General features: G+C 62.2%; 62 protein-coding genes and 1 pseudogene (2 of these 63 running past the window's edge). 28 read left to right on the top strand and 35 right to left on the bottom strand.

Annotation, left to right across the window (positions count from 1 at the left end; translation table 11 throughout):
* From mltB to C8K58_RS21205, 7 genes are all read right to left on the bottom strand, one after another.
* Positions 1-109: the 5' portion of a lytic murein transglycosylase B gene (mltB, locus tag C8K58_RS21235; protein ID WP_027605237.1), read on the bottom strand. Its footprint begins 902 nt before the window's first position; the window shows 109 of its 1,011 coding nt (coding positions 1-109); its start codon is at positions 107-109; its stop codon lies beyond the left edge, outside the window.
* A 17-nt stretch (positions 110-126) separates the two neighbouring features.
* A complete protein-coding gene (gene rodA, locus C8K58_RS21230; RefSeq protein ID WP_051429342.1) occupies positions 127-1,230 on the bottom strand; it encodes a rod shape-determining protein RodA in 1,104 nt (367 codons plus the stop codon).
* Positions 1,231-1,261: 31 nt separating this feature from the next.
* A complete protein-coding gene (gene mrdA, locus C8K58_RS21225; RefSeq protein ID WP_027605235.1) occupies positions 1,262-3,160 on the bottom strand; it encodes a penicillin-binding protein 2 in 1,899 nt (632 codons plus the stop codon).
* Positions 3,161-3,175: 15 nt separating this feature from the next.
* A complete protein-coding gene (gene rlmH, locus C8K58_RS21220; RefSeq protein WP_003176297.1) occupies positions 3,176-3,643 on the bottom strand; it encodes a 23S rRNA (pseudouridine(1915)-N(3))-methyltransferase RlmH in 468 nt (155 codons plus the stop codon).
* Between the two features lie 9 nt (positions 3,644-3,652).
* Entirely contained in the window at positions 3,653-4,147 is a 495-nt protein-coding gene (gene rsfS, locus C8K58_RS21215) for a ribosome silencing factor (protein WP_003176298.1), read from the bottom strand.
* A gap of 69 nt (positions 4,148-4,216) precedes the next feature.
* Complete coding sequence (gene nadD / locus C8K58_RS21210; protein ID WP_027605234.1) at positions 4,217-4,861, bottom strand: nicotinate-nucleotide adenylyltransferase; 645 nt, start codon at positions 4,859-4,861, stop codon at positions 4,217-4,219.
* Complete coding sequence (locus C8K58_RS21205) at positions 4,861-6,126, bottom strand: glutamate-5-semialdehyde dehydrogenase (protein WP_108574250.1); 1,266 nt, start codon at positions 6,124-6,126, stop codon at positions 4,861-4,863. The genes nadD and C8K58_RS21205 overlap by 1 nt, the downstream gene beginning before the upstream one ends.
* 175 nt (positions 6,127-6,301) lie before the next feature.
* Here C8K58_RS21205 and C8K58_RS21200 point away from each other — a divergent pair, with 175 nt between their 5' ends.
* Positions 6,302-6,985, top strand: a complete 684-nt coding sequence (locus C8K58_RS21200; RefSeq protein ID WP_027605232.1) for a DNA-3-methyladenine glycosylase — start codon at positions 6,302-6,304, stop codon at positions 6,983-6,985.
* A gap of 25 nt (positions 6,986-7,010) precedes the next feature.
* Positions 7,011-8,327 (top strand): bifunctional DedA family/phosphatase PAP2 family protein, encoded by a 1,317-nt coding sequence (locus C8K58_RS21195; protein WP_108574249.1) that lies wholly within the window; start codon positions 7,011-7,013, stop codon positions 8,325-8,327.
* Here C8K58_RS21195 and C8K58_RS21190 read toward each other — a convergent pair.
* From C8K58_RS21190 to C8K58_RS21175, 4 genes are all read right to left on the bottom strand, one after another.
* The gene (locus tag C8K58_RS21190; protein ID WP_074847728.1) at positions 8,321-8,536 is read right to left on the bottom strand and encodes a hypothetical protein; all 216 of its coding nucleotides are present in this window, start codon (positions 8,534-8,536) and stop codon (positions 8,321-8,323) included. The genes C8K58_RS21195 and C8K58_RS21190 overlap by 7 nt on opposite strands.
* Positions 8,537-8,636: 100 nt before the next feature.
* A complete protein-coding gene (locus C8K58_RS21185) occupies positions 8,637-9,227 on the bottom strand; it encodes an LON peptidase substrate-binding domain-containing protein (protein ID WP_108574248.1) in 591 nt (196 codons plus the stop codon).
* Positions 9,228-9,248: 21 nt separating this feature from the next.
* Positions 9,249-9,965 (bottom strand): LrgB family protein, encoded by a 717-nt coding sequence (locus C8K58_RS21180; RefSeq protein WP_027605228.1) that lies wholly within the window; start codon positions 9,963-9,965, stop codon positions 9,249-9,251.
* Positions 9,962-10,315 (bottom strand): CidA/LrgA family protein, encoded by a 354-nt coding sequence (locus C8K58_RS21175; protein ID WP_092358214.1) that lies wholly within the window; start codon positions 10,313-10,315, stop codon positions 9,962-9,964. Before C8K58_RS21175 ends, C8K58_RS21180 begins: the two co-directional genes overlap by 4 nt.
* Before the next feature lie 165 nt (positions 10,316-10,480).
* Between C8K58_RS21175 and C8K58_RS21170 the strand changes: the two genes are divergently transcribed.
* From C8K58_RS21170 to C8K58_RS21160, 3 genes are all read left to right on the top strand, one after another.
* Positions 10,481-10,936 (top strand): MaoC family dehydratase, encoded by a 456-nt coding sequence (locus C8K58_RS21170; RefSeq protein ID WP_027605226.1) that lies wholly within the window; start codon positions 10,481-10,483, stop codon positions 10,934-10,936.
* A 105-nt stretch (positions 10,937-11,041) separates the two neighbouring features.
* Entirely contained in the window at positions 11,042-12,760 is a 1,719-nt protein-coding gene (locus C8K58_RS21165) for a C13 family peptidase (RefSeq protein ID WP_027605225.1), read from the top strand.
* Between the two features lie 30 nt (positions 12,761-12,790).
* Positions 12,791-13,432 carry an oxidoreductase gene (locus C8K58_RS21160; protein WP_027605224.1) on the top strand — a complete coding sequence of 214 codons (642 nt, stop codon included), beginning with the start codon at positions 12,791-12,793 and terminating at the stop codon, positions 13,430-13,432.
* A 37-nt stretch (positions 13,433-13,469) separates the two neighbouring features.
* Here the strand turns inward: C8K58_RS21160 and C8K58_RS21155 are convergent, their stop codons facing one another.
* The 4 genes from C8K58_RS21155 to C8K58_RS21140 all read right to left on the bottom strand — a co-directional run bounded on the left by C8K58_RS21155 (position 13,470) and on the right by C8K58_RS21140 (position 17,691).
* The gene (locus C8K58_RS21155) at positions 13,470-13,754 is read right to left on the bottom strand and encodes a YceK/YidQ family lipoprotein (protein WP_027605223.1); all 285 of its coding nucleotides are present in this window, start codon (positions 13,752-13,754) and stop codon (positions 13,470-13,472) included.
* Positions 13,747-14,376, bottom strand: a complete 630-nt coding sequence (gene ubiX, locus C8K58_RS21150) for a flavin prenyltransferase UbiX (RefSeq protein ID WP_108574247.1) — start codon at positions 14,374-14,376, stop codon at positions 13,747-13,749. Before ubiX ends, C8K58_RS21155 begins: the two co-directional genes overlap by 8 nt.
* Positions 14,373-15,722 carry a UDP-N-acetylmuramate:L-alanyl-gamma-D-glutamyl-meso-diaminopimelate ligase gene (gene mpl, locus C8K58_RS21145; RefSeq protein ID WP_053138137.1) on the bottom strand — a complete coding sequence of 450 codons (1,350 nt, stop codon included), beginning with the start codon at positions 15,720-15,722 and terminating at the stop codon, positions 14,373-14,375. Before mpl ends, ubiX begins: the two co-directional genes overlap by 4 nt.
* Positions 15,723-15,795: 73 nt before the next feature.
* A complete protein-coding gene (locus tag C8K58_RS21140) occupies positions 15,796-17,691 on the bottom strand; it encodes a sigma-54-dependent Fis family transcriptional regulator (RefSeq protein ID WP_027605220.1) in 1,896 nt (631 codons plus the stop codon).
* Positions 17,692-17,963: 272 nt separating this feature from the next.
* Here C8K58_RS21140 and C8K58_RS21135 point away from each other — a divergent pair, with 272 nt between their 5' ends.
* The 9 genes from C8K58_RS21135 to C8K58_RS21095 all read left to right on the top strand — a co-directional run bounded on the left by C8K58_RS21135 (position 17,964) and on the right by C8K58_RS21095 (position 27,301).
* Positions 17,964-19,484 (top strand): aldehyde dehydrogenase family protein, encoded by a 1,521-nt coding sequence (locus tag C8K58_RS21135; RefSeq protein ID WP_027605219.1) that lies wholly within the window; start codon positions 17,964-17,966, stop codon positions 19,482-19,484.
* Between the two features lie 146 nt (positions 19,485-19,630).
* On the top strand, positions 19,631-21,064 hold the full coding sequence (gene eat, locus C8K58_RS21130; protein ID WP_024077594.1) for an ethanolamine permease: 1,434 nt from the start codon (positions 19,631-19,633) through the stop codon (positions 21,062-21,064).
* 57 nt (positions 21,065-21,121) lie between these two features.
* Positions 21,122-22,516, top strand: a complete 1,395-nt coding sequence (locus C8K58_RS21125) for an ethanolamine ammonia-lyase subunit EutB (protein WP_098480870.1) — start codon at positions 21,122-21,124, stop codon at positions 22,514-22,516.
* A complete protein-coding gene (gene eutC / locus C8K58_RS21120; protein ID WP_027605217.1) occupies positions 22,513-23,346 on the top strand; it encodes an ethanolamine ammonia-lyase subunit EutC in 834 nt (277 codons plus the stop codon). Before C8K58_RS21125 ends, eutC begins: the two co-directional genes overlap by 4 nt.
* 92 nt (positions 23,347-23,438) lie before the next feature.
* Complete coding sequence (locus C8K58_RS21115; protein ID WP_027605216.1) at positions 23,439-23,897, top strand: GNAT family N-acetyltransferase; 459 nt, start codon at positions 23,439-23,441, stop codon at positions 23,895-23,897.
* A gap of 301 nt (positions 23,898-24,198) precedes the next feature.
* Entirely contained in the window at positions 24,199-24,855 is a 657-nt protein-coding gene (locus C8K58_RS21110; protein WP_027605215.1) for a DedA family protein, read from the top strand.
* 6 nt (positions 24,856-24,861) lie between these two features.
* A complete protein-coding gene (locus tag C8K58_RS21105) occupies positions 24,862-25,677 on the top strand; it encodes a zinc-dependent peptidase (protein WP_027605214.1) in 816 nt (271 codons plus the stop codon).
* A 108-nt stretch (positions 25,678-25,785) separates the two neighbouring features.
* Positions 25,786-26,313, top strand: a complete 528-nt coding sequence (ppa, locus tag C8K58_RS21100; protein ID WP_003176323.1) for an inorganic diphosphatase — start codon at positions 25,786-25,788, stop codon at positions 26,311-26,313.
* Positions 26,314-26,527: 214 nt separating this feature from the next.
* Complete coding sequence (locus C8K58_RS21095; RefSeq protein WP_027605213.1) at positions 26,528-27,301, top strand: S24 family peptidase; 774 nt, start codon at positions 26,528-26,530, stop codon at positions 27,299-27,301.
* A 445-nt stretch (positions 27,302-27,746) separates the two neighbouring features.
* Here the strand turns inward: C8K58_RS21095 and C8K58_RS21085 are convergent, their stop codons facing one another.
* The 8 genes from C8K58_RS21085 to C8K58_RS21050 are packed head-to-tail and all read right to left on the bottom strand — an operon-like array spanning position 27,747 to position 33,730.
* Positions 27,747-28,904: a glutathionylspermidine synthase family protein gene (locus C8K58_RS21085; protein WP_065924894.1), complete on the bottom strand. Its 1,158-nt coding sequence runs from the start codon at positions 28,902-28,904 to the stop codon at positions 27,747-27,749.
* 12 nt (positions 28,905-28,916) lie between these two features.
* Complete coding sequence (locus C8K58_RS21080; RefSeq protein ID WP_027605211.1) at positions 28,917-29,627, bottom strand: DUF1190 domain-containing protein; 711 nt, start codon at positions 29,625-29,627, stop codon at positions 28,917-28,919.
* A gap of 18 nt (positions 29,628-29,645) precedes the next feature.
* Complete coding sequence (locus C8K58_RS21075) at positions 29,646-30,074, bottom strand: DUF350 domain-containing protein (RefSeq protein ID WP_027605210.1); 429 nt, start codon at positions 30,072-30,074, stop codon at positions 29,646-29,648.
* Positions 30,075-30,089: 15 nt separating this feature from the next.
* The gene (locus tag C8K58_RS21070; protein WP_108574246.1) at positions 30,090-30,761 is read right to left on the bottom strand and encodes a DUF2491 family protein; all 672 of its coding nucleotides are present in this window, start codon (positions 30,759-30,761) and stop codon (positions 30,090-30,092) included.
* A complete protein-coding gene (locus C8K58_RS21065) occupies positions 30,748-31,782 on the bottom strand; it encodes an ion channel (RefSeq protein ID WP_027605208.1) in 1,035 nt (344 codons plus the stop codon). Before C8K58_RS21065 ends, C8K58_RS21070 begins: the two co-directional genes overlap by 14 nt.
* A gap of 33 nt (positions 31,783-31,815) precedes the next feature.
* Positions 31,816-32,376 carry a rhomboid family intramembrane serine protease gene (locus tag C8K58_RS21060; RefSeq protein ID WP_108574245.1) on the bottom strand — a complete coding sequence of 187 codons (561 nt, stop codon included), beginning with the start codon at positions 32,374-32,376 and terminating at the stop codon, positions 31,816-31,818.
* Positions 32,377-32,432: 56 nt separating this feature from the next.
* The gene (locus C8K58_RS21055) at positions 32,433-33,131 is read right to left on the bottom strand and encodes a PspA/IM30 family protein (protein ID WP_027605206.1); all 699 of its coding nucleotides are present in this window, start codon (positions 33,129-33,131) and stop codon (positions 32,433-32,435) included.
* Positions 33,132-33,148: 17 nt separating this feature from the next.
* Complete coding sequence (locus C8K58_RS21050; RefSeq protein WP_027605205.1) at positions 33,149-33,730, bottom strand: YjfI family protein; 582 nt, start codon at positions 33,728-33,730, stop codon at positions 33,149-33,151.
* Positions 33,731-34,099: 369 nt separating this feature from the next.
* On the opposite strand from C8K58_RS21050, the gene ycaC reads away from it, so the two are divergent.
* The 6 genes and pseudogenes from ycaC to C8K58_RS21020 all read left to right on the top strand — a co-directional run bounded on the left by ycaC (position 34,100) and on the right by C8K58_RS21020 (position 40,148).
* The gene (gene ycaC, locus C8K58_RS21045) at positions 34,100-34,732 is read left to right on the top strand and encodes an isochorismate family cysteine hydrolase YcaC (protein ID WP_027605204.1); all 633 of its coding nucleotides are present in this window, start codon (positions 34,100-34,102) and stop codon (positions 34,730-34,732) included.
* Positions 34,733-34,825: 93 nt separating this feature from the next.
* Positions 34,826-34,957: pseudogene (locus C8K58_RS32745) on the top strand (DUF4172 domain-containing protein); the annotation flags it as partial.
* Positions 34,958-35,043: 86 nt separating this feature from the next.
* On the top strand, positions 35,044-35,286 hold the full coding sequence (locus C8K58_RS21035) for an exodeoxyribonuclease VII small subunit (RefSeq protein ID WP_003176346.1): 243 nt from the start codon (positions 35,044-35,046) through the stop codon (positions 35,284-35,286).
* The gene (gene ispA, locus C8K58_RS21030; RefSeq protein ID WP_108574244.1) at positions 35,283-36,170 is read left to right on the top strand and encodes a (2E,6E)-farnesyl diphosphate synthase; all 888 of its coding nucleotides are present in this window, start codon (positions 35,283-35,285) and stop codon (positions 36,168-36,170) included. The genes C8K58_RS21035 and ispA overlap by 4 nt, the downstream gene beginning before the upstream one ends.
* Positions 36,171-36,280: 110 nt before the next feature.
* Complete coding sequence (gene dxs / locus C8K58_RS21025; protein ID WP_108574243.1) at positions 36,281-38,179, top strand: 1-deoxy-D-xylulose-5-phosphate synthase; 1,899 nt, start codon at positions 36,281-36,283, stop codon at positions 38,177-38,179.
* A 76-nt stretch (positions 38,180-38,255) separates the two neighbouring features.
* The gene (locus C8K58_RS21020) at positions 38,256-40,148 is read left to right on the top strand and encodes a TonB-dependent receptor domain-containing protein (protein WP_108574242.1); all 1,893 of its coding nucleotides are present in this window, start codon (positions 38,256-38,258) and stop codon (positions 40,146-40,148) included.
* Between the two features lie 18 nt (positions 40,149-40,166).
* Here C8K58_RS21020 and C8K58_RS21015 read toward each other — a convergent pair whose 3' ends face one another.
* The 11 genes from C8K58_RS21015 to nrdR all read right to left on the bottom strand — a co-directional run bounded on the left by C8K58_RS21015 (position 40,167) and on the right by nrdR (position 48,373).
* On the bottom strand, positions 40,167-40,955 hold the full coding sequence (locus C8K58_RS21015; protein ID WP_108574241.1) for a cobalamin-binding protein: 789 nt from the start codon (positions 40,953-40,955) through the stop codon (positions 40,167-40,169).
* Positions 40,952-41,371: a hypothetical protein gene (locus C8K58_RS21010; RefSeq protein WP_027605198.1), complete on the bottom strand. Its 420-nt coding sequence runs from the start codon at positions 41,369-41,371 to the stop codon at positions 40,952-40,954. The genes C8K58_RS21015 and C8K58_RS21010 overlap by 4 nt, the downstream gene beginning before the upstream one ends.
* Positions 41,368-41,985 (bottom strand): GTP cyclohydrolase II, encoded by a 618-nt coding sequence (ribA, locus tag C8K58_RS21005; RefSeq protein WP_027605197.1) that lies wholly within the window; start codon positions 41,983-41,985, stop codon positions 41,368-41,370. Before ribA ends, C8K58_RS21010 begins: the two co-directional genes overlap by 4 nt.
* Positions 41,986-42,114: 129 nt before the next feature.
* Positions 42,115-42,843: an ABC transporter substrate-binding protein gene (locus C8K58_RS21000; protein WP_108574311.1), complete on the bottom strand. Its 729-nt coding sequence runs from the start codon at positions 42,841-42,843 to the stop codon at positions 42,115-42,117.
* A gap of 64 nt (positions 42,844-42,907) precedes the next feature.
* On the bottom strand, positions 42,908-43,873 hold the full coding sequence (gene thiL, locus C8K58_RS20995; protein WP_027605195.1) for a thiamine-phosphate kinase: 966 nt from the start codon (positions 43,871-43,873) through the stop codon (positions 42,908-42,910).
* A gap of 18 nt (positions 43,874-43,891) precedes the next feature.
* Positions 43,892-44,392, bottom strand: a complete 501-nt coding sequence (nusB, locus tag C8K58_RS20990) for a transcription antitermination factor NusB (protein ID WP_027605194.1) — start codon at positions 44,390-44,392, stop codon at positions 43,892-43,894.
* Positions 44,389-44,865 carry a 6,7-dimethyl-8-ribityllumazine synthase gene (gene ribE, locus C8K58_RS20985; RefSeq protein ID WP_108574240.1) on the bottom strand — a complete coding sequence of 159 codons (477 nt, stop codon included), beginning with the start codon at positions 44,863-44,865 and terminating at the stop codon, positions 44,389-44,391. The genes nusB and ribE overlap by 4 nt, the downstream gene beginning before the upstream one ends.
* A gap of 87 nt (positions 44,866-44,952) precedes the next feature.
* Positions 44,953-46,044 carry a bifunctional 3,4-dihydroxy-2-butanone-4-phosphate synthase/GTP cyclohydrolase II gene (gene ribBA / locus C8K58_RS20980; protein WP_027605193.1) on the bottom strand — a complete coding sequence of 364 codons (1,092 nt, stop codon included), beginning with the start codon at positions 46,042-46,044 and terminating at the stop codon, positions 44,953-44,955.
* A gap of 15 nt (positions 46,045-46,059) precedes the next feature.
* Complete coding sequence (locus tag C8K58_RS20975) at positions 46,060-46,722, bottom strand: riboflavin synthase (RefSeq protein WP_065946586.1); 663 nt, start codon at positions 46,720-46,722, stop codon at positions 46,060-46,062.
* A 47-nt stretch (positions 46,723-46,769) separates the two neighbouring features.
* Complete coding sequence (gene ribD / locus C8K58_RS20970; RefSeq protein WP_065942243.1) at positions 46,770-47,906, bottom strand: bifunctional diaminohydroxyphosphoribosylaminopyrimidine deaminase/5-amino-6-(5-phosphoribosylamino)uracil reductase RibD; 1,137 nt, start codon at positions 47,904-47,906, stop codon at positions 46,770-46,772.
* On the bottom strand, positions 47,903-48,373 hold the full coding sequence (nrdR, locus tag C8K58_RS20965; protein ID WP_027605190.1) for a transcriptional regulator NrdR: 471 nt from the start codon (positions 48,371-48,373) through the stop codon (positions 47,903-47,905). Before nrdR ends, ribD begins: the two co-directional genes overlap by 4 nt.
* 140 nt (positions 48,374-48,513) lie before the next feature.
* Here nrdR and C8K58_RS20960 point away from each other — a divergent pair, with 140 nt between their 5' ends.
* From C8K58_RS20960 to trxA, 3 genes are read left to right on the top strand one after another with little or no spacing between them, the layout of a single operon-like run.
* Positions 48,514-48,969 (top strand): YbaY family lipoprotein, encoded by a 456-nt coding sequence (locus C8K58_RS20960; protein ID WP_027605189.1) that lies wholly within the window; start codon positions 48,514-48,516, stop codon positions 48,967-48,969.
* The gene (locus C8K58_RS20955) at positions 48,966-49,628 is read left to right on the top strand and encodes a methyltransferase (RefSeq protein ID WP_108574239.1); all 663 of its coding nucleotides are present in this window, start codon (positions 48,966-48,968) and stop codon (positions 49,626-49,628) included. Before C8K58_RS20960 ends, C8K58_RS20955 begins: the two co-directional genes overlap by 4 nt.
* A 32-nt stretch (positions 49,629-49,660) precedes the next feature.
* Positions 49,661-50,533, top strand: a complete 873-nt coding sequence (trxA, locus tag C8K58_RS20950; RefSeq protein ID WP_092358200.1) for a thioredoxin — start codon at positions 49,661-49,663, stop codon at positions 50,531-50,533.
* Here the strand turns inward: trxA and C8K58_RS20945 are convergent.
* Positions 50,530-50,877: a hypothetical protein gene (locus tag C8K58_RS20945; protein WP_108574238.1), complete on the bottom strand. Its 348-nt coding sequence runs from the start codon at positions 50,875-50,877 to the stop codon at positions 50,530-50,532. The two genes, trxA and C8K58_RS20945, sit on opposite strands and share 4 nt — an antisense overlap.
* A gap of 132 nt (positions 50,878-51,009) precedes the next feature.
* Here C8K58_RS20945 and C8K58_RS20940 point away from each other — a divergent pair, with 132 nt between their 5' ends.
* The 5 genes from C8K58_RS20940 to C8K58_RS20920 form a co-directional block, all read left to right on the top strand.
* On the top strand, positions 51,010-51,612 hold the full coding sequence (locus C8K58_RS20940) for a DUF2796 domain-containing protein (RefSeq protein WP_108574237.1): 603 nt from the start codon (positions 51,010-51,012) through the stop codon (positions 51,610-51,612).
* 6 nt (positions 51,613-51,618) lie between these two features.
* A complete protein-coding gene (locus C8K58_RS20935; protein WP_027605184.1) occupies positions 51,619-52,329 on the top strand; it encodes an ABC transporter ATP-binding protein in 711 nt (236 codons plus the stop codon).
* Between the two features lies 1 nt (position 52,330).
* Positions 52,331-53,596: an ABC transporter permease gene (locus tag C8K58_RS20930; protein WP_027605183.1), complete on the top strand. Its 1,266-nt coding sequence runs from the start codon at positions 52,331-52,333 to the stop codon at positions 53,594-53,596.
* 11 nt (positions 53,597-53,607) lie between these two features.
* Positions 53,608-54,129: a DUF3299 domain-containing protein gene (locus C8K58_RS20925; RefSeq protein WP_074847751.1), complete on the top strand. Its 522-nt coding sequence runs from the start codon at positions 53,608-53,610 to the stop codon at positions 54,127-54,129.
* Positions 54,130-54,223: 94 nt separating this feature from the next.
* Positions 54,224-54,413, top strand: the 5' portion of a protein-coding gene (locus tag C8K58_RS20920; RefSeq protein WP_027605181.1) for an OmpW family protein. Its footprint extends 509 nt past the window's final position; only the first 190 of its 699 coding nucleotides appear in the window; it begins with the start codon at positions 54,224-54,226; the stop codon falls past the right edge of the window.

Here is a 54,413-nt window from a genome sequence, read left to right as displayed (position 1 = left end):
GGGGTGAGCCATCGTAGTCACCGGCCTGCGCCTCGTGCGTTGCCCCCAGCAGCCCGATCAGGCCCATCCAGGACGCATGCCGAGTCGCCCAGCCGCGCATTACTTGCATTGACATCTTCACCTTATTCAAACCTGTGCGATCCACTTGCGATGCGTATGAATCGACATCAAAACCCCAAACGCTGACAGCAATGTCACCAGCGAAGTTCCGCCGTAGCTAATGAACGGCAACGGCACCCCAACCACCGGCAGCAGGCCACTGACCATACCGATGTTGACGAAAACGTAAACAAAAAAAGTCATGGTCAGGCTGCCGGCGAGCAATTTGCCGAACAGCGTCTGCGCCTGTGCGGTAATCACCAGGCCACGACCAATCAATAGCAAATAGATCAGCAACAGCGCGCAAATGCCCACCAGGCCGAACTCTTCGCCCATCACCGCAATAATGAAGTCGGTATGGCTCTCGGGCAGAAAGTCCAAATGCGACTGGGTGCCGAGCAGCCAGCCCTTGCCAAATACACCGCCGGAACCGATGGCCGCCTTCGACTGGATAATGTTCCAGCCGGTGCCGAGCGGGTCGCTTTCGGGATCGAGGAACGTCAGGATCCGCTGCTTCTGGTAGTCGTGCATAAAGAAGAACCACATGGCCACGGCCACCGGCACTGCCGCCGCCAGCACGCTGAGGATCCAGCGCCAGCGCAGCCCGCCCATGAACAGCACGAACGCACCGCCGGCCAGGATCAGCAGCGAGGTGCCGAGGTCCGGCTGGCGCACGATCAGCACAAAGGGGATGCCGATCAGGATCAGGCTGATCCCCACATGCTTGAGCTGCGGCGGCAAGGTGCGCTTGGACAGGTACCAGGCGATCGTCGCCGGCATCAGGATCTTCATGAATTCCGACGGTTGGAAGCGAATCACCCCCGGAATATTGATCCAGCGGGTCGCGCCCATGGCGTTGTGGCCCATGACGTCCACCACCACCAGCAGCAACACCCCGGCCACATAGCCAAGCGGCACCCAGCGCGCCATGAAACGCGGCTCCAGCTGGGCGATCACCACCATGGACAGCAGGCCCAGGCCAAACGACGAAGCCTGCTTGATCAGCAAGTCCCAGTTCTTGCCGCTGGCCGAATACAGCACGAACAGGCTGCCGGCCGCCAGGGTCAGCAGCAGGATCAGCAACGGGCCATCAATGTGCATGCGCTGCAACAAAGTCGCGCGGCGACGCATCACATCCTCGCTGGAGAGGATGCGGTCAAAATTACTCTTCACTGGCCGTAACCTCTGGGGTTGAAGGGGGGCCGCCATATTCGGGCTTGAGCCTGCCGTCGTCGGCCAGCAACCAGGCGTCCATCACCTGGCGTACTACAGGCGCCGCCACACCGGAGCCGGACTCGCCGTTCTCGACCATCACCGCCACCACGATTTTCGGGTCGTCGGCCGGGGCAAAGCCCACAAACAAGGCGTGGTCGCGGTGGCGTTCCTGGACCTTGGAACGGTCGTATTTCTCGCCCTGCTTGATCGCCACCACCTGGGCGGTACCACTCTTGCCGGCGATACGGTATTGCGCACCGATCGCCGCCTTGCGCGCGGTCCCGCGTGCACCGTGCATCACCTGTTGCATGCCGTGGTTGACCTTGGTCCAGTCGGACGGATCGCGCAGTACGATGTCGGGGATCGGGTTTTCATCCACAGGCTTTTCGCCTTCGATGGTCCGGGCCAGGTGCGGGCGGTTCCAGATGCCTTTGTTGGCCACCAGCGCCGTGGCCTGGGCCAGTTGCAAAGGCGTGGCCTGCATATAGCCCTGGCCGATGCCGAGGATCAGGGTTTCGCCCGGGAACCATGCCTGGCGGCGGGTCGCACGCTTCCACTCCCGCGATGGCATCAGGCCAGGGGATTCTTCGAACATATCCAGGGAGACTTTCTGACCGAGGCCGAACTTGCCCATGTAGGCGGACAAGCGGTCGATCCCCAGCTTGTGGGCCAGGTCGTAAAAATAGGTGTCGTTGGAACGCATGATCGCGGTATCCAGGTCGACATAGCCGTCACCGGTACGGTTCCAGTTGCGGTATTTGTGGTCGTAGTTGGGCAGCATGTAGTAGCCCGGGTCGAATACCCGGCTGGAAGCCGTGACCACACCCGCATCCAGGCCGGCAATCGCCACCGCCGGCTTGATCGTCGAACCCGGCGGGTACAGGCCGCGCAACACACGGTTGAACAGCGGCCGGTCGATGGAGTCGCGCAACTCGGCGTAGGCCTTGAAGCTGATCCCGGTCACGAACAGGTTGGGGTCGAAGCTCGGCTGGCTGACCATGGCCAGCACTTCGCCGGTCTTCGGGTCCAACGCCACCACTGCACCACGCCGGCCGCCCAGGGCCATCTCGGCCGCTTCCTGCAGCTTGATGTCCAGGCTCAGCACAATGTCCTTGCCCGGCACCGGGTCGGTACGCTTGAGCACCCGCAGCACACGGCCGCGAGCGTTGGTCTCGACTTCTTCGTAACCCACCTGGCCGTGCAGTTCGGGCTCGTAGAAACGCTCGATGCCGGTCTTGCCGATATGGTGGGTGCCGCTGTAATTGACGGGATCGAGGCTTTTCAGCTCTTTCTCGTTGATTCGCCCCATATAGCCGACGGAGTGGGCAAAGTGCGGCCCTTGGGGATAGTGGCGTACCAGCTGCGCCACCACTTCCACACCCGGCAGGCGGAACTGGTTCACCGCGATCCGCGCAATCTGCTCTTCGGTCAGCTCGAACAGGATCGGCACCGGTTCGAAAGGCCGACGCCCCTGCTTCATGCGTTTCTCGAAGATCACCCGGTCTTCCGGGGTCAACTGCAGCACCTCGACGATGACATCGAGGACCTGCTGCCAATCGCCGGAACGCTCACGGGTCATGCTCAGGCTGAAGCTGGGCCGGTTATCCGCCACCACCACGCCATTACGGTCGAAGATCAGCCCACGGGTCGGCGGAATCGGCTGCACATGCACGCGGTTGTTTTCCGACAGCGTGGAGTGGTAGTCGTACTGGATCACCTGCAGGAAATACAGGCGCGCAATCAGCACCCCGATCAGCGCCACCACCATGATCGCGCCAAACACCACCCGCGCGCGTACCAGACGTGCGTCTTTCTCGTGGTCCTTGATGCGGATCGGCTGGGTCATCGGGAGAGGCGCAGATTATTTGTGATAAGGGTGCCCGGACAGAACTGTCCAGGCGCGATACAGCTGTTCACCGATCAGGATCCTTACCAACGGGTGCGGCAGCGTCAGCGCCGACAGCGACCAGCGCTGGTCCGCCCGCGCGCAGACTTCCGGCGCCAGCCCTTCGGGGCCGCCGACCATGAAGTTGACGGTGCGCGAGTCCAGGCGCCAGCGATCCAGTTCCACCGCCAGTTGCTCGGTGCTCCAGGGTTTGCCGTGCACTTCGAGGGTGACGATGCGCTCGTTGGGGCCGACCTTGGCCAGCATGGCTTCGCCTTCCTGACGGATGAAGCGCGCCACGTCGGCATTCTTGCCCCGGGTGTTGAGCGGTATCTCCACCAGTTCCAGCGACAGCTCGGCGGGCAGACGCTTGGCATACTCGTGCCAGCCTTCTTCCACCCACTTGGGCATGCGTGAACCGACAGCAATCAGACGCAGGCGCACAGCCGTTCCTTATTCCTGGTCTTTGTTGAGCTTGTCGAAGTGCGCGTGGCCCACTTCCGGGCTGTGGTGCTTGCCATCGGCGGCACGGCTCTGCTCGGCGCCTTTCCACAGACGCTCCAGGTCGTAGAACTGACGGGCATTGCTGGTCATCATGTGAACGATCACGTCGTCCATGTCCAGCAGCACCCAGTCGCTGTCGCCCTTGCCTTCTTCACCCAGTGGCTTCACGCCTTGGGCTTTGACGGCTTCGCGAACCTTGTCCAGCATCGCGCCGATCTGGCGGTTGGAGGTACCGGTGGCGATGATCATGAAGTCGGTGATGCTCTGCTTGTCGCGTACGTCCAGGACCTGGATGTCCTGGGCCTTCACGTCTTCCAGGGCGGCAACGGCGACTTTCACCAGCTCTTCGCCAGCCAGTTCCGGGCCAACGTGGGCTTCAACCGGCAGCGGGGCGCTTTTGAACGTGCCTTTGCGTTTTACTTTGCTTACGTCTTTGTTCGTCATAAAAAACTCGTTTTGCTCATATGTTCGGGCGCTCGCTGCACGAGTGTTCGTGCGTTCAAGCGCGCCTTTTCAGTTCGACGCACGGTAAAGCCCGTGCGCATCGATGTAGGCCAGGACCGCGTCAGGCACCAGGAAACGTACCGACTTCCCGCTGGCCAGCAGTTGACGGATCTGGGTGGCAGACACCGCAAGCGGGGTCTGCCAGACGAATGCAATATTCCCGTTCGGCCCGGTCAGGGCCAAGGGGTCACTTACCGACCGCGCGGCCAGCAGGTTGCGCAAGGCATCCGGCGGTTCGCTGTCGGCATCCGGGCGTTGCAAAACCAGGATGTGGCAGTGCTGGAGGAGTTCCTCCCAGCGATGCCAAGAGGGCAGGCCGCAAAATGCGTCCCAGCCCAAAAGCAGAAACAACTGGTCATCCGCGGCCAACTCAACGCGCATCAGCTCCAGGGTGTCGACAGTGTAGGACGGTTTATCGCGCTTGAGCTCACGATCATCCACCACCAGCGGCGGTATGCCTTCTACGGCCAGGCGCACCATTTCCAGGCGCTGCTGCGGCGACACCTGCGGGGTGTCGCGATGGGGCGGCCGGAAGTTAGGGATCAGGCGCAGCTCATCCAGCGCCAAGGCATCCGCGACTTCCAGGGCACTGCGCAAATGGCCGATGTGCACGGGGTCGAAGGTACCGCCGAGCAGCCCGATGCGTTTAGCCATCAAGTGCGCACATGACCGTCGCCGAACACCACGTACTTCTCGCTGGTCAAGCCTTCCAGGCCAACCGGGCCACGTGCGTGGAGCTTGTCGGTGGAGATGCCGATCTCCGCCCCCAGGCCGTACTCGAAGCCGTCGGCAAAGCGCGTCGAGGCGTTGATCATCACCGAAGCGGAATCCACTTCGGTGAGGAAACGCCGGGCATCGCTGAAATGCTCGGAGACAATGGCGTCGGTGTGCTTGGAGCCGTACGTGTTGATGTGTTCGATGGCCTGGTCCAGGTCGTCGACGATGCGGATCGACAGGATCGGCGCCGTGTACTCGGTGTACCAGTCCTGCTCGGTGGCTTCGATCACGTCCGCGCCCAACAGCGCACGGGTGCGTTCGCAACCGCGCAGCTCCACGCCCTTGTCACGGTAGATGGCAGCCAGCGGCGGCAGCACGCGCTCGGCAATGCCGACGTGCACCAGCAGGGTTTCCATGGTGTTGCACGGCGCGTAGCGGTGGGTCTTGGCGTTGTCGGCGATGCGGATCGCCTTGTCGATGTCGGCGGCGATGTCGATATACACGTGGCAGACGCCGTCCAGGTGCTTGATCAATGGCACCTTGGCATCGCGGCTGACGCGCTCGATCAGGCTCTTGCCACCGCGCGGCACGATCACGTCGACGAATTCCGGCATGGTGATCAGCGCGCCGACAGCGGCACGGTCGGTGGTTTCCACCACTTGCACCACTTCGGCCGGCAACTCCGCCACGGCCAGGCCCTGCTGGATGCAGGCGGCGATGGCGCGGTTGGAATTGATCGCCTCGGACCCGCCACGCAGGATGGTGGCATTGCCCGACTTGAGGCACAGGCTCGCGGCGTCGATGGTCACGTTCGGGCGCGACTCATAGATGATGCCGATCACGCCCAGGGGCACGCGCATCTTGCCGACCTGGATGCCGGACGGCAGGTAACGCATATCGCGAATTTCACCGATGGGGTCAGGCAGCTTGGCCACCTGACGCAACCCTTCGATCATGTCGTCGATACGTGCCGGCGTCAGCGCCAGGCGGTCCAGCAGGGCGGGCTCGAGGCCATTGGCGCGGCCGTTGGCCAGGTCCAGTTCGTTGGCGGCAGTCAGCTCGGAGCGCGAAGCGTCCAGAGCATCGGCGGCGGCCAGCAGGGCACGGTTCTTCTGCGCAGTGCTCGCACGGGCGATCAACCGCGAGGCCTGACGGGCAGCGCGACCCAGGCGGGTCATGTAGTCAAGAACGGACTCAGTCATGGTCAGGGAGTCTTGGCAAAGAGGAAAGCGGCAGATTATAGCTGTGACGCCGCCCGACTGACAGCGGTGAGGGGCGGATGGTCGAAATGAACTGTAAAAACCTGGGGTTCAGCCGTAATTAAGGTGGGAGTTGTTATTATTCCGTCACATTTAGCCGTATTAACCCCAGGCCACCATGCCCAGTTCTTCGCCCCAACTCCCCGCCAGCGCCCTGCCCGACAGCTTCTTCGATCGTGACGCGCAAATACTCGCGCAAGATTTGCTTGGAAAAGTCATCCGCCATCGCGTCGGCGATAGCTGGCTTTCGGCGCGAATTATTGAAACCGAAGCCTATTACGTGGCCGAAAAAGGCAGCCACGCCTCACTCGGCTACACAGAAAAGCGTAAGGCTTTGTTTCTGGATGGCGGGCATATCTATATGTACTACGCCCGTGGCGGCGATTCGCTGAACTTCAGCGCGCAGGGGCCTGGCAATGCCGTGCTGATCAAATCGGCCTATCCCTGGGTCGATGAAACCTCCGGGCCCGCCAGCCTGGCGCAGATGCTGCTGAACAACCCGAATGCCGACGGCAGCCCGCGCGCGTCGCAAAAGCTGTGTGCCGGCCAGACGTTGCTGTGCAAGGCGCTGGGCCTGAAGGTGCCGATGTGGGATGCCAAGCGCTTTGATCAAGAATTGCTCTATGTGGAAGACGTCGGCCAGACACCGACACAGATCATCCAGACCACCCGCCTGGGCATCCCCAGCGGCCGTGACGAGCACTTGATGTACCGCTTCGTCGATGCCGGCTATGCGCCCTACTGCACGCGGAACCCGCTGCGCCGGGGCCAGGTCGAAGGCCGCGACTATTTCCTGATTTGAATCTGTGGCGATGGAGTAACGATTTATGGGCCAATGGCTCGATGGCATTACCGGCTGGCTGACCCTCAACCCGCAATGGCTGGCGGCGGCGGTGTTTATCGTCGCGTGCGTGGAATGCCTGGCCATTGCCGGGCTGATCGTGCCGGGCACGGTACTGCTGTTTGCCATTGCGGCAATGGCTGGCAGCGGCGCCTTGTCCCTGAGTGAAACCCTGCTGCTGGGGTTCCTGGGAGGCTTGTTGGGCGACGGGGTTTCCTACTTCCTCGGCCGACACTTCCATCAGAACATCCGCCGCCTGCCCGGCCTGCGCCACCACCCGGAATGGATGAACGGCGCGGAAACCTACTTTCACAAATACGGCATCGCCAGTCTGCTGGTGGGACGTTTCATCGGGCCATTGCGGCCGATGCTGCCGATGGTGGCCGGGATGTGCGACATGCCGTTCCCGCGTTTCGCCCTGGTCAGCCTGCTGGCGGCAGCCGGTTGGTCGGTCGCCTACCTGCTGCCAGGCTGGGCAACCGGCGCTGCGTTCCGCCTGCCATTGCCGGAAGGGTTCTGGCCTGAGGCGGGGGTTGTTACAGCCTGCCTGGCAGCCATGCTGGGACTGAGCCTGCACACCAGCGTGCGCGGCCATCGTCGCGCGACCTTGTGGATAGGGTGCGCCAGCCTGACATTATTGATCGCTCTGTTTATCGGCTATACCCACCTGGATGACTTTGACCAGGGCCTGAGCGCGCTGGTACAGGAACATCGCAGCCCCTGGCTGGACCAGACCATGGTGATGGTGACCCAATTGGGTGAGTTCAAGAAAATGTTCTTCGCCAGCGCCGTATTCACCGGGTTGCTGCTAGTCGCGCGGCAATGGCGTCATGCCGTGTTTGTCGGTGCAACACTGGCCGGGGCGGCGGTGATCAATACCGGGACCAAACTGTTTTTCGCCCGTGGCCGCCCGGAAATCCTCACCGACCCATTGACCAGCTTCAGCATGCCCAGCGGCCACGCCTCCGGTGCGTTTGCGTTTTTCCTGGCGTTGGCGGTGCTGGCCGGTCGCGGACAACCCACGCGCCTGCGCCTGACCTGGATGTTGCTGGGCTGTATTCCTGCGGCCTTCATCGCGCTGTCACGGGTCTACCTTGGCGCCCATTGGCCCACCGACATCCTGGCTGGCACACTGCTGGCAATGACCGTGTGTGCATTCAGCCTCACCGTCTGCCAGTACCGCAGCCCTTTGCCGCCGATGCCGCAGAAGGCCTGGTGGCTGGTATTACCCGCTGTGGTGGCGGTGCTCGGCTTCATTGCCTTTACCGGCACCCCACACGCGCTGCTCAGGTATGCCTACTGACCCTGGGTCGGGCCGAGCCAATGAATTGGCGCGGCGCGGCGTTCAACACAACGCTCACGTCGCTCCAGCATCATCTCATCGGCAATTTCTGCGGCGCGTTCAGCGATGTATTCCGGGCCCCGCTTGGCATCCAGCGGCAGCAGTTGCACGGCAATACTGACAAAAAAAACGTCCCAGGCCGCCTGTTCCGATGGCGCTAGCCGAATCATGTTCACCCCCAATCATTGTTGTGTGATCGGTGACTATTTCAGGCGACGCGCAGGGAACAACGAGGAAACCTCTGAAAACCGCGCAGGACAGATCCGAGGCTCAGGCAAACAATTCGCCCTGAAGCTCATCGAGCAGCATCTGGATCGCATCCAGCCGCTGCTGCGGGTCGTCGAGTTGCAGCAGGTCGATCTTGTCGGCCTCAGTGAACGGCAAGAGATAAGCCAGTTGATTGCCCAAGGCTTGCTGGCCATCGGCGTGAGTGTCCATGTCCAGCGACGCGACCATCGGGTGTTCGGCCAGGGCCTGGAGCAAGGCCAGCAGGTCGGCATCCTCTTCTTCCAGCGCCTGGTCCGGCAGTTCTTCCAGCCATTGCACCTCGGCCACCAGCAATTGGTCCTTCTGCACGCCGGCGTCTCGCACGCGGAAGCGCCGCCCGCCTTCGACGCGAATCCCCAGCAGGCCGTTGTCCTGCTGCTTGAAGTCGCGAATCAACGCTTCGCAGCCGATCAAGGCATAGCCATCCGGGGCCATGCCCACCTCCTTGCCATCGAGGATGCACACCACGCCGAAGCTTTCGTCCTTTTTCATGCAGCGGCTGATCATGTCCAGGTAGCGCGCCTCGAACAGTTGCAGGTCGAGGATGCAGCCAGGGAACAGCACGGTATTGAGGGGGAACAGCGCCAGACTCATAAAGGCTTCCTTAAACCCGGTTTAAACAATCACTGACACGGCCAGCGGCAGGAACACCGCTGTGGCTACGCCCATCAGACTCATGGCCAGCGCCGCAAAGGCGCCACACTCTTCGCTCTCCTGCAGGGCCACCGAGGTGCCGACGGCGTGTGCGGTCATACCCAGCGCCATGCCGCGCGCCTCGGGGCTGTGCACCCCAAGACGCGAGAGTAACGCCGGGCCAACCATCGCGCCCACCACCCCGGTAATCAGCACAAACACCGCCGCCAAGGCTGCCACACCGCCGATCTGTTCGGCCACCAGCATGGCAATCGGCGAGGTCACCGACTTCGGCGCCATGGTCATCAACATCCTGTGTTCGGCGCCGAACCACCAGCCCAGCAGTACGCACAGGCCGGTGGCCAACACGCCGCCTATCACCAGCGTAGTAAAAATCGGCCAGAACAATTGCCGAATCCGCCGCAGGTTCAGATAGAGCGGCACCGCCAGGGCCACCGTCGCCGGGCCCAGCAGGATCCCCATGATCTCCGTGCTCTTGCGGTACTCGGCGTAGCTCAGGCCGCACGTGAGCAACACGCCGATCACCAGCAGCATGGAGACCAGCACCGGTTGCAGGAAAATCCAGCGGGTTTTCTCGAAACCCGCCAGCACCAGCTGATAGGCGCCCAGGGTGATCCCGATACCGAACAGCGGGTGATGAATCACCGCCGTCCATGCGCCGTGCCAGTCGAAGATCATTGATCCTGCTCCTTGCGCTTGACCATGCGTTCCATCAACAGCCCGACAAAGCCCATGGCGATCACCAGCGACAACACCAGTGCACCGACGATGGCCCAGAAATCGGCGGCAATATCCCTGGCATACACCATCACCCCCACCGCCGGCGGCACCAGCAGCAACGGCAAGTAGCGCAGCAGGCTGCTGGCCGCCAGGCTCAGGGGCTCGCCGACTTCGCCACGCCAGATCAGGAACCCGAGCATCAACAGCAGGCCGATGATCGGCCCCGGCAGTACCGGCAGCAGCAAATGATTGATCGCCGTGCCGATCAATTGAAACAGCACCAGCCATGTCAGACCGCGTAACAGCATCCGTCCTCTCCCCCCTCAAGACCCGCCCGCATTATAAGCATGCCCGTCCTATGCTCCGGCATTCGCCAAAAGCATGGTGGGTTGACCGGGCTGGTTGGCCATGATGATCTACATTGGTTCTCTGTACCCCATAACAACAGCACCGATGAACCAAGGAGAGACGCAATGCCCTATGTACCCGTAGCGCAGCTCAAAGATTATGTCGGCAAGGAACTGGGACGTTCCGAATGGCTCACCATCGACCAGGCACGTATCAACCTGTTCGCCGAGGCCACTGGCGATCATCAGTTCATCCACGTCGACCCGGTCAAGGCCGCGCAAACCCCGTTCGGCAGCACCATTGCCCACGGTTTCCTGTCGCTGTCGCTGATGCCCAAGCTGATGGAAGATATCCTGATCGTGCCCGAAGGCCTGAAGATGGCCGTCAACTATGGCCTGGACAGCGTGCGCTTTATCCAGCCGGTGAAAGTCAATTCCAAGGTGCGCCTGAACGTAACGCTCACCGACGTCACCGAGAAAAAGCCCGGCCAATGGCTGCTCAAGGCCACCGCCACCCTGGAAATCGATGGCCAGGAAAAACCCGCTTACGTCGCCGAGTCGTTGTCGCTCTACTTCGTGTAAGCCCATCCCTGTGGCGAGCCACTGAAACTCGCCACAGGGTATGTAAATTTATGTATGAATCTCGCAGCTGCGGCATACTCGGCGCTCAATTATCCGGATCCCGCTATGCGCCCACTCGCTCCCCTTGCCCTTGCCCTGTTGCTCACCGCTTGCGGAGACGGCGAATCGCTGTTGCCGCCCGATGCGCGCCTGCCCGATGGCGGTCGTTACCGGGGCGATGTGGTCAATGGTCTGCTGCAAGGCCAGGGCCGCGTGGATTATCCCAACGGCAGCTGGTACGCCGGGCAGTTCGACAAAGGCCAGTGGCACGGCCAGGGCGAATGGCATGGCAGCAACGGCGAAGTCTATAAAGGCCAGTTCCAGCAAGGCCTGTTCGATGGCCAGGGCAGCCTGACCACGGCCGGCAGCCACTATGTGGGCGGGTTCAAGAACGGTCGGCGCAACGGCGAAGGCACCCTCAAAGAAGGGCAGATGACCTATCGCGGCGAATTCAAGGACGACCAGTATTCCGGCCTCGGCCGCCTGGAACTGGCGGATGGCAGCCAGTATCAGGGCCAGTTCGCCCACGGCAAGCCGAACGGTGAAGGCCAGCGCAATGACGACAGCGGCAACCAATTCAGCGGCCACTTCGTCGACGGCCAGCTGGAGGGCAACGGTACATTCAACAGCGCCGACGGCGACATCTATGTCGGCCAGTTCAAGCAGAACCAGCTCAACGGCAAGGGCCGTTATGAAAACGCCGATGGCGACGTGTGGATCGGCCAGTTCAAGGAAGGCGCACTCAGCGGCAAGGGCGAGTTGATCGGCGTCGACGGCAGCCACTACGTCGGCCAGTTCAGCGACTGGCGCTTTACCGGCGAAGGCCGCCTGAACCTGACAGACGGCAGCTTCTATATCGGCGGCTTCGACAGCGACAACTATCAAGGTCGCGGCACCCTGGTACTCACCGACGGCACGGTGCAGGCCGGTACCTGGGTCAACGGCATGCGCGTGCGTGATGCCGACGGCAAGCTGTTGCCCGACCCGCTGGAAATCGGCGTACTGGCCCAGGGCCGCCTGCTGGACACCGCCCTCGCCGCCGTGCCCGCCTCCACCTCGGCCGTGGAGCTGTACACCCTGGCCGTGGCCGGCGACGGTAAACAAAGCGTGTTCCTGCGCGAAGCCGATTACGTCAGCAATATGCTCGCCACTCGCTTCGGCGCACGTGGGCAGATCCGCCTGGTCAACCACCGCGACCATATCGCCGACCGGCCACTGGCCACCCGCGAAAGCCTGCGCCGGGCCGTGCAGACCCTGGCCGAGCGCACCGGCCCGGAAGACCTGGTGTTTATCTACATGACCAGCCACGGCACCCACGAACACGAACTGGTACTGGACCAACCACGCATGGAACTGGCCGACCTGCCCGCCGATGAGCTGGCCGCCGTGCTCGCGCCGCTGAAAAACCGCGACAAGATCGTGGTGATTTCAGCCTGCTACTCCGGCGGTTTCATCCCGGCCCTCAAAGACGAACGCACCCTGATCATGACCGCCTCGCGCGCCGACCGCGTGTCCTTCGGCTGTTCTGAAGAGGCCGACTTCACCTACTTCGGCGACGCCCTCTTCGCCCAAGCCTTCAACCAGACCGACGATCTGCAGCAAGCCTTCAAGCTGGCGCAGCTGCATGTGAGCGAACGCGAACAGGCAGACAACTTCGAAGCGTCCGAACCGCAGATCTGGGCCCCCAAAGGCGTGATCGCCCATTGGCAATTATTACGCAAGCAGCAGGCACGAAAGGCGCTGGAAAGCGTCTCAATGAATAGCAAGGAAGCCAAAGGCAACTAAGCTGTAACGTGTAACAAGGGGGGAAACACCATGTACCTGACACCTCAGCATATCCTGCTCGCTGGCGCCTCTGGCCTGACCGGCGAACACCTGCTCGACCGCCTGCTCAACGAACCCACCGTGACCCGCGTGCTGGCGCCCAGCCGCAAGCCACTGGCCGAGCATCCGCACCTGGAAAACCCGGTGGGCGACCCGGCGGTGTTCCTGCCGCAACTGAGCGGCCAGGTGGATATTGCCTTCTGCTGCCTGGGTACCACCATCAAGAAAGCCGGTTCGGAAGAAGCTTTTCGTGCCGTCGACCTGGATATGGTCGTAGCCTTTGCCAAGCGCGCGCGGGAGATGGGCGCGCGGCACCTGATCGTGATCAGTGCGATTGGCGCCGATCCGAAATCCTCGGTGTTCTACAACCGGGTCAAAGGGGAAATGGAACAGGCACTCAAGGCCCAGGACTGGCCGCAACTGACCATCGTGCGGCCTTCGTTGCTGCTGGGGGAACGGCTGGAGCCCCGCTTGGCCGAGCAACTGGCCGGGCCGCTGTCACGGTTGATTCCGGGGAAATACCACGGCATTGAAGTCTGCGAACTGGCCCGGGCCATGTGGCGCCTGGCGCTGGAAGAGCAGGACGGGGTGCGGGTGGTGGAGTCGGATGAACTGCGCAAGCTCGGTAAGTAACGCCTCCCACATTAGTTTTGTGGTGCCCAGGTCAGCGCTAGAGCCCGCCCGTGGCGTTAAATCCCACACCGAGCACCGTCAACACCGACAGCGGCAATAAAAGCGTGTCGAGCAACGCGCTGGCCGGCAGGTCGACGCCGGGATAGCTGGGCGCCTCGGCACCGAACCGGTCCTTGGCGCAGCAACCTCCGTTCATTGCATACAAATCCAATCGCGTGCCGGCATACACCACCGGCGCGCCGGGCTGCGCGGCGTCCAGGGTACGCGCGGTGGCGCAGCCGGCCAGTTGCAGCGCCAGTATCACCAACAGCGCCTTATTCATCGCTGCTCAAATGGTGTTCGCCCCAACGCGGCAGCATGTCCTGGGGGATATTCAACAGGTTGAGAATGCGCGCCACCACGAAATCCACCAGGTCATCGATGGTCTGCGGCTGGTGATAGAAGCCGGGCGACGCCGGCAGGATGGTCACCCCCAGGTTCGACAGCTTGAGCATGTGCTCCAGATGAATGCTCGAGTACGGCGCCTCACGCGGCACCAGGATCAACTGGCGGCGCTCCTTCAACGTCACGTCGGCGGCGCGTTCGATCAGGTTGTTGCAAGCGCCGGTGGCAATCGCCGATAGCGTACCGGTGGAGCACGGCACCACGACCATTGCCGCCGGCGCACCGGAGCCCGAAGCCACCGGCGACATCCAGTCTTCCTTGCCGTAGACCTTGACCTGCCCCGCCGCCGCACCGGTGTACTCGGTAAGGAAGGCTTGCATCATCTGCACCTTGGCTGGCAGCGCGACATCAGTCTCGGTGGCCATCACCAACTGCGCGGCCTTGGAGATCAGAAAGTGCACCTCGCGGTCTTCACGCACCAGGCAATCGAGCAGGCGCAAGCCATAGGGCGCGCCGGATGCGCCGGTCATCGCCAGGGTGACGCGCTCCGGGCCACTCATTTCAGGGCCTCGGCCAGTTTGCCGTGCAAGCCGCCGAAGCCGCCGTTGCTCATCACCACCACATGGGTGCCAGGCTTGGCCTGGTGCTTGACGAACGCAATGATGCCCTCGATGGAATCACAGACTTTCGACGGCACCGTGCATTGCGCCGCAATCGCCGGCAGGTCCCAGCCGAGATTGGCCGGGGCATACCACACCACCTGGTCGGCATCGTTAACGCTTTCCGGCAGGCCGTCGCGGTGTGCGCCGAGCTTCATGGAGTTTGAACGCGGCTCGACAATCGCAATGATCGGGGCATCGCCAACACGTTTGCGCAGGCCGTCGAGGGTGGTAGCAATGGCCGTTGGGTGGTGGGCAAAGTCGTCGTAGATAGTAATCCCATTCACGTCGGCGACCTTTTCCATACGGCGCTTCACGCTCTTGAATGCGCTCAACGCAGCAATGCCCATGGACGGCACCACGCCCACATGCCGCGCGGCCGCCAGGGTCACAAGGGCATTGGCGACGTTGTGCTGGCCAGTCATGTCCCACTCGACGATGCCTTGGGCCTCGCCTTCAAACAGCACTTCAAACCGGGAACCGTCTTCACTGAGCAACTTGACCTGCCATTGCCCGCCCGCACCGGTGGTTTGCACCGGGGTCCAGCAGCCCATCTCGATCACGCGTTGCAAGGCCGGCTCGGTGGTCGGGTGGATGACCAGGCCTTCGCTCGGAATGGTGCGTACCAAATGGTGGAACTGCCGCTCGATGGCCGCCAGGTCGGGGAAGATGTCGGCGTGATCGAACTCAAGGTTGTTGAGGATCGCGGTGCGTGGACGGTAGTGGACGAACTTGGAGCGCTTGTCGAAGAACGCACTGTCGTACTCGTCGGCTTCGATCACGAAGAACGGCGTATCACCCAGGCGCGCCGACACCGAGAAGTTCTGCGGCACGCCGCCGATCAGGAAGCCCGGGCTCATGCCCGCGTGTTCCAGCACCCAGGCGAGCATGCTGCTGGTGGTGGTCTTGCCGTGGGTGCCGGCAACGGCCAATACCCAGCGACCTTGCAGCACATGGTCGGCCAGCCACTGTGGGCCGGACACGTAAGGCAAGCCTTTGTTGAGGACGTATTCGACCGCCGGATTGCCCCGGGACATGGCATTGCCGATCACCACCAGGTCCGGCACCGGGTCGAATTGCGCCGGGTCGTAACCCTGGGTCAGCTCAATGCCCTGGGCCTCGAGTTGCGTGCTCATGGGTGGGTAAACATTGGCATCGGAGCCCGTTACGTGATGGCCCAGTTCTTTGGCCAGAACCGCCATCGAACCCATGAAGGTGCCGCAGATACCAAGAATATGAATGTGCATAGTCGACCTCGTAAACATCGAGGCAGGTTAGCGCAGGGGGGCGAAAATCGCACTCTTTAGCTGTAGGACCGATCTATGGCACAGCCCGTGCAATACCGTGCCGGCGCAGCTTTCTATACAGCGTGTTACGGCTGACACCCAGCTGCTCCGCCGTGTGGGTCATGTGCCAGCGCTGTTGCTCCAGGGCCGTGAGCAGGGCGAGTCGCTCGGCGTCGCCCAGGGGCGAGTCGGCAAGCCTGGCCTCGGCCACTGCTTGCGGCCGTGCCTGGCGAATCAACGCGGGCAAATCCTCAAGGCCGACCCGCCCGTCGTCGCACAGCGCCGCCAGCGTACGCAACACCGTGCGCAGTTGCCGGACGTTGCCGGGCCAGGGGTAGGTCAGCAGCGCCGAGCGCGCCGCCGGGTCGAGTTGTAGACTCTGCCCGCCCGCCTCCTGCGCCAGCAGGAAATCCAGCAACTGAGGCTTATCGCTGCGTTCACGCAACGCTGGCAAACCGACTTCCAGGCCATTGAGGCGGTAATACAGGTCTTCCCGAAAACTTCCGTCCTGCACGCGCTCCAGCAAATTTCGGTGAGTCGCGCTGATAATTCTGACATCAACCGCCTGGGGCTCACCGCCGATGGGCACCACCATGCGGTCCTCCAGCACCCTTAACAGGCGCGTCTGCAGCGCCAACGGCATATCGCCGATTTCATCGAGGAACAGCGTGCCGCCGTCGGCCTGTTGCAACTTGCCCTGCATGCCGTCCTTGCGCGCGCCGGTAAAGCTGCCGCCGCGATAGCCGAACAGTTCGCTTTCGATCAGGCTTTCCGGGATGGCGGCGCAGTTGAGGGCAACGAACGCCTTGTCGGCACGCTGGCTGGCGTGATGCACCGCCTTGGCGAAGGCCTCTTTGCCGGAGCCGGTTTCGCCGTTGATCAGCAAGGGCACATCGCGCTCGAATACCCGCAGCGCTTTGCGGAAGTCACTCTGCAGCGCCGGGTCGCCGAGGCAGATACCGGCCAGGCGCACGGGCTCAGGCTTGGCGATGGGCGCAGGCACACTGCGCGATTGACCACGCAAGGCCGCGAACAAGTGCCGGCCATCCCGCGTGCGCAATGGCCAACTGGCGGTGGCATTGGCACTGGCGCGACCGAGCAGTTGGTCCAGGGAACACTCGAACAACGCCTCCACCGGTTGCCCCAGCAACCCGCCACGCACCTGCCCCAGCAGGTTGAGTGCGCTCTGGTTGACGGCACAAATCCGCCCTTCACCGTCAAACGCCAACAACCCTTCGCTGAACAGGCCCACCGACTCGGCCTGCAGGTGAAAGCGCAGCAGCCAATGGTTTTCGAAGTGACGCAGGAAGTAGCAACTCTCGATCATCTTCGCCGACAGGTTGACCAGCGCCATGGTGTGGAACTGGCTCTGGCGCGACACCTCCTCCCGGGCCGACGACACGTCCAGCACCGCCAAGAGGTTGCCGTGGGGGTCGAACACCGGGCTCGCCGAACAGGTCAGCCCGGTGTGGCGCCCACGAAAATGTTCATCGCGATGAATGGTCAACGACTGGCGTTCCACCAGGCAGGTGCCGATGCCGTTGGTGCCCTCGCACGCTTCGCTCCAATCGGCACCGAGCCACAGCCCGGCGCGTTCGAAAATCTTGCGCTCGGACGGCGCTGTGACACAGTTGAGGATCACCCCACGGGCATCGGTCAGCAGCACCGCATGGCCAGCGCCCGACAGCTGCTGGTGCAGGCTGTTCATCTCGCTGCCGGCGATATGCAGCACCTGTTGCAGGCGTTCGCGGCTTTCCAGCAGGCGGCCGTGCTCAAGCACCGTAGGGGCGATGGTCTGGGCAGGATCGAGGTGGTAGTCCTCCAGGCAGCGCAGCCAGGAGCGGGCGATGGACGGGTCGCTCGACGGGTCGCGCCCACGGGCCACAGTGAGGACTTGCTGGGCATGGCGACTGAAATGATCGTTGTGCATGTTCTTATTATTCTCCCTGCGTGAGAACCACCAGCATCCCCCAGGCACCCAGCCAATGCAATCCCGGACCGACCCGCCGGTCACAGCCTGTACCGTTTATGGCACAAACTGTCACAGCGCCTGTGCCAGCCGTGTCACAGCAACGCCTTGCAACAAACCCCAAGCCCTTGATTTTACTGGCCTGCAAAGCAGTGGCCCAACCTTTGCTCTACGCTTTATCAAGCGCTTGCGCGCTGCACTCCAATAAACATAAAAGCCAGGAGATACCCACCATGCGTTACGCACACCCCGGTACTGAAGGCGCGATCGTTTCGTTCAAGGCCAAGTACGGCAACTACATTGGTGGCGAATTCGTTGCCCCGGTCGATGGCAACTATTTCACCAACACCTCGCCGGTCAACGGCAAGCCTATCGCCGAATTCCCGCGCTCCACTGCCAAAGACATCGACAAGGCGCTGGACGCCGCCCACGCTGCCGCTGACGCCTGGGGCAAGACCTCGGCCCAGGACCGCTCGCTGGTACTGCTGAAAATCGCCGACCGCATCGAACAGAACCTCGAACTGCTGGCCATCACCGAAACCTGGGACAACGGCAAGGCCGTGCGTGAAACCCTCAACGCCGACATCCCGCTGGCCGCCGACCACTTCCGCTACTTCGCCGGTTGCATCCGCGCCCAGGAAGGCACCAGCGCCGAGATCAACGAACACACCGCGTCCTATCACTTCCACGAGCCGCTGGGCGTGGTCGGCCAGATCATCCCGTGGAACTTCCCGCTGCTGATGGCCGCGTGGAAACTCGCCCCGGCCCTGGCCGCCGGCAACTGTGTGGTGCTCAAGCCTGCCGAGCAAACACCGCTGGGCATCAACGTGCTGCTGGAAGTCATCGGCGACCTGCTGCCACCGGGCGTGCTGAACGTGGTGCACGGCTTCGGCAAGGAAGCCGGCGAAGCCCTGGCCACCAGCAAGCGTATCGCCAAGATCGCCTTCACCGGCTCCACCCCGGTGGGCTCGCACATCATGCATGCGGCGGCCGAGAACATCATTCCGTCCACCGTCGAGCTGGGCGGCAAGTCGCCGAACATCTTCTTCGCCGACATCATGAAAGCCGAACCGTCGTTCATCGAGAAAGCCGCCGAAGGCCTGGTGCTGGCGTTCTTCAACCAGGGCGAAGTGTGCACCTGCCCATCCCGCGCGCTGGTGGAAGAGTCGATCTACGACGATTTCATGAAAGTAGTGATGAAGAAAGTCGAGCAGATCAAGCGCGGCGACCCGCTGGACACCGACACCATGGTCGGCGCCCAGGCGTCCGAGCAGCAGTTCGACAAGATCCTGTCCTACCTGGAAATCGCCAAGGGCGAAGGCGCGCAATTGCTCACCGGCGGCAAGGTCGAGCAACTCACCGGCGATATGGCCGGCGGCTATTACATCCAGCCGACCCTGCTCAAGGGCACCAATGAAATGCGCGTGTTCCAGGAAGAAATCTTCGGCCCGGTGGTGAGCATCACCACCTTCAAGGACGAAGCCGAAGCCCTGGCGATTGCCAACGACACCGAGTTCGGCCTGGGCGCCGGTGTGTGGACCCGCGACATCAACCGCGCCTACCGCATGGGCCGCGCGATCAAGGCGGGCCGCGTGTGGACCAACTGCTACCACCTGTACCCGGCGCATGCCGCGTTTGGCGGTTACAAGAAGTCCGGCGTGGGCCGTGAGACGCACAAGATGATGTTGGATCATTACCAGCAGACCAAGAACCTGCTGGTGAGTTACGACATTAATCCGCTGGGCTTCTTCTAACTAACCCCTCCTCCCACAGTTGAAATGCACTCAAATGTGGGAGGGGCTTGCCCTCTCCCACACTTAGCTCTCCACAAGTACTTGCCAATTGCATTCGGCACACAGAGGCCGAGTTAAAAAACAATAACAATGAAAGGTACTTTCCCATGCCTAGCGAACCGACTGGATCTTCTGTCGACTTCGAAAAAGTCGACTCCCAATACTTCCAACAACGCGAACTGAAAAAAGGCGCCGCCGGCTGGGTCCTGCTGGTTGGCCTTGGCGTTGCCTACGTGATCTCCGGCGACTACGCCGGCTGGAACTTCGGCCTGGCCCAGGGTGGCTGGGGCGGGATGTTCCTCGCCACATTGCTGATGGCCACCATGTACCTGTGCATGTGCTTTTCCCTGGCCGAACTGTCTTCCATGATCCCCACCGCCGGCGGTGGCTACGGTTTTGCCCGCAGTGCCTTCGGGCCCTGGGGCGGGTTCCTGACGGGCACCGCCATCCTGATCGAATACGCCATCGCCCCCGCCGCCATCGCGGTATTTATCGGCGCCTATTGCGAGTCGCTGTTCGGCATCGGCGGCTGGATGATCTACCTGGCGTTCTACATCATCTTTATCGGCATCCATATCTTTGGCGTCGGCGAAGCCTTGAAGCTGATGTTCGTGATCACCGCCATTGCCGCGATTGCGCTGGGCGTGTTCCTGGTGTCGATGGTGCCGCACTTCAATGTCGCCAACCTGCTGGATATTCCGGTGACCGAGGCCAAGGGCGCCAGCACCTTCCTGCCATTTGGCTATGTCGGCGTGTGGGCGGCGATCCCTTATGCGATCTGGTTTTTCCTCGCCGTAGAGGGCGTGCCCCTGGCCGCCGAAGAAACCAAGAACCCCAAGCGCGACCTGCCCCGGGGCCTGATCGGCGCCATTGTGGTGCTGACCAGCTTTGCCCTGTTGATCCTGGTGATCGCACCGGGCGGCGCGGGCACCTACGCGCTGGTCAAATCCGGTAACCCGCTGGTGGAAGCGCTGGCGCTGTCCTATGGCGGTTCGACCTGGATGGGCAGTTTCGTCAACCTGGTCGGCCTGGCCGGCTTGATCGCGAGCTTTTTCTCGATTATCTACGCCTATTCGCGGCAGATCTTCGCCTTGTCCCGTGCCGGCTACCTGCCGCGCAAACTGTCCCAGACCAACAAGAGCAAGGCACCGGTACTGGCCCTGGTGATCCCCGGCATTATCGGTTTCGGCCTGTCGCTGACCGGCCAAGGGGATTTGTTGATTCTTGTGGCCGTGTTTGGCGCGACCATTTCCTACGTGCTGATGATGGCCGCGCACATCACCCTGCGCATCCGTCGCCCCAAAATGGACCGGCCTTATCGCACGCCAGGTGGCATCTTCACCTCCGGTGTCGCCCTGGTACTGGCCTGCGTGGCCGTGGTGGCGGGCTTTCTGGTGGATCCACGGGTGGTGATTGGCGCCGCGATCATCTATGGAGTATTAATTGCTTACTTTGCTTTCTACAGCCGGCATCACTTGGTAGCAGGCACGCCCGAAGAAGAATTCGCCGCGATCCAGGCCGCAGAGGCCGCCTTGCACTAACTGCCGTAAACCTCGACGCGGGTTCCTCTCCTGCCCGCGTCGTCAAGGAGACACTGTATGGCAAGCTTTTCCCACGCGGTCGGTGCACAAACCTACCGCTTCGACAGCCTCAAGGACGTGATGGCCAAGGCCAGTCCCGCCCGCTCCGGGGACTTCCTCGCCGGCGTTGCCGCGCAGAACGACGGTGAGCGGGTGGCGGCACAAATGGCCTTGGCCAATATTCCGCTCAAGCACTTCCTCGAAGAAGCGCTGATCCCCTATGAAAGCGATGAAGTCACGCGGCTGATCATCGACACCCACGACAAGCAGGCTTTCGCCGTGGTCAGCCACCTGACCGTCGGCGGCCTGCGCGACTGGCTGCTCAGCGACGCTGCAGATGAACAATCCCTACGCGCATTGGCGCCGGGGCTGACACCGGAAATGGCAGCGGCCGTGTCCAAGATCATGCGCGTGCAGGACCTGGTCCTGGTGGCGCAGAAGATCCGGGTGGTCACCCGGTTTCGCGGCACCCTGGGCCTGCACGGGCGCCTGTCGACCCGCCTGCAACCCAACCACCCGACCGACGAACCGGCGGGCATCGCCGCGAGCATTCTCGACGGCCTGCTCTACGGCAACGGCGACGCCATGATCGGCATCAACCCGGCCACCGACAGCATCGCCTCGATCTGCGCCATGCTGGAGATGCTCGACGCAATCATCCAGCGCTACGAAATCCCCACCCAGGCCTGTGTACTGACCCACGTCACCACGTCCATCGAAGCCATCAACCGCGGCGTGCCGCTGGACCTGGTGTTCCAGTCGATTGCCGGCACCGAGGCGGCCAACGCCAGTTTCGGCATCAGCCTGAGCGTGCTGCAGGAAGGTTACGAGGCGGGCTTGAGCCTGAACCGGGGCACCTTGGGCCAGAACCTGATGTATTTCGAAACCGGCCAGGGCAGCGCCTTGTCGGCCAACGCGCATTTTGGCGTCGACCAGCAAACCTGCGAAACCCGCGCCTATGCGGTGGCCCGGCATTTCAAGCCGTTTCTGGTCAACACCGTGGTCGGTTTTATCGGCCCCGAGTACCTGTACAACGGCAAGCAGATCATCCGCGCCGGCCTTGAAGACCACTTCTGCGGCAAGCTGCTGGGCGTGCCCATGGGCTGCGACATCTGCTACACCAACCACGCCGAAGCCGACCAGGACGACATGGACACCCTGCTGACCCTGCTGGGTGTCGCAGGGATCAACTTCATCATGGGCATCCCCGGCTCCGACGACATCATGCTCAACTACCAGACCACCTCGTTCCACGACGCCTTGTACGCTCGCCAGACATTGGGTTTAAAGCCGGCGCCGGAGTTTGAACAGTGGCTGGCCAAAATGGGCATCTTTACGCAAGCCGACGGCAAGGTGCGCTTCGGCAACAGCCTGCCACCGGCGTTTCGCCACGCCCTGGCGCAACTGGGATGAAGGAGCCGCCTGTGCAACTCGACCTGCCTGAAAACCCGTGGCTGGAACTGCGCCGCCTGACCCCGGCGCGAATTGCCCTGGGCCGCACCGGCACCAGCATTCCCACCAACGCCCAACTTGATTTCCAATTTGCCCACGCCCAGGCACGGGACGCGGTGCACCTGCCCTTCGACCACGGCGGCCTGAGCAGTCAGTTGGCCGAGCGTGGGCGCGATAGCCTGTTGCTGCACAGCGCGGCAACCGACCGGCACAGCTATCTGCAACGTCCGGATCTGGGGCGGCGTTTGAGTGACGAATCGGCCCAAAGCCTGCGGGATTACGCGGCTGCGCATCCGGGCGGCATGGACCTGGCGGTCGTGGTGGCGGACGGTCTGTCGGCGCTGGCAGTGCATAAACATACGTTGCCGTTTCTGACGCGCATGGAAGAACAGACCCACGCCGAAGGGTGGTCCTTGTCGCCGGTGATCCTGGTGGAACAGGGCCGCGTGGCGGTCGCGGATGAAATCGGGCAACTGCTCGGCGCCAAGATGGTGGTGATCCTCATCGGTGAACGGCCGGGGCTCAGTTCGCCGGACAGTTTGGGGCTGTACTTCACCTACAACCCCAAGGTCGGCCTCACCGATGCCTATCGCAACTGCATCTCCAATGTACGTTTGGAAGGCCTGAGCTATGGCATGGCGGCCCATCGCCTGCTGTACTTGATGCGAGAGGCGTGTCGCCGGCAGCTGTCGGGGGTCAACCTGAAGGACGAGGCGCAGGTTCAGACCCTTGAATCCGACAACCCGGACCTGATGAAGGGCAATTTCCTGCTCAGCCCACCCACCGACTGATCCCGGCACGATTGCGCTTTTTCGCGCCTTTAGGCAGCATCAAGTCACGGCCGCTCGTGTGGTCATACCCCATTTGGAAGTTGAGGCCTGGCATGCGGATTACTCAAGCGACCCTGGAACACCTGGACCTGTTGACCCCGTTGTTTGTCAAGTACCGCGAGTTCTACGGGGCCCTGCCCTTTCCGGATTCGTCACGGGCCTTCCTGGAAAAGCGCCTGCGCCGCAAGGAGTCGGTGATCTACCTGGCCCTCGCCGATGACGACGACAAACGCGTGCTCGGGTTTTGCCAGCTTTACCCGAGCTTTTCCTCGCTGTCGCTTAAACGCGTGTGGATCCTCAACGACATCTATGTGGCCGAAGACGCGCGCCGGCAACTGGTGGCGGATAACCTGATGCGCACGGCGAAGAAGATGGCCAAGGAAACCCACGCGGTGCGGCTGCGGGTATCGACCAGCAGTGATAACCAGGTGGCGCAGAAGACGTACGAGTCCATCGGGTTTCGTGAAGACACCGAGTTCAAGAACTATACCTTGCCGATCAGCGAAGACTGACGCCCTGACACCATGGACACCTTGTGGGAGGGGGCTTGCCCCCGATAGCGGTTTGTCAGTCAGACTATTTATAACTGACACACCGCTTTCGCGAGCAAGCCCGCTCCCACATTGAATTTCTGGCGATCTTCTGACCTCACGCCACGACATCCCCCGCTACAAAACCAACAGGCTTTTCACCTCTCAATCCGTATAATGCGGACCTTTCAGGGTTGTAAGAAACACTACATAAACGTGTAGCCTTATTACCCGAGCTTCCGCACAGGCCTGCCGAGTCGGGCCGTTCACACAGGTGCCATCCATGGATTTCAACCCGCTCGACCTTATCCTGCATCTCGACGTGTACCTCGACATGCTGGTAACCAACTACGGTCCGTGGATATACGCCATTCTGTTCCTGGTCATCTTTTGCGAAACCGGCCTGGTGGTCATGCCGTTCCTGCCGGGTGATTCGCTGCTGTTTATCGCCGGTGCGGTCGCTGCAGGCGGCGGCATGGACCCGGTATTGTTGGGCGGGCTGCTGATGCTGGCGGCAATCCTCGGCGACAGTACCAATTACGTGATCGGGCGAACGGCGGGAGAACGCCTGTTCAGCAACCCGAACTCGAAAATCTTCCGCCGCGACTACCTGCAAAAAACCCACGACTTCTACGACAGGCACGGCGGCAAGACCGTGACCCTGGCGCGCTTCCTGCCGATCCTGCGCACCTTTGCGCCGTTCGTTGCCGGCATCGCGAAAATGCCCTATGCACGCTTCTTCGGTTTCAGCGTGCTGGGCACCATCCTCTGGGTCGGCGGCCTGGTGACCCTGGGCTACTTCTTCGGCAACGTGCCATTTATCAAGAAAAACCTCTCGCTGCTGGTGGTGTTCATCATCCTGCTGTCGCTGGTGCCGATGATCATTGGCGTGTTCCGCAGCCGCTTTGGTCGCACGTCTTCAGAAGCCAAGTCGCAGTAACCCGCCATGTGGTCCCTCAGTGCCTGGCGGCGCCGGCGCCTGCTGGCCAAGCACCCGATTGCCGATGACACCTGGCAGCGGGTGCGCGACCACCTGACCTTCCTCGACGGCATCAGTGCCGAGCAGGACCAGTGGCTGCGCGAAGCCTGCGTGGTGTTCCTCGCCGAAAAACACCTCACCGCACTGCCCGGCGTCGAGCTGCACCAGGAACAACGCCTGCTGCTCGCCGCCCAGGCGCAATTGCCGTTGATGAACCTGGGCGACCTCGACTGGTACCAGGGTTTCCATGAAATCGTGCTGTACCCCGACGACTTCCTCAGCCCTCAGCGCCATCGCGACAGCAGCGGCATCGAACACGAGTGGGACGGCGAACACAGCGGCGAAGCCTGGCAGCAAGGCCCGGTGATCCTTGCCTGGCCCGGCGTACTGGCCAGCGGTCAGTGGGAAGGCTACAACCTGGTGATCCACGAACTGGCCCACAAGCTCGACATGCTCAACGGCGACGCCAACGGCCTGCCGCCGCTGCACCACGACATGCGCGTGCGGGAGTGGGCCAGCGTGATGCAGGGTGCTTATGACGACCTCAATCGCCAGCTGGACGCCAACCCCGATGCAGAGACGGAGATAGACCCCTACGCGGCGGAAAACCCGGCGGAGTTCTTTGCGGTCACCAGCGAATATTTTTTCAGCGCCCCGGATTTACTCGTCAACAGTTATCCACAGGTGTACGCCCAACTCAGCCGCTTTTACCGCCAGGATCCCTTGGCCCGCCTGACCCGACTGCAAGCGCACGACCCGCGTTATCAGCCACAAGGCGAATGACCGTACGACGTCTGGCGCATGGCATCGCCGTCAGAATATGCCTATAATCGCCGCCACTTTTAGGCCAATCCGGCCATGTCATATGGCCAACTACGGGGGCAACGCCCAATGAGCTACAGCAAGATTCCGGCTGGCAAAGACCTGCCGAACGACATCTACGTCGCCATCGAGATTCCGGCCAACCACGCGCCGATCAAATACGAAATCGACAAAGACAGCGACTGCCTGTTCGTTGACCGTTTCATGGCCACCCCGATGTTCTACCCGGCCAACTACGGTTTTATCCCGAACACCCTGGCCGACGACGGCGACCCCCTCGACGTGCTGGTCGTAACCCCTTACCCGGTTACCCCAGGCTCGGTCATCCGCGCTCGCCCGGTCGGCATCCTGAACATGACCGACGACGGTGGTGGCGATGCCAAAGTGATCGCCGTGCCACACGACAAGCTGTCCCAGCTGTACGTGGACGTGAAGGAATACACCGACCTGCCGCCACTGCTGCTGGAACAGATCAAGCACTTCTTCGAGAACTACAAAGACCTCGAAAAAGGCAAATGGGTGAAGATCGACGGTTGGGGCAACGCAGACGCCGCCCGCGCCGAAATCATGAAGTCGGTCGCTGCCTACAAAGGCTGATACCTGCTACTCATTGCCTCGGCAATTGAAAAAGCCCCGATTATTCGGGGCTTTTTTTGTGGGAAAAATTAAACGACCAGTTCAATGTTTTATAAACTTAGTTTAACCACAGTTCAAATCCGAACTAACAAGCTATAACTAAGCAAAAACCTACAGGCCTAACTCAACGCATGGTTTATTTGATGTGTTTTCTCGGCCAGTAAACTCTGCGTTTATGAATACATCAGGTGATCGCTTAAAAGCGCTATTACGGGAAGTTCATCTTTCCGCCTCCGACTTCGCCAAGAACCGTGGTGTCACGCCTCAACACGTGAACAACTGGTTCAAACGCGGTGTACCCATGGGCCGACTCAACGAGATCGCAGAACTGCTGTGCATCTCCAGCCGTTGGCTACGCACCGGCGAAGGCCCCAAACACCCACCGGCCAACTTCCTGCTGGAAGGCCCCGGCACCAGGAAAGGACTCCCCGCCCGCGAAGAAACTGGCAAATACCTCACAGGCCCCGCCTGCCGCCCGGAAAAAATCGACGTGGAGATCCCCCTCCACCCCACCTTCACCTCAACCGAACGCATCCGCGTTTCCCTGCACACCCTCGAAACCCTCAACGTCAACCCCGACCGCGCGCTGGGCGCCTACATGGTCGACAACAGCATGATCGACATCATCCAACAAGGCGCCACCCTCGCCATCGACAAAGGCCGCACCCAAATCATCGACGGCGAAATCTACGCGGTCGAACACGACGGAATGCTCCGCATCAAATACCTCTACAACCGCCCTGGAGGTGGCTTGCGCATGCGCAGCCACAATGCCGGTGAACATCCGGACGAATACCTGACCCACGAACAACGGTTTGAGCAGAACTTCCAGATCGTGGGGTGGGTGTTCTGGTGGTCTACCCTCAATAACCGCCGCCCACCCGTGCCGCTGGATGAGCATCTTTTGGGCTGGGAAGGCTCTAAATCGGATCCGGAGGTGGGCAACTGAGGTGAATGTGGGTATCATGCGCCGCACATTTGGCAGGGGGTGGCTTTGCGCTATCCACCCTGCTCGGCGATGCGGAGGATTTCCCGCAGATGCCCCTACTATTCAGCCCGACGCAATGTGGGCTGAGCGATTTGAAGGCTGCTGAGGTTTGTCAAAAACAAGCTGAGGCGGTCACAGAGAAGCCGGCCACAAGCCGGCTTTTTAATGCTCACAAAAACCACAAACCAAATTTATCCAACAGCTGTTGGATCATTGAATAGCCAAAGCGGGCAAGACTATCGCCTCGCCTGTCTCTCAGCGGCACTATCTATGCTGCATGCCCCTGGAGCACGATCCGCCACCAACTGCGTCATGTCTACAATAAAGGCAATACGGCCACCCAAGGCGCACCATCGATTCAATGTGCACTGAGAGATCAGCCCTGCTGGCCCTTTAAGCGCCAGCCTCAATCCAATATCAAATGCGGCAAAAACCGGCTCGAATCCTTGGTAATCAAACTATTATCCTCCCGCACCCCAATTCCCGCCGCTTGGTCCCCAATCACCCAAGACCCAATCAACGTGTAGCTGTCCCCAAACCGCGGCAGCGGTGCGAACTCCTGAAGAATAAACGGCGCATCCGTATAAGGACCGTCCTCTTTCACGATCAGCCCATCAGCCGTCTGCAGTTCGATATTCGCCCCTTCCCGCGAGAAGAATGGCTTGCGCACCCATCCCTTCGGCACAGCTTTACCCGGTTCGGTATCCAGGTGGGCCGCGAGCAGATTCGGGTGGCCTTTGTTGAATTCCCACAGCAGCGGCAGGATGCCTTTATTGGAAATGATGGATTTCCACGCTGGCTCGAAAAACTGGGTGTCGCTCTCGGCAATCGCGGCGCCGAAGGGTTCGTGGAAGATGAATTCCCAGGCGTGCAGTTTGAACAGGTGGGGAATCCAGCGGTCCTGGAGATCGACGAAGCGGCCTTCGCTGGTCAGGCCGATGTCTTCGATGTCGATGTGGCGTGATTCGATGCCGACTTTTTCCGCGACCAGGCGCAGGTAGTCGGTGGTGCCTTTGTCTTCGACCGAGTCTTTCATCGAGGCGAAGTAGAACGGCTGGTTGATCTGCAGTTGGGCGAAGGCCTGGTGCAGCTTGGTGTCGATGCTGTTGAACTGGTCGGCATGCTTGGGCAGCAGGCCGCGTTCGATGCATTGCTCGAGCCAGCCCCACTGGAACGCCGCGGCCTCGTAGAGGCTGGTCGGTGTGTCGTAGTTGAGTTCCAGCAGCTTGGCGGGGCCGGTGCCGTTGTAGGAGAAGTCCATGCGCCCGTACAGGTGCGGGTGGCCTTCGAGCCATGAGGTTTTGATCATGTCGAAGAAGGGCGCGGGGATGCTCAGGCGTTCGAGCAGTTCTTCGCTCTGGACCACGCGGGCGACGAGGTCCATGCACATGTCATGGATCTCGGTGGTCGGGTCTTCGAGGTCGTGCTCGATTTGCTTGAGCGTGAACTGGTAATAAGCGCGCTCGTCCCAGTAGGGTTCGTTGTCGATGGTATGGAACAGAAAGCCGAGGTTTTCAGCCGTCTGTTTCCAGTCATGACGCTCTGCGCAATGGATTTTCTTCATGGCCCGGTTTCCTTAACTGCTCGACCCGCCGCCGCCCCAGCCGCTGCGTGCGCTGGCCTTGCTGCCGAAGCCGCCACGGGAGGTGGCCGACGCTACGGAGCTCGACTGGCTGGAGGTGCGCAGCGTGTTGGTGTAATTGCTGCTGCCGTACCGGGCTTGATTCGAGCGGCCAAACGTCGCGCCACTGGAGACGCGCTGGTTGAGCGTGGAGTTGCCGTAGTTACCGCGATCATCGCGATAGCGATACACCGGCTCGGAGCGGTAGCTGTTGCGATTACTGCTCAGCATGTTGCCGATCAGCAGGCCGGTCAGCAGGCTGCTGGTGGAGAAGCCGGAGCCGCCGCTTGCCTGAGCGTTGCCCGCCTGGGCGTTGGCCGCGTCGACCTGGGATTGTGTCACCTGGCCTTCGGCGGTCAGTTCGAAACCGCCCAGCTTGGGAATGAACTGGCCATTGGAGTCCAGTTGGCACCAGCCGGCGACAAAGTCGGCATCGCAATCGGCCTGGCTGGCGTATACCGGGGCGATGCGGCGATGCTCGGCCATGGCCGTCATGTAGGCATCCGAACAGACGTCCACCGGAAGCTTTTCATCGGCACATTGCTGCACCGACTGGAAGTTGTACTTCTTCTGCAAATCGTAGGTTTTTTCCGTCGGCCCGCAACCGGATATCGCCATGGCGACCGACGCTGCCAGCGAAAGCTGGACGTACTTGCTTCGTTTCATCGGGAGCTCCGTGCGCAATCAGTTCTGGGTAGGTGTCATGCAGGCGGCATTCAACATGCCGACGCTGATGGCCACCGCCGCCACGTAGATGCCCGCTGCAAGCTCGCCTCTCTTGATGCGCTCGGAAGTGCCCTTGAGCACGAGACTGGTGAGCAGAAACGCCAGGAGTTGGACGACGGCGGCGATCACCGCCCAGACGACGAAGTCGAGGATGCTGATCGAGTAGGCAATCACGTTGCTGGCCGGAATGGCGAAACCGACGATGGCGCCGCCCAGGGCGACCGCTGCGGAAACGTTGCCCGCCCGGATCAGCTCGAACTCCTTGTGCGGGGTGACGCGGGTGTAGATGAACTGGAACAGCGCAAACAGTACGGCAGCCCCCAGGATGTAGGTGACAAACCCGAGCACGGCGGCTTTGTTCAGGGAGATGGAGAGAGCTTCTAGCATGGACTTCTTCCTTTTTTAGAGCGCATTCAAGTCGGTTGTGTACAGCGAAATGCCCAGGGAGGTGCTCAGGCTGACGGTGCCTTCAGCGTCTTCTTCGACAGAGAACAGCAGAAACTCGCGGCGATCGGTCAGGCCGGTGTCACGGGCATATAGCATCGAGCGGTGTTCGACGCTGTAGGAGTCCTCGGGGTTTATCACCTGCTCGCTCATGGCCACCAATTCTGTCTGGCCAGCCTCGCTGCCCCACACGCGCGTGTATTCGACGCCGTTGTGGGTGTAGGTCGGCAACCCGATCGGGCTCTGCGGCCCCGCCAGCCGGCGCAATTCAGCTTCGCTGCTGATAGTGACGTAGCTCAGGTAGTTGAACAGGATCACAGACTCGACCTGCCCGGCGATGTCGCCCGTGGTGTGCACCTGCAGCCAGTAATCCTCGTCGTTCATGTAGTAGCGCGACAGCCAGGTCGACTGCCCGAGGTCAACGGTGCCGTTACTCCAGATTTCCTGGGAGCCGGGGATAACCACCGTGGTCTTCCCGTCGAGCAACAACTTCAGGGTCGTGTCGAATATCACGCCTTTGCCCGGCGCCAGGCCAAGCGGCCCGGTGGTCGGCAGCGGTTCGGCAGCGCCTTTCGAGTGTGTATTCGCTTGCGGGGCCTCAAGCCCCATCAACTGTTTAAACCATCCCATTGGAGATTTCCTTGAGGCGGGTGGAGGCAATGTAGAAGAGTTCGCCACCTTCAACGCGTGTGGCGCTGGGCGGGTTGATCGACGGTTGCGGGGCACCTTTGGCGCGATAGCCGATGAGGGTGGCGTTGTGGCGCTCTTTCATCTGGGTGTACAGATCGCCAAACGTGGCTTCAAACGCCTCGGGCAATCTCATCAGGTATTGGGTGGCGCCCTGCCCCACGCACAGCAGCTCATTAATGACCACCGACGAGCCCGGGTCCTGAGAGGCGCGCACCAGCATTTCGATGGCCATGCTTGAGGTGCATTCCAGGCTGGGGGCGTAGGAACTGGCCAGGGCGGCGATCTCACTTGCATTGAAGTGGGCGACCACGTGCCCGACCGGATTCAATTGATTCACCGCCAGCACGGTGGCCAGCGTCAGATCGTCAGACGGGGTTCGCACCAGCACACGCTCGGCACCGGGCACACCGGCACGCAGCAACAGCGCTGTGGAGGACAAGCTCTCACCACGGATAAAGGCCGCCTTGCCCGGCATCGGGTTTTCTTCAAGGGTGCAATCGCAGATGACGATCAGGTTGTCGTTCGAGGTTTCGTCTTGCAGCAACAACTCGATGACCCGTTCACTGGACGCGCCCTCCCAGCCAATGAGCACGGTATGGCCGATTTTGCCGGTGAAATCGCCTTTGCCCTTCATGCCTTTTCTCCATGCATCGATGACAGTGCTGGTGGTTTTGCCGATCGCCGCCGTCAGCAGCGCAATGCCCCCGAGCATGACCCAGGTCGCCACGAACAAGCGTCCCAAAGAGGTCTGCGGCGATAGATCGCCATAGCCGACGGTCAGCGTGGTGGTGAGATAGAAGTAAACGAACGTGGCGGGCGCGGTGAGGTGTTGTTCGCCCAGAACCACCAGGCCCAGATAAGCCGTGCTCAGGTGTACCGCCAAGGCAACGACCAGGCCCGCCCAGCCAAAGCGGTGAAAGAGGGACGCGGCGTACCTGCGCAACAAAAGAAAAATCGGCATTGCGTCCCTGACTCCCTGGGTGCTCAAGTGCGTTCAGCCGGCATTAAACCTGCTGCGTGGTTGAGAGAGAAGTACCTTGGCGGCAATAAATCCGGCGAAGGCACCAAACAGATGCCCTTCGAAGGAAACGCCTTGGCGAGGCAGGAAGCCAAGGACCAGTCCGCCATACAGTACCGCCACCACACCGGCCGTGATCAGGTTGCTCCAGCTCCTGTGGAACCAGGCGCGAGACAACAGGTAGGCCCACAACCCGAACACCCAGCCGCTGGCCCCGACGTGAACACCCGCAAAACCGAACAGCCAGACCAGCGAACCGCCCAGCAGGATGATGATCGCGCTGACGGTCACAAACCGATTGAGCCCTTCGATCATCACCAGGCTGCCCAGGATCACAAAGGCAATCAGGTTGGCGCTCAGGTGGGCAAACGACCCGTGCAAAAACGGTGAGGTGAGGATGCCGGGCAGGCCCTGCAGCGTTCTCGGGATCAGGCCGAACGTCATCAGGCTGTAACCGGTCGCTGCATTGAGCAGTTGCAGCGCGACCATGAACAGCGCCAGGCCTGCGATTGTCTTGAAACCCTTCAGGGCGCCCATTCTGACCTCGAGGTAAAAAAGAAGGGCAGACACTGCCCTTCCTGCGACGACGTTGCTTACTCGGCCGATTTTTGCTTCAGACGCTCCAGAATCGCATTGGCGCTGCCTTCGTTCGGCGTGATGCCGGCGTCGCGCAGCTTGCGCTCCAGGTCGGTCCCGGTCGATGCATCTGCCAGTTCATCCTGGGCTTGCAGTTCAGCGGCGCGTTGCTGCTGCTTGGCCTGCAAGCGATTCAGCGTACCGACGGCGGTTTCCAGCTTGCCGTTGGCACCGCCGCTGGCGATGGAAGCGCTGACCTGGGCCTTCTGTACGCTATCGCGCGCCTTGGCCATGTCCACTTGCTGGCGCAGGCTTTTGATCCGGCTTTCGGCCTTGGTGATGTCCTTGCGCATGCCTTCCGCATAGCCACCGAACTCGGTGGCTTGCTTATGCTCGACATCCCGCTCGTTGGTCAGGGTCGAGATGGCTTCGGCGACTTCCAGGGCGAGGTCTTCACGATTGGCCTGCAGGGCAGCCACGGCCTTGGACTCCAGGTCCTTGATCTTGGCGTCGTACTCGTTGACGCGATCAGTCGCCAGTTTGTGCTTGGCCATGATGCTCACCAGCTCACGCTTGGCGTTGGCCAGCGCGGTGTCGGCATCGCGGATTTCCTGATCGAGGATGCGCAGGGCCTGTTGGTCGACGATCGATTCGCCGACTTCGTTGGCACCGCCACGCAGCGCGGTGAACAATTTGCTCCAGATGGACTGAGTCATTGGATACTCCCGAATACTTAATTGAAGAAACGTTCGAAGGCTTCGCTGGCGCGCTGCACGTTGTCGACCAGGGTTTTCACCTCGGTGACGATATTGGTCAGGCTGGAATCGGAGCTCAATGCACCGAACATGTTGTAGACCACTTGCCCGTTAGGCATGGACTCGATGCCGATTGAGGACAGCGGGAACATTTCCCGGCTGCGCAACACCGCGTCATTGAATTTTGCGACATCGTTGATGGACTCGACATCGACCAGCACGGTGTCGACGATGATCTGCTCGCCCACCACCGCGATGTAAATCGGCAGGCCACCGAAGTCGTTCATTTCCAGCTTGATGCTGGACTCGGAGCCTTGAACCAGAGAAAGCGTAATGTCCTTGGACACCACGTCATCCAGGGCCTGAAGAGCGGTGAAGAGGCGATCGATATTCCAGTTGGTACCTGCGCTCATGAAATTCTCCGACATGAATGAGCCAGCCAGAATCGGCTGGCGAAGCTGTTTCTCCATCTGCTTGAGCAGGCTTCGGTTTTCGGGAAGCACCCAAGTCTCGTGTTTCACATAGCCGGCGGCCGCCAGGCCTGCACGCATCTGCTTCATGTAAAAGCTCGATGGCTTTTTGGCGGACGGCTTCAAGCGCTCTCCCTTGAGGCTTGCTGAATCGGTATCGGGCCCTCTAGGCGGACTCGATGGAGAGCTGCTTTCCATGGTACTGACCTCGCTGTGAAAAACTCACGCGTGAGAAAATCTACAGGCATTTTTTGCCACACTCAATAGCTCACGCGTGAGATTTTTTGACTTACTTTTTCGATCATCAAAAGGACAAATCCTGCTGACAAACCATGAATTGTCTCCTTTTAGTTGACGGTATTACCCATTCCAGCCGATTTATCCCCCAGCATCCACCCATTAATCTGTGCCCATGTTGAACGCAACGCCCAACCAACCTGAACAAAAAAGGATTCAACCATGAGCACTCCAACCTACAACCGCTTGAACAAAGACGACGCCGTAGTCCTGCTGGTCGACCACCAGACCGGCCTGATTTCCCTGGTGCAGGACTTCTCGCCCAACGAGTTCAAGAACAACGTGCTGGCCCTGGCCGACCTGGCCAAGTTCTTCAACCTGCCGACCATCCTCACCACCAGCTTCGAACAAGGCCCCAACGGCCCGCTGGTACCGGAGTTGAAAGAGATGTTCCCGGACGCGCCGTACATCGCCCGCCCCGGCCAGATCAATGCCTGGGACAACGAAGACTTCGTCAAGGCAATCAAGGCCACCGGCCGCAAGCAGATCATCATCGCCGGCGTGGTCACGGATGTATGCGTAGCGTTCCCGACCTTGTCGGCGCTGGCGGAAGGGTTTGAGGTGTTTGTGGTGACCGATGCCTCCGGCACGTTCAACACCACGGTGCAGCAGGCGGCGTGGAGCCGGATGACACAGGCCGGTGCACAGTTGATGAATTGGTTTTCGGTAGCCTGTGAGCTGCACCGCGACTGGCGCAACGATATCGAAGGCCTGGGGAATTTGTTGTCCCAGCGCATTCCTAACTATCGCAACTTGATGAATGGGTATGCGGCGCTGACGGCTCATCAGAAGTAAGTCAGCCGAGATTCGCGATAAGCCTGCCCTGAAAAGCAGGCTTTCGTTATTCAACCGAGCGTCCAACTCGAGTGGTTCCTTAAAACCCTGTTACGCAGCGTGGAGCAGGTATCCAAGGCGACAGCGACGCGACACCTGGCGGACCTGCTGGAAAAAAACTGCCTGGTCCGTCTCCCCGGAGGCGGCCGCAGCACGCGTTATCAGGTCAATACAGGGGGCGAGTGACACCCCACTCATTTGCCCGCTCATTTGCCCAGAATCCCCATGTCTGCTAGTGTCGCGCCGGTTTACCGTCTACCGGAATAGCCGCCATGGCCCGCAAAAAAGTTGCACTCGATTTCGAACAATCCCTCGCCGACCTGCAAACATTGGTCGAGCGTCTGGAGAACGGCGAGTTGTCGCTGGAGGACTCGCTGACGGCGTTTGAGCAAGGCATCGGCCTGACCCGTGACTGCCAGAGCGCGTTGGCGCAGGCGGAGCAGAAGGTCCAGGTATTGCTGGAGCGTGACGGAGAGTTGGCCGAAGAACCTTTCGACGCGGAACAGCCGGAATGATCGACGCGTATCAGGCCAGTAGCCAAGCCCGGGTGAATGCGGCGCTGGAGCCCTTGTTTGTTGCGCCAAGCCCGGAAATGAAGCGTCTGTATGAAGCCATGCGCTACAGCGTGATGAATGGCGGCAAGCGCGTGCGCCCGTTGCTGGCGTATGCGGCCTGTGAAGCGCTGGGCGCGCCGGCCGAGCAGGCCAACGGTGCCGCCTGTGCGGTCGAGTTGATTCACGCGTATTCCCTGGTACACGACGATTTGCCGGCGATGGACGATGACGATCTGCGTCGTGGCCAGCCCACCACCCATAAAGCCTTTGATGAAGCCTATGCGATCCTCGCCGGCGATGGCTTGCAGAGCCTGGCGTTCAGCGCGTTGCTGGACCAACGCCTGAGCAGCGTCAACGCCGAGATCCGCCTGCGCATGGTCACCGCACTGGCCCTGGCTGCCGGCCCTGCGGGCATGGTGGGCGGGCAGGCGATCGACATGGGTTCGGTCAGCGTCAAGCTGGATCAAAAAGCCCTTGAGCACATGCACCGCCACAAGACCGGCGCACTGATCGAAGCCGCCGTGCACTTGGGCGCCCTGGCCAGCGGGCGTGCCGAAACCGCGCAATTGGCGGCCCTGCAGACCTATTCCCGGGCCATTGGCCTGGCGTTCCAGGTGCAGGACGACATTCTCGACGTGGAAAGCGATACCGCCACCCTGGGCAAACGCCAGGGCGCCGATATCGCACGGGACAAACCGACTTATCCTGCGCTGCTCGGGCTGCAAGCCGCCAAGGGCTACGCCGTGGAACTACGCGATCAAGCGTTGGACGCCCTGCGACCTTTCGACGCGGCGGCCGAGCCGCTGCGTGACCTGGCGCGGTATATCGTCGAACGCCGCCACTGATTACGGCGGCCATTGCAGCCGCATATCGGCCAAGTTCGGCGCTCTGCGTGGGCAGTTTGCGATGCTTGAGGTAAACTGCCGCCTCTTCTATACCTATAACGATTCGCCTGATGCCCACGACGTTTCAAGAGATTCCCCGCAAGCGCCCGTCCACGCCCCTGCTCGACCGTGCTGCCACGCCGGACGGCCTGCGTCGTCTGGGTGAAGCCGAGCTGGAAACCCTGGCCGATGAGTTGCGCCTGGAATTGCTCTACACGGTCGGCCAGACCGGTGGGCATTTCGGTGCCGGCCTGGGCGTCATCGAGCTGACCATCGCGTTGCACTACGTGTTCGACACCCCGGATGACCGGCTGGTGTGGGACGTGGGCCATCAGGCGTATCCGCACAAGATCCTCACGGGCCGTCGCGAGCGCATGGGCACGCTGCGCCAGAAGGACGGCGTTGCCGCCTTCCCGCGCCGCGCCGAAAGCGAGTACGACACCTTTGGCGTCGGCCACTCCAGTACCTCGATCAGCGCAGCGCTGGGCATGGCGATTGCCGCCCGCCTGCAAGGCAGCGACCGCAAGGCAATCGCCGTGATCGGTGATGGCGCGCTGACTGCCGGCATGGCCTTCGAAGCGCTGAACCATGCGCCGGAAGTGAACGCCAACATGCTGGTGATCCTCAACGACAACGACATGTCGATCTCGCGCAATGTCGGTGGTCTGTCCAATTACCTGGCCAAGATTCTCTCCAGCCGCACCTACGCCAGCATGCGTGAAGGCAGCAAGAAGGTGCTCTCGCGCCTGCCTGGCGCCTGGGAAATTGCCCGGCGCACCGAAGAATATGCCAAGGGCATGCTGGTCCCCGGCACGCTGTTCGAAGAGCTGGGCTGGAACTACATCGGCCCCATCGACGGCCATGACCTGCCCACGCTGATCGCCACGCTGCGCAATATGCGTGACCTCAAGGGCCCGCAGTTCCTGCACATCGTCACCAAGAAAGGCAAAGGCTTCGCGCCGGCGGAAGTCGATCCGATCGGCTACCACGCGATCACCAAGCTCGAGCCGGTGGACGCCCCCGCCGCTGCGCCGAAAAAAGCCAGCGGGCCGAAGTACTCCGGTGTATTCGGCGAATGGCTGTGTGACATGGCCGCCGTCGACCCACGCCTGGTGGGCATTACCCCGGCGATGAAGGAAGGCTCCGACCTGGTGGCGTTCAGCGAGCGTTTCCCGCTGCGCTATTTCGACGTGGCCATTGCCGAGCAGCACGCGGTGACCTTCGCCGCCGGCATGGCCTGTGAAGGCGCCAAGCCTGTCGTGGCGATCTACTCCACCTTCCTGCAGCGCGGTTATGATCAGTTGGTGCATGACGTCGCGGTGCAGAACCTCGACGTGCTGTTTGCCATCGACCGCGCCGGTCTAGTCGGTGAAGACGGCCCGACTCACGCGGGCAGCTTCGACCTGTCATACTTGCGTTGCATCCCCGGCATGCTGGTGATGACGCCGAGCGACGAAAACGAACTGCGCAAGATGCTCAGCACCGGCCACCTGTATAACGGCCCGGCCGCCGTACGTTACCCACGGGGCAACGGCCCCAACGCGCTGATCGAGAAGGATCTGGAGCCTATCGAAATCGGCAAGGGCATTGTGCGTCGCCAGGGCAGCAGGACCGCGTTCCTCGTGTTTGGCGTGCAACTGGCCGAAGCCCTCAAGGTGGCCGAGAAGATCGACGCCACCGTGGTCGACATGCGCTTCGTCAAGCCGCTGGATGAAGCCCTGGTGCGCGACATCGCCGCTAGCCATGAGCTGCTGGTGACCGTCGAAGAAAACGCCATCATGGGCGGTGCCGGTGCGGCGGTCAGTGAGTTCCTGGCGCGGGAAAACATCCTCAGGTCGGTGCTGCACCTGGGCTTGCCGGATACCTACGTCGAACACGCCAAGCCAGCGCAGATGCTGGCTGAGTGCGGGCTGGATGAAGCAGGGATCGAGGCTTCGGTGCGCGAGCGCCTGGCGCTGCTGGCCCTGTAGAGACCGGGACCCAATGTGGGAGGGGCTTGCCCCTCCCACATTTGATTGGAGCCATCCTCAACGCCATGGACAGCCCATGAAACCCTTGTACCTTGCCCTGCCGCTTCTTCTGCCCTCCCCTGAATTGCTCGCCGACACCCGCGACAACGCCCTGAAACTCCCCGACGTCGTCATCAGCGCCAACCGCCAGGTCCAGGCACGCAACGACAGCAGCGCCGCCAACACCGTGTTCACCCGCGACGACATCGACCGCCTGCAACCCACCAGCCTCACCGACCTGCTCAGCCGTGTGCCCGGCGTACAAGTCGCCCCCTCCGGTGGCCGTGGCAGTTTGCCGGGCATCTACCTGCGGGGCACCAAGTCCGCCCAAAGCCTGGTGTTGGTCGACGGCCAGCGCATCGCCAACACCACCTCCGGCGACAGCGGCCTGCAATACCTCAGCGTCGACCAGATTGAGCGGGTGGAAGTGCTGCGCGGCTCGCGCTCGGTGATCTACGGCAGCGACGCGATCGGCGGCGTGATCCAGGTATTCACCCGGCGCAATGCCGCGCAAGGCGTGCAACCGCGGGTGAAACTCGGGTTCGGCAGCCACAACACCTGGGAGCGCAGCCTTGGCCTTTCGGGCGGTGACACACAGACGCGCTTCAACCTGGGCGCGAGCCTGGATGACACGGCCGGCATCAACTCAACCCGCCAGTCGTTCCCCAGCGACGGCGACCATGATGCTTATCGCAACCAGTCCGTGAGCCTGAACCTCAGCCACTCCTTCAGCGATGAACTGGAGGTGGGCTTCAATCTGTTGGATAACCGTGGCAAGTCGGAGTACGACAACAGCTTCGGCCGCTACGCCGCCACCACCGGGCAAACCGTCGGCCAGAAACCCTACACCGACTACGCCGTGAGCAGCGCCAGCGGCTATGTCGACGCCACGCTCAATGAGCACTGGCAATCGCGCCTGGAGCTGGGCCACAGCGAGAATCGCGACACCAAGCGCGACACCCTCAGCGATGATTTCAGCGTATTCAACACCTACCGCGACTCGGTCAACTGGCAGAACGACCTGACCCTGGACGATCAAAACAACCTGATCCTCGGCGGCGACTGGTACGAAGACCGCTTCCACGGCTCCACCACCTTTACCGAAAACAGCCGCTGGAACCGCGCCGCCTTTATGCAGCATCGCTTTCACAGCGCGTGGTTTTCCACCGAACTGGGCCTGCGTCACGACCAGAACCAGCAGTTCGGCGGGCAGAACAGCTGGAGCGGCACCCTGACCTTGCCGGTCAACCCCGACAATGACCTGCTGCTGAGCTACAGCGAAGGCTTCCGCGCGCCGACCTTCAACGACCTCTATTATCCGGACACGAAGTACAGCAACCCCCACCTGCAGCCCGAAACATCAAAGAGCTACGAACTGCAGTGGCGCAGCCAGTTGAGTGACAGCACGCGCCTGGAAGCTTCGCTGTACCGCACCGATTTGAGCGATGCGATCATTCTCGACCAAACCGGCAAGCCGCAGAATGTGGCGTCGGCACGCATCAACGGTGTTGAGGCGGCGCTCAAGCAGGACCTGTTCGGCTGGCAAGGCAACCTCGGGCTGTCGATCATCGACCCCCGCGACCGCGACAGTGGCCACACCCTGGCCCGCCGGGCGCGGCGGACGTTGAGCCTGGACCTCGACCGGCAATTCGACCAGGTGGGCGTGGGCGCCAGTTGGCAGGCGATCAGCCACAGCTATGACGATGAAGCCAACACCCAGCGCCTGGGCGGCTATGGGTTACTCGGGCTGCGCGGCAGTTGGGCGGTGACACGGGAAGTGGGGCTGTCGCTGAAGGTCGACAACCTGCTGGACAAGTCTTATGCGCGGGCGCGCTACAGCTACAACGATCCGGCATTCGTCAACAATCACGATTACCGTGAAGAAGGCCGGATGTGGATGTTTGGCGTGACCTGGACACCTGAAATCTGATTGTGGCCTGGACCGGCCTCAGCGGCTCGGAGCAATCACCTGACACAGCCGCGCCAGCGCTTCCAGCATCTGCCCGCTGGGCCGTTCCAGGCCTTTATCCGGAACCAGCCGTACCCGCACCGCCATGGTTGGCCAGACCGTCCAGGCTTCCTTCTGAGCCTGATCGCCCACCAGGATCATCTCGGGATTGCGCTGCAATACCGCCTCGATGCTGACCTGCGGCGCGGGCAGCTTCAGGTCGTCAAACACATTGCGCGCACCGCACACGCTCAGCGCGTCGCTGATGATCTGGCCGCCGCCCACGGTGTACAGCGGCTGGTTCCACACCTGGTAGAACACCCGCAACGGTTCGGCCCGCTGATAACGCTGACGCAACTGCGCCAGGCGCTGGCGTAGGTGCGCGGCCAATTGCCGGCCGGCGTCGGCACGGCCCAATTGCTCCGCGATGGCCTGGACCTGGGTGGTGAGTTGTTCGAGGCTATGGGGTTCGGCGACGTACACCGGGATATTCAGGCGCTGCAGCTGCTCGCGCTGGGCGGGGCCGACGCTGCCGGGCCAGAGCAGGATCAGGTCGGGCTTGAGGCTCAGCAGGCGCTCCATATCCAACTGCCCATAACGCCCAACCGACGGCACGTCCGCCAGTGCCACCGGCCGGTCGCCGCCATCGAGCACGCCCACCAGCAGGTCGGCAGCACCCAGCTCAGCCACGATTTCAGAAAGTGAAGGCGCCAGACTGACGACACGTTCGACCGCCTGGCCCTGGGCACTGAATGCCAGCAGCAGCATCGCCAGCCAGCGGCGCATCATCCCAACTGACGCGGGATGCGGTAGAGGTAAAACAACACCGTCGTCGACAGCGCCAACAGGAAAAGCGGCACCGCTTCCAGACCGACGAACACCGCCAGTGCGCCCACCCAGGCCGGCACGGCCGCCACCATCAAGGCCGTGCGCCGACGCGCCGCCAGGGTGATCCAGGCAGCCGGTTCTTCAGCGGTATCGAGGGCTTTGGAGGTGGCGATCAGGGCGTGTTTATAGCCGTTGAAGTAGCGCAGGCTGAGGAACATCGACGCCACGCCGGCGATAAAGAACGGCATGGCCAGCACTGGCAGCAAGGGCTCGGCCTGGCCAAACACCAGGTTGATCACGAACAGCGGGAGCAGCGCCAGGGCCAGATACTGCCACCAGCTGAAGGACAGTCGCCTTTTCACCTGGCCACGGGTCACGCGCGGTCGACCTCGCCTTGATGCTCATTGCCCATCATGTGGTCGAGCTTGCTGGCCTTGGTCGCCAGGTAGAGTTTGTTATGCGGGTTATGCCCGGTGTGCAGCGGTACGCGCTCAGCCACGGCGATGCCCATCTCGGTCAAGGCCTTGACCTTGCGCGGGTTGTTGGTCATCAGGCGCAGGGACTTCACGCCCAGGTGTTCCAGCATCGGCAGGCAGATCGCGTAGTCACGCTGGTCGGCGGCGAAGCCCAGGCGCTCATTGGCCTCGACGGTATCGGCGCCGCCGTCTTGCAGCTCGTAGGCGCGAATCTTGTTCAGCAGGCCAATGCCACGGCCTTCCTGACGCAAGTACAACAGCACACCACGGCCTTCACGGGCGATGGCGCGCATCGCGGCTTCCAATTGCGAGCCGCAGTCACAGCGCTGGCTGAACAGCGCATCGCCGGTCAGGCACTCGGAGTGCACGCGACCGAGAACCGGTGCGCCATCGGCGATATCGCCGAGGCTGAGCACAACGTGCTCGCGCCCGGTGGCTTCTTCGAGAAAGCCGCTCATGGTGAACGTGGCAAAAGGGGTAGGCAGCTTGGAAGCAGCGACGAAAACGACGGGCACCGTGTGCTCCTGATTTCAGATTTCACAGAGGCGGGCATTGTAACAGCAGGTTCCTACAGACGCTTAAGCTGAATTATCGCTGATAAAGATCAATCGGTTTGATTGGCCTTCGTCCCGGTTCTATGCAGGTCAGAACGGATACGGCAGTTTCCAGCGCAGGAAAATCGGCTTCAGTTCGCCGCTTTTCACCAGGACCGCCATGCGCTGGTCAAACACGGTGCGTAATGCCCCCCCACGCTCGGTATCGGCAAACCCCACGTAGAGCGGCAGGTCGATGATGTGGGTGAGCCGGAACTGGGACGGGGCGTCCGCCTGACTGAGAACGTATCGGGCTTCGGTGAGCGCATCAATGTAGAAGTCGGCACGACCATGCTGCAGCATCGGCAAGATGCCATCGCGCCGCTGGATCTGATTGAAACGGCGTACATGGGGCAAATACGCCTCGTACTTGTAGCCCCGTACCCAGGCCAGACGATAATCCCCCAGCGTCGCGGCGCTCGGTATCGGCGAGGTCGCCAGCCCAAGGGCGTAGATGGGGTCGGAATCGAAGTTCCAGTGCGGGTAGAGCACACCCTTGACTTCATCGCGGTAGGAACCGACCCAGCCATCCACTTCACCGCGCTGGGCCAGGCCGACCGAGCGGGTATAGGGCTCAATGCGGGTTTGCAGGGTGATCCCGACCGGTTCGAAGACGTGCCGCAACACATCCCAGGCCAGGCCGCTGCCGTCGGCATTGGTGTAGTCGTCCCAGGCCTCGCTGGCCAGCATGACCTTGCCGGGCACCACCGGCACCTCCTGCGCCTGGGACCATGCCGGAAGGGCACACAGCAGCATCAGCAGCCAGCGGCGTACATCCATGGCGATGATCTCCTGCAAATCCAGCATCCGGAACGACGTAATAGAGCGTAGTGCAGCACGCGATTCAGGGTGCCGGGCAAAAATGTTGATAGCCACGGATGGCCGGGGTGATGTCTTGCCCGAGAGCGTCAAGCAGCGTTACGCCCTGCCCCGCCTGGACCTGGCCGATAACATGCACCGGCCAACCGTCAGCCAGCAACGGCGCCAACTCGACGGGCGGCAGGGTGAACACCAGCACGTAGTCATCGCCGCCGCTCAATGCGGCGACCCGCGCCTCGTCATCACCGACAAACGCCAGCAACGCGTTGGACAGCGGCAGCTTCTGGCGCTCGATCAACAGGCTGACAGCCGAGGCCTTGGCGATATGCCCGCAATCGGCCAGAAGACCGTCAGAAATATCCATCGCCGATGTGGCCTTGCCCCGTAGAGCCAGGCCCAGGGCCAACTGCGGTTGTGGCGACCAGTAATGGGCCAGCAGCGGGTCGGCAATCGCAGCATCGGCGCTGCGCTGCCCCAATACCAGCGGCAAGGCACCGGCGGCATTACCCAACTCGCCGCCGACACACAAGAGATCGCCCGGCTGTGCGCCGCTGCGGGTCAACGCTTGACCGGCCGGGACACGTCCAAACACGGTCAGGGTCAGGCTCAGCGGACCGCGCGTGGTGTCGCCGCCCACCAGGCCCACACCGCAGTTTTGCGCCATGGCGTTCAACCCCTGGGCATAGCGTTGCAGCCAATCGGCATCGACGGTCGGCGTAGTGAGTGCGAGGGTAAACGCGAGGGGGTGGGCGCCCATGGCGGCCAGGTCGCTGACCGCCACGGCCAGCGAGCGCTGGCCGAGCAGGAACGGGTCACAGGGGTCGGCAAAGTGCACGCCGGCCACCAAGGTATCGGTGGAAATTGCCAGCTGCTCCCCGGCGGGGAGCGCCAGCAGGGCACAGTCGTCGCCGATCCCCAGGGCAATGCCCTCGCCGCCCTGTGCGCACGGCGCGGCGGCGAAGTACTGGTGGATCAGCTCGAACTCGCCCATTCAGGACTCAAGCGCAGGTTAGCGCTTGTACGCCTTCACTTCGGCTTCACGCAGGCGCGGGGCCAGCTTGTCGAGCACGCCGTTGACGAACTTGTGTCCGTCGGTCGAACCGTAGACTTTCGCCAGTTCGATGCCTTCGTTGATCACCACGCGGTACGGCACGTCGACGCGCTTGAGCAGCTCCCAGGTGGACAGGCGCAGTACGGCCAGTTCAACCGGATCCAGCTCTTCGAGGGTCAGGTCCAGGCACGGCGTCAATGCCGCATCGATCTCGGCCAGGTTGGCCGGAACGCCGTGCAGGATGTCGTGGAAGTAGCTCTGGTCGGCAAACGTGAAGTCGTTATCGACGCGAAACTGCGCTTCGATCTCGTTCAGCGAGGTGCCAGCCATGTGACGCTGGTACAGCGCCTGGGTGGCGAGCTGGCGGGCAGCACGGCGCTTTTCGCTTTTCGACGGCTTGCCGGCGTCCGCTGGACGCTCGTCGCGTGGGTTGAAGCAATCGCTCTCGTCGGAAATCACTTGGCCTCCAACTGCGACAGCAGGCTGACCATTTCCAGGGCGGACAGGGCAGCTTCAGTGCCTTTGTTGCCGGCCTTGGTGCCGGAACGCTCGATGGCTTGCTCGATGGAATCCACGGTCAGTACGCCGAAAGCGACTGGCACGCCGAACTCCATGGACACCTGGGCCAGGCCCTTGGTGCATTCGCCGGCCACGTATTCGAAGTGCGGAGTACCGCCACGAATGACCGCGCCCAGGGCGATGATCGCCGCGTATTCACCCTGCTGAGCAACTTTTTGCGCAACCAGTGGAATTTCGAAGGCGCCAGGGGCGCGGATGATAGTGATGTCGCTCTCGCTCACACCGTGGCGAACCAGGGCATCCACGGCACCGCTTACCAGGCTTTCAACCACGAAGCTGTTGAAGCGGCCAACCACCAGGGCATAGCGGCCTTTGGGGGCGATGAAGGTACCTTCGATGGTCTTCAGGGTCATTCGACAAATCTCTTAAAGAGCCGGGACGCGAAAAGTGCGTCCCTCAGTGATGATTTAACCGCGAACAAGGGGCAAAAGCGCCGGCCTTTATTCGGAGGGCACGTATTCTACAACTTCCAGATCGAATCCGGATATCGCATTAAATTTCATCGGTGCGCTCATCAGGCGCATTTTGCGCACACCGAGGTCACGCAGGATCTGCGAACCGGCACCGACGATGCTGTAGGTGGTCGGCGTTTTCACCTGGGTCTGCTCGGCGGTTTCGCGAATATGCGCGAGCAGCACGTCGCCATCCACCGGGTTACCCAGCAGCAGCACCACACCGCTGCCGGCCTCGGACACCGCAGCCATGGCGGCGCGCAGGCTCCAGCGGCCCGGTTGCTTGACCATCAGCAGGTCGCGCAGCGGGTCCATGTTGTGCACGCGCACCAGGGTCGGCTCGTCGGCGCAGATGGTGCCCAGGGTCAGGGCCATGTGCACGTCGCCTTCCACCGAATCACGGTAGGTCACCAAATTGAATTGGCCCAGTTCGCTGTCCAGTGGCTGCTCGGCAATCCGCTGAACGGTACGTTCGTGGATCATCCGGTAGTGAATCAGGTCGGCAATGGTGCCGACCTTGATGTTGTGTTCGGCGGCAAAGGCTTCGAGTTCGGCGCGGCGGGCCATGGTGCCGTCGTCGTTCATCACTTCGCAGATCACGCCGCAGGGCTCGAAACCGGCCATGCGCGCCAGGTCGCAGGCGGCTTCGGTGTGGCCGGCGCGAGCGAGGGTGCCGCCCGGTTGAGCCATCAACGGGAAGATGTGGCCGGGGCTGACGATGTCTTCGGCCTTGGCGTCCTTGGCGGCAGCGGCTTGCACGGTGCGGGCACGGTCGGCGGCGGAAATGCCGGTGGTGACGCCGGTGGTCGCTTCAATCGATACGGTGAACTTGGTACCAAACCCTGAACCATTGCGCGGCGCCATCAACGGCAGCTTGAGCAGCTCGCAGCGCTCGCGGCTCATGGGCATGCAGATCAAGCCACGGGCGTGCTTGGCCATGAAGTTGATGTGCTCAGGCTTGCAGGCCTCGGCGGCCATGATGATATCGCCTTCGTTTTCGCGGTCTTCGTCATCCATCAGGATGACCATCTTGCCTTGGCGGATGTCTTCAACCAGTTCTTCGATGCTATTGAGCGCCACAGGGCACCCCCTTGGTCAGGATTTCAGGTAGCCGTTAGCGGCCAGAAAACTTTCGGTGATGTTACCGGCGGCAGGCTCTGCGGCCTTATCGCCCATAAGCAGGCGCTCCAGGTAACGGGCAAGCAAGTCGACCTCCAGGTTCACCCGGCGACCAGGCTGGTACGACGCCATGATGGTCTCGCTCAGGGTGTGGGGAATGATGGTCAGTTCGAATTCGGCGCCATTCACGGCGTTCACGGTCAGGCTGGTGCCGTCGACGGTGATCGAGCCTTTGTGGGCAATGTACTTGGCCAGCTCCTTGGGCGCGCGGATGCGGAATTCCACGGCGCGCGCATTTTCGCTGCGGGCCACCACTTCGCCGACGCCGTCGACGTGGCCACTGACCAGGTGGCCGCCCAGGCGAGTGGTCGGGGTCAGGGCTTTTTCCAGGTTGACCGGGCTGCCGGCCTTGAGGTCGTTCATCGCGGTGCAGTCCAGGGTTTCCCGGCTGACGTCGGCGGCAAAGCCGTTGCCCGGCAGTTCGACGACGGTCAGGCACACGCCGCTGACAGCGATGCTGTCCCCCAGCTTGACGTCGCCGAGGTCGAGCTTGCCGGTTTCAACCAGCAGGCGCACGTCGCCGCCCTTGGGGGTCATGGCGCGGATGCTGCCGATGGATTCGATAATGCCGGTGAACATGGCCTTCTCCTGGAAAACGGTGCGGGCACTTGAGCGCCCGGTCAGAATTATACGCTCGCTGCTGGCACAGGGATGGCAGTGACTCGCCAGTCGTCGCCTACAGCGCGCATTTCAGTGATCTTGAGTTGGGGCGCGTCGGCCAGCTTCTCAAGTGGCCAGTCCAGCAAAGGCCGGGCAGCGGAGCCGAGGAACTTGCCGGCGACGAAAATCACGTATTCGTCCACCAGGCCCTGCTGGGCAAACGCGCCCGCCAGGCTAGGGCCGGCTTCCACCAAGACGTCGTTGACGCCACGGGCAGCCAGCGCCACCAGCGCCGAGCGCAGGTCGACCTGGCCGTCCACGCCCGGCACCACCAGGCATTCGGGGCCACGGGGGAACTGGTTTTCCGCGGTGACGCAGGTGATGACCAGCGCCGGGCCGGCCTTGAAGAACGGTGCGTTGAGCGGCACGCGCAAACGGCCGTCGATCAGCACACGCAGCGGCGGGCGCGACATGGCCAGGGCCGTGGTGGCGTCGTCCAGGCCGAGTTCGGCGGCGCGTACGGTCAGGCGTGCGCCGTCGGCCAATACGGTGTCGGCACCGGTCAGCACCACGCTGGCTTCGGCGCGCAGGCGCTGCACGGCGGCGCGGGCGGCGGGGCCGGTGATCCATTGGCTTTCGCCGCTGGCCATGGCAGTGCGGCCGTCCAAACTCATCGCCAGCTTGACCCGTACAAACGGCAGGCCATGCTCCATACGCTTGAGGAAGCCCTTATTCAGGGCCCTGGCTTCACCTTCCAGCACGCCGCTGCGCACCTCGATCCCGGCCTGGGCCAGGCGCTGCATGCCGCGCCCGGCGACTTCCGGGTTGGGGTCCTGCATCGCTGCGACCACCCGCGCCAGCCCGGCACTCACCAGCGCATCGGCGCACGGCGGGGTATGGCCGTAGTGGCTGCAGGGCTCGAGGGTTACGTACGCCGTGGCGCCGCGCGCCTTGTCACCGGCAGCCCGCAAGGCATGCACTTCCGCATGGGGCTCGCCGGTGCGCACATGCCAGCCTTCGCCGACAATCTGCCCAGCGCGGACAATCACGCAGCCCACACGCGGGTTGGGGTGGGTGGTGTACAGGCCGTTGCGCGCCAGTTCGAGGGCGCGGGCCATGTAATGGGCGTCCAGCACAGCCTGTTCAGCAGAAAGTGGGTTCATTCTTTGACCGGCTCACGGGCCAGGCGGTCGATCTCTTCGCGGAACTCGTTGAGGTCCTGGAAGCGTCGATACACCGAAGCGAAACGGATATAGGCGACTTCGTCGAGCTTTTGCAGCTCGCCCATCACCAGCTCTCCCACCACCAGGCTCTTGACCTCGCGTTCGCCGGTGGCGCGCAGCTTGTGCTTGATATGCGCCAGCGCCGCCTCCAGCCGCTCGACACTCACCGGGCGTTTTTCCAGGGCGCGCTGCATACCGGCGCGCAGTTTTTCTTCGTCGAAAGGCTGGCGGCTGCCGTCGGACTTGATCAGGCGCGGCAATACCAGTTCGGCGGTTTCGAAGGTGGTGAAACGTTCACCGCAGCCAGAGGCCAGGCATTCGCGCCGGCGACGCACTTGATCGCCCTCGGCGACCAGACGCGAGTCAATGACCTTGGTGTCGTTGGCACCGCAGAAGGGACAGTGCATGGTGGCAGGCAACAAAAAAAGGGAGGGCCATGGTAGCGCATCCCTGTGGCAAGACAAGCCATAGCCTTTACGGTATATAGGCAGGCCTATATGTTTCTTATATTTCAAGCCACGGATTTTGTCCTTTTCTGGAGCCGTACATGCAGTTACGACCACTTGTTTTGCTCACCGTGTTCAGTGTCCTGGTCGCCTGCAGCAGCGAAGCCCCCAAGCCGGCCGCCCCTCAACCGACGCCCGCACAAGAGAAAAAAGTCCCCGGCATTGAAGACCTCGGTCCCCTGCCCGCCTATCAACGCGAAATCAGCGGCAGCCTCACCAACGTACCGGCCGGCGCCGAAGTCGAGATGGCGCTGCTGGTGATCGATGACCGTTCGCGCCCGCAACAACTGTTGGCGAGCAGCGTCTTGACCGGCAACGGCAAGCCCCTGGCCTTCCGTCTGCGCTACAACCCCGAGGCGTTCCCAGCCGGTGCGCGGGTCGAATTGCGTGGCCGTGCCAGCCAATCCGGCCAGTTGATCCTGCACCTGCCTGCCGTACGCATCACCCAGGCGATCACCCAGACCACCGGCCCCCTGGAACTCGTCAAGGCACCATGACGCCGCCGCTGGACTTGCAGCGCGCCCTGAGCGCGCTGATCGGCGACGCCCAACTGGTGCCCTGCCCGCTGCCGGGCACCGCGCTTTCATTGTGGCTGCTGGATGCGGACAACATGAACCGCGCCTTCAGCCCCGAGGAAACCCGACGCATCCTGCATGAACCGCCCTACTGGAGTTTTTGCTGGGCCAGCGGCTTGGCGCTGGCGCGGTATCTGGCGGCGAACCCGCAATGGGTGCAAGGCAAGCGCGTGCTGGATTTCGGCGCGGGCTCCGGTGTGGCCGGGATTGCCGCGGTCAAAGCCGGCGCGTTGGAAGTGGTGGCCTGCGACCTGGACCCACTGGCGTTAGCGTCCTGCCGGGCGAATGCCGAACTCAACGGCGTGGAACTGAGTTACTCGGCGGACTTTTTCGCCGAAGCCGACCGCTTCGACCTGATCCTGGTCGCCGACGTGCTCTACGACCGCGCCAACCTGCCGTTGCTCGACCACTTCCTCAGCCGAGGCCGCGAAGCGCTGGTGGCGGACTCGCGCGTGCGGGACTTCCAGCACCCCGCTTATCGGCGGCTGGAGATACTCGATGCACTGACGTTGCCGGACCTGGCCGAGCCTTGGGAGTTTCGCAAGGTGAGCCTGTACCATTCGCGGCGCCAGCCCTTATAGTTGCCCCATTCCCGCTTTATTCGAGACGCCCCATGAGTGAACCCACGCCGTACATCTTCGACGTCACCAGCGCCAATTTCGACCAGGCCGTGATCCAGAACTCCTTCGAAAAACCCGTGCTCGTGGATTTCTGGGCCGAGTGGTGCGCGCCGTGCAAGGCGTTGATGCCCATGCTGGCGCAGATTGCCCAGAGTTATCAGGGTGAGCTGCTGCTGGCCAAGGTTGATTGCGAAGCGGAGCAGGACATCGTCGCGCGCTTTGGCATTCAAAGCCTGCCGACGGTGGTGCTGTTCAAGGATGGCCAGCCGGTGGATGGGTTTGCCGGGGCGCAGCCGGAGTCGGCGGTGCGGGCGCTGCTGGAGCCTCACGTGAAGATGCCACCACCGGCGGCGGCTGACCCGCTGGAGCAGGCCCAGGCGCTGTTTGCCGATGGCCGCATCAGCGACGCCGAGGCCGTGCTGGTGGCGCTGCTGGGTGAAGACAACACCAACGCCGCCGCGTTGATTCTGTACGCCCGTTGCCTGGCCGAACGCGGTGAGTTGGGTGAAGCCCAAACCGTGCTCGATGCGGTGAAGAGCGATGACCACAAAGCAGCGCTCGCCGGCGCCAAGGCGCAAATCACCTTCCTGCGCCAGGCCGCCGACCTGCCGGACGCCGCCGAGCTGAAAAGCCGCCTGGCGCAAAACCCGCAGGATGACGAAGCCGCCTATCAACTGGCGATTCAGCAACTGGCGCGCCAGCAGTACGACGCGGCGCTGGAAGGCTTGCTCAAGCTGTTTATCCGCAACCGCAGCTACAGCGAAGGCCTGCCGCACAAGACCTTGCTGCAGGTATTCGAACTGTTGGGCAATGATCACCCGCTGGTGACCGTGTACCGCCGCAAGTTGTTCGCCGCGCTGTACTAATCGCCGATCCAACTGTACAGCGGCGTATCCCCGCCGCTGGCCACCTTGACCTTGGCGCTATGGCGCAGGCGCACCAACAGGCGCTTGCCCGCCGCGGCATCCCCCGCCAAACCTTCCAGTCGATCAAGCAGTTCCAGGCCACTGAGTTGCCCGGCGTTGCGCAACAGGTCCTGGGCGTTCTGCCACAGATCATCGTTCGGCTTGACCGGCGCTGCCGGCGCGGCGGGCGCACTTGCCATGGGCGTTGCCTGCAACTGCGCGCCGAGTCGTGCCCAATCGCCGTCGTCCAGCTCCAGGGTCAAGTCCACCGGCAGGTCGCCGATGGTTCCACGAATTCGCAACATCGTCCTTACTCCTGCATTTTTTCTGACGAGCATGCTCCCATGCGGCTTGCGCAACGCCAAGCGGGCGGGCAAACTCTCGGCACTATTGTTATAAGATCACATAACAAAACTTTCATCTCCTGGAGCTTTCCCATGCGCCGTCTGTTGCTTGCTTTGCCGTTTGCCCTGTTGCCACTCGCCATCGCTCACGCTGCCGACGAGCATGACCACGATCACGAACACGGCAGCCTCGGCGCCCACGAACATGGCGTCGGCCGCCTTAACGCGGTACTCGACGGCCAGGCCCTGGAGCTTGAACTGGACAGCCCGGCGATGAACCTGGTGGGTTTCGAACACCTCGCCACCAGCGCAGCCGACAAAGCCAAGGTCGCCGCTGCACGCAAACAACTGGAGAACCCACTGGCGCTGTTCAACCTGCCCAAGGCCGCGGGTTGCGTGATCAGCTCCCAGGAACTCAACAGCCCGCTGTTCGGCGACAAACCGGAAGCCGACCACGATGACGATGATCATGATGACGACGCCAAAGACGGCGCCCACGAGCATCATCACGATCACAGTGAAATCCACGCCCACTACCAATTCACCTGTGCCACGCCGACCGCCCTGGGCAACCTGGACCTGACCCAGGTGTTCAAGACCTTCCCCGCCACCCAGAAAATTCAGGTACAACTGATCGGCCCGAGCGGCCAGCAAGGTGTTGAAGCGACCGCCACCGCAGCCACCCTGAAGTTCTGAGCGCCCATGACCCACCCATTGATCGAACTGTCTGACCTGGGCTTCAACTGGCCCGGTCACCCACAGTTGCTGGACATCCCCGCGTTCCGCCTGGAAGCGGGGGAAACCCTGTTTCTCAAGGGGCCGAGCGGCAGTGGCAAAACCACCTTGCTCGGCCTGCTCGGCGGTGTGCAGAAGCCCAGCCAGGGCAGCATCCGCCTGCTCGGCCAGGAGCTGACCGAACTCTCGGCCGGCGCCCGGGACCGCTTTCGTGTTGACCACACCGGCTATATCTTCCAGCAGTTCAACCTGCTGCCGTTCCTGTCGGTGCGCGAGAACGTCGAGTTGCCCTGCCACTTTTCCAAGCTGCGCGCGCAACGGGCGATCCAACGCCACGGCAGCGTCGACCAGGCCGCCGCGACCTTGCTGGCGCACCTGGGTTTGAAGGACAAAGACCTGCTGGAGCGCCGTGCCGACTCGTTGTCCATCGGCCAACAGCAACGGGTGGCCGCCGCCCGTGCACTGATCGGCCAACCGGAGTTGGTGATCGCCGACGAGCCCACCTCGGCCCTGGACTACGACGCCCGCGAAGCCTTCATTCGACTGCTGTTCGCCGAATGCCGCGAAGCCGGCGCCAGCCTGTTGTTTGTCAGCCATGACCAGAGCCTGGCGCCGTTGTTCGACCGCAACCTGTCGCTGGCCGAACTCAATCGCGCCGCCACGCCCGCAGAGGTTTGAGATGTATCTGTTTCGTCTAGCCATGGCCAGCCTGGCTAACCGCCGCTTTACCGCGATCCTCACCGCCTTCGCCATCGCCTTGTCGGTGTGCCTGCTGCTGGCGGTGGAACGCGTGCGCGTTGAGGCGCGCAACAGTTTCGCCAGCACCATCAGCGGCACCGACCTGATCGTCGGCGCGCGCTCCGGTTCGGTCAACCTGCTGCTGTACTCGGTGTTCCGCATCGGCAACGCCACCAACAACATTCGGTGGGACAGCTACGAGCACTTCGCCGCCAGCCCCCAGGTGAAATGGGCGATCCCGATTTCCCTCGGCGACTCCCACCGCGGCTACCGCGTCATGGGTACCAACGAGTCGTACTTCGAGCACTACCAGTACGGGCGCAAGCAAAACCTGGAGCTGGCCAGCGGCCGTGCCTTCGCCACCGACCCGTTCGAAGTGGTGCTCGGCGCCGAAGTCGCCGATGCCCTGCACTACAAGCTCGGCGACAAGCTGGTGCTGGCCCACGGCGTGGCGGTGGTCAGCCTGGTAAAACACGATGACAAACCGTTCACCGTGGTCGGTATTCTCAAGCGCACCGGCACGCCGGTGGACCGCACGCTGCATATCAGCCTCGGCGGCATGGAGGCGATCCATATCGACTGGCACAACGGCGTACCGGCCCAGGGCAAAGGCCGCATCAGTGCCGACCAGGCGCGCAACATGGACCTCACCCCGCAAGCCATCACGGCCTTTATGCTCGGCCTGAACAACAAGATTTCCACCTTCGCCCTGCAGCGGGAGATCAACGAATTCCGTGGCGAACCGATGCTGGCGATCCTGCCCGGCGTGGCGCTGCAAGAGCTGTGGAGCATGATGGGCACCGCCGAAAAAGCCTTGTTCGTGATCTCGCTGTTCGTGGTGCTGACCGGTTTGATCGGCATGCTCACCGCGATCCTCACCAGCCTCAACGAACGCCGCCGCGAAATGGCGATCCTGCGCTCGGTGGGCGCGCGGCCGTGGCATATCGCAACCTTGCTGATTTTCGAAGCCTTCGCCCTGGCCCTGTCCGGGGTGATCGCAGGCGTGGGCTTGCTGTATGTGTGCATCGCCGCATCGCGCGGGTATTTGCAGGCCAATTACGGCCTCGACCTGCCGATGTCGTGGCCCAGCGAATATGAATGGACCCTGCTCGCCGGTATCCTGGCGGCAGCGCTATTGATGGGCAGCGTGCCCGCCTGGCGCGCCTACCGACAATCCCTGGCCGATGGGCTGTCCATACGTTTATGAGGAAGGCTTCGATGCGTCGCGCTCTGTTTGCGTTATTGCTGCTGGTGGCCGTGCCGGCCTGGGCGGAGGACCAGCCCAGGGATTTGTCCTGGCAGGAGATGATCCCGCCGGACGCGCCACCGGAAATCCCCAACATGAAACCGCTGCACGACCTGTCGAACATGGCCGATGCCTTGTCCGTCGAAGCGGCGCCAGCGGCCAAGCAGGATCTGCCCAATGCGCCGGTGGTGCAGAGCCTCGATGGCCAGCACATCCGCCTGCCCGGGTATATCGTGCCGCTGGAAGTCAGTGAAGAAGGGCGCACCACCGAGTTCCTGCTGGTGCCGTACTTCGGCGCGTGCATCCATGTGCCGCCGCCGCCATCGAATCAGATCGTGCACGTGAAAAGCGAACTCGGCGTGAAGCTCGATGAGCTCTACCAGCCGTACTGGATCGAGGGGGCGATGCAGGTCAAACCGTCCACCAGTGAACTGGCCGACGCCGGCTACCAGATGGATGCCGAGAAAATTTATATCTACGAACTGCCGGAATAACGCTGATCGCCCTTTCATTGAGCTGAGTCAAAAGACCGGACGGAACGATCTTTACCATTGGACGTACAACTTCTAAACGTCCTCTGGAGCTCCCATGAACAAGTCTCTGCTCGGCGCGTCCCTCTTCGCCCTCGCACTCGCCGCCCCTGCCGTCCACGCTCACGAAGCGGGCGACATTCTGATTCGTGCCGGTGCAATCACCGTGAACCCGAAGGCAGACAGCAGCACCGTCAAAGTTGACCAGGGCCCACTGGCCGGCGCCAACCTGGGCGGCAAGGCGACCA

The organism is Pseudomonas sp. GV047 (assembly GCF_003058245.1).
Taxonomy (GTDB): domain Bacteria; phylum Pseudomonadota; class Gammaproteobacteria; order Pseudomonadales; family Pseudomonadaceae; genus Aquipseudomonas; species Aquipseudomonas marginalis.
The sequence above is the reverse complement of the archived record's forward strand: the minus strand, read 5'-3'. Positions and strand labels throughout refer to the sequence as shown.

What these genes read in the sequence shown, in the direction of transcription:
- C8K58_RS21070 (WP_108574246.1), bottom strand. Translation starts at nt 30,761, where the DNA reads ATGGGATGGTTTAAACAGTTGATGGGGCTTGAGGCCCCGCAAGCGAAT.
- C8K58_RS21200 (WP_027605232.1), top strand. Translation starts at nt 6,302, where the DNA reads ATGCCCAGTTCTTCGCCCCAACTCCCCGCCAGCGCCCTGCCCGACAGC.
- rodA (WP_051429342.1), bottom strand. Translation starts at nt 1,230, where the DNA reads ATGCGTCGCCGCGCGACTTTGTTGCAGCGCATGCACATTGATGGCCCG.
- ribE (WP_108574240.1), bottom strand. Translation starts at nt 44,865, where the DNA reads ATGACCCTGAAGACCATCGAAGGTACCTTCATCGCCCCCAAAGGCCGC.
- trxA (WP_092358200.1), top strand. Translation starts at nt 49,661, where the DNA reads ATGAGTGAACCCACGCCGTACATCTTCGACGTCACCAGCGCCAATTTC.
- C8K58_RS21075 (WP_027605210.1), bottom strand. Translation starts at nt 30,074, where the DNA reads ATGCTAGAAGCTCTCTCCATCTCCCTGAACAAAGCCGCCGTGCTCGGG.
- C8K58_RS21185 (WP_108574248.1), bottom strand. Translation starts at nt 9,227, where the DNA reads ATGAGTCTGGCGCTGTTCCCCCTCAATACCGTGCTGTTCCCTGGCTGC.
- nrdR (WP_027605190.1), bottom strand. Translation starts at nt 48,373, where the DNA reads ATGCACTGTCCCTTCTGCGGTGCCAACGACACCAAGGTCATTGACTCG.
- C8K58_RS21165 (WP_027605225.1), top strand. Translation starts at nt 11,042, where the DNA reads ATGCGCCCACTCGCTCCCCTTGCCCTTGCCCTGTTGCTCACCGCTTGC.
- C8K58_RS21015 (WP_108574241.1), bottom strand. Translation starts at nt 40,955, where the DNA reads ATGATGCGCCGCTGGCTGGCGATGCTGCTGCTGGCATTCAGTGCCCAG.
- C8K58_RS21000 (WP_108574311.1), bottom strand. Translation starts at nt 42,843, where the DNA reads ATGGATGTACGCCGCTGGCTGCTGATGCTGCTGTGTGCCCTTCCGGCA.
- C8K58_RS20955 (WP_108574239.1), top strand. Translation starts at nt 48,966, where the DNA reads ATGACGCCGCCGCTGGACTTGCAGCGCGCCCTGAGCGCGCTGATCGGC.
- ribD (WP_065942243.1), bottom strand. Translation starts at nt 47,906, where the DNA reads ATGAACCCACTTTCTGCTGAACAGGCTGTGCTGGACGCCCATTACATG.
- eutC (WP_027605217.1), top strand. Translation starts at nt 22,513, where the DNA reads ATGAAGGAGCCGCCTGTGCAACTCGACCTGCCTGAAAACCCGTGGCTG.
- C8K58_RS21135 (WP_027605219.1), top strand. Translation starts at nt 17,964, where the DNA reads ATGCGTTACGCACACCCCGGTACTGAAGGCGCGATCGTTTCGTTCAAG.
- C8K58_RS21060 (WP_108574245.1), bottom strand. Translation starts at nt 32,376, where the DNA reads ATGGGCGCCCTGAAGGGTTTCAAGACAATCGCAGGCCTGGCGCTGTTC.
- C8K58_RS21110 (WP_027605215.1), top strand. Translation starts at nt 24,199, where the DNA reads ATGGATTTCAACCCGCTCGACCTTATCCTGCATCTCGACGTGTACCTC.
- eat (WP_024077594.1), top strand. Translation starts at nt 19,631, where the DNA reads ATGCCTAGCGAACCGACTGGATCTTCTGTCGACTTCGAAAAAGTCGAC.
- C8K58_RS21155 (WP_027605223.1), bottom strand. Translation starts at nt 13,754, where the DNA reads ATGAATAAGGCGCTGTTGGTGATACTGGCGCTGCAACTGGCCGGCTGC.
- C8K58_RS21195 (WP_108574249.1), top strand. Translation starts at nt 7,011, where the DNA reads ATGGGCCAATGGCTCGATGGCATTACCGGCTGGCTGACCCTCAACCCG.
- rsfS (WP_003176298.1), bottom strand. Translation starts at nt 4,147, where the DNA reads ATGACGAACAAAGACGTAAGCAAAGTAAAACGCAAAGGCACGTTCAAA.
- C8K58_RS21020 (WP_108574242.1), top strand. Translation starts at nt 38,256, where the DNA reads ATGAAACCCTTGTACCTTGCCCTGCCGCTTCTTCTGCCCTCCCCTGAA.
- C8K58_RS21125 (WP_098480870.1), top strand. Translation starts at nt 21,122, where the DNA reads ATGGCAAGCTTTTCCCACGCGGTCGGTGCACAAACCTACCGCTTCGAC.
- C8K58_RS21095 (WP_027605213.1), top strand. Translation starts at nt 26,528, where the DNA reads ATGAATACATCAGGTGATCGCTTAAAAGCGCTATTACGGGAAGTTCAT.
- C8K58_RS21080 (WP_027605211.1), bottom strand. Translation starts at nt 29,627, where the DNA reads ATGAAACGAAGCAAGTACGTCCAGCTTTCGCTGGCAGCGTCGGTCGCC.
- nadD (WP_027605234.1), bottom strand. Translation starts at nt 4,861, where the DNA reads ATGGCTAAACGCATCGGGCTGCTCGGCGGTACCTTCGACCCCGTGCAC.
- ubiX (WP_108574247.1), bottom strand. Translation starts at nt 14,376, where the DNA reads ATGAGTGGCCCGGAGCGCGTCACCCTGGCGATGACCGGCGCATCCGGC.
- C8K58_RS21050 (WP_027605205.1), bottom strand. Translation starts at nt 33,730, where the DNA reads ATGAAGCAGATGCGTGCAGGCCTGGCGGCCGCCGGCTATGTGAAACAC.
- C8K58_RS21140 (WP_027605220.1), bottom strand. Translation starts at nt 17,691, where the DNA reads ATGCACAACGATCATTTCAGTCGCCATGCCCAGCAAGTCCTCACTGTG.
- C8K58_RS21170 (WP_027605226.1), top strand. Translation starts at nt 10,481, where the DNA reads ATGCCCTATGTACCCGTAGCGCAGCTCAAAGATTATGTCGGCAAGGAA.
- thiL (WP_027605195.1), bottom strand. Translation starts at nt 43,873, where the DNA reads ATGGGCGAGTTCGAGCTGATCCACCAGTACTTCGCCGCCGCGCCGTGC.
- C8K58_RS21205 (WP_108574250.1), bottom strand. Translation starts at nt 6,126, where the DNA reads ATGACTGAGTCCGTTCTTGACTACATGACCCGCCTGGGTCGCGCTGCC.
- C8K58_RS21035 (WP_003176346.1), top strand. Translation starts at nt 35,044, where the DNA reads ATGGCCCGCAAAAAAGTTGCACTCGATTTCGAACAATCCCTCGCCGAC.
- C8K58_RS21175 (WP_092358214.1), bottom strand. Translation starts at nt 10,315, where the DNA reads ATGCTGTTACGCGGTCTGACATGGCTGGTGCTGTTTCAATTGATCGGC.
- mpl (WP_053138137.1), bottom strand. Translation starts at nt 15,722, where the DNA reads ATGCACATTCATATTCTTGGTATCTGCGGCACCTTCATGGGTTCGATG.
- C8K58_RS21055 (WP_027605206.1), bottom strand. Translation starts at nt 33,131, where the DNA reads ATGACTCAGTCCATCTGGAGCAAATTGTTCACCGCGCTGCGTGGCGGT.
- ycaC (WP_027605204.1), top strand. Translation starts at nt 34,100, where the DNA reads ATGAGCACTCCAACCTACAACCGCTTGAACAAAGACGACGCCGTAGTC.
- C8K58_RS21180 (WP_027605228.1), bottom strand. Translation starts at nt 9,965, where the DNA reads ATGATCTTCGACTGGCACGGCGCATGGACGGCGGTGATTCATCACCCG.
- C8K58_RS20925 (WP_074847751.1), top strand. Translation starts at nt 53,608, where the DNA reads ATGCGTCGCGCTCTGTTTGCGTTATTGCTGCTGGTGGCCGTGCCGGCC.
- C8K58_RS21115 (WP_027605216.1), top strand. Translation starts at nt 23,439, where the DNA reads ATGCGGATTACTCAAGCGACCCTGGAACACCTGGACCTGTTGACCCCG.
- C8K58_RS20960 (WP_027605189.1), top strand. Translation starts at nt 48,514, where the DNA reads ATGCAGTTACGACCACTTGTTTTGCTCACCGTGTTCAGTGTCCTGGTC.
- C8K58_RS21190 (WP_074847728.1), bottom strand. Translation starts at nt 8,536, where the DNA reads ATGATTCGGCTAGCGCCATCGGAACAGGCGGCCTGGGACGTTTTTTTT.
- C8K58_RS20940 (WP_108574237.1), top strand. Translation starts at nt 51,010, where the DNA reads ATGCGCCGTCTGTTGCTTGCTTTGCCGTTTGCCCTGTTGCCACTCGCC.
- ispA (WP_108574244.1), top strand. Translation starts at nt 35,283, where the DNA reads ATGATCGACGCGTATCAGGCCAGTAGCCAAGCCCGGGTGAATGCGGCG.
- C8K58_RS20945 (WP_108574238.1), bottom strand. Translation starts at nt 50,877, where the DNA reads ATGTTGCGAATTCGTGGAACCATCGGCGACCTGCCGGTGGACTTGACC.
- C8K58_RS21105 (WP_027605214.1), top strand. Translation starts at nt 24,862, where the DNA reads ATGTGGTCCCTCAGTGCCTGGCGGCGCCGGCGCCTGCTGGCCAAGCAC.
- C8K58_RS20930 (WP_027605183.1), top strand. Translation starts at nt 52,331, where the DNA reads ATGTATCTGTTTCGTCTAGCCATGGCCAGCCTGGCTAACCGCCGCTTT.
- C8K58_RS21065 (WP_027605208.1), bottom strand. Translation starts at nt 31,782, where the DNA reads ATGCCGATTTTTCTTTTGTTGCGCAGGTACGCCGCGTCCCTCTTTCAC.
- C8K58_RS21160 (WP_027605224.1), top strand. Translation starts at nt 12,791, where the DNA reads ATGTACCTGACACCTCAGCATATCCTGCTCGCTGGCGCCTCTGGCCTG.
- dxs (WP_108574243.1), top strand. Translation starts at nt 36,281, where the DNA reads ATGCCCACGACGTTTCAAGAGATTCCCCGCAAGCGCCCGTCCACGCCC.
- C8K58_RS21085 (WP_065924894.1), bottom strand. Translation starts at nt 28,904, where the DNA reads ATGAAGAAAATCCATTGCGCAGAGCGTCATGACTGGAAACAGACGGCT.
- C8K58_RS20975 (WP_065946586.1), bottom strand. Translation starts at nt 46,722, where the DNA reads ATGTTCACCGGCATTATCGAATCCATCGGCAGCATCCGCGCCATGACC.
- mrdA (WP_027605235.1), bottom strand. Translation starts at nt 3,160, where the DNA reads ATGACCCAGCCGATCCGCATCAAGGACCACGAGAAAGACGCACGTCTG.
- C8K58_RS20935 (WP_027605184.1), top strand. Translation starts at nt 51,619, where the DNA reads ATGACCCACCCATTGATCGAACTGTCTGACCTGGGCTTCAACTGGCCC.
- ppa (WP_003176323.1), top strand. Translation starts at nt 25,786, where the DNA reads ATGAGCTACAGCAAGATTCCGGCTGGCAAAGACCTGCCGAACGACATC.